General features: G+C 34.8%; 52 protein-coding genes and 6 pseudogenes (2 of these 58 cut by a window edge). 32 read left to right on the top strand and 26 right to left on the bottom strand.

Features of this window, described 5'->3' with window-relative positions; genetic code table 11:
* The 6 genes from AAHF52_RS01840 to AAHF52_RS01815 all read left to right on the top strand — a co-directional run.
* Positions 1-1,380, top strand: partial view of an ankyrin repeat domain-containing protein gene (locus AAHF52_RS01840; RefSeq protein ID WP_342068470.1) — the end only. Its footprint begins 2,811 nt before the window's first position; only the last 1,380 of its 4,191 coding nucleotides appear in the window; its start codon lies off the left edge, out of view; the stop codon is at positions 1,378-1,380.
* An 80-nt stretch (positions 1,381-1,460) separates the two neighbouring features.
* The gene (locus tag AAHF52_RS01835) at positions 1,461-1,607 is read left to right on the top strand and encodes a hypothetical protein (RefSeq protein ID WP_264336560.1); all 147 of its coding nucleotides are present in this window, start codon (positions 1,461-1,463) and stop codon (positions 1,605-1,607) included.
* A gap of 109 nt (positions 1,608-1,716) precedes the next feature.
* The gene (locus AAHF52_RS01830; RefSeq protein WP_342068469.1) at positions 1,717-2,370 is read left to right on the top strand and encodes a helix-turn-helix domain-containing protein; all 654 of its coding nucleotides are present in this window, start codon (positions 1,717-1,719) and stop codon (positions 2,368-2,370) included.
* Positions 2,324-2,548: an integrase core domain-containing protein gene (locus AAHF52_RS01825; protein WP_342068468.1), complete on the top strand. Its 225-nt coding sequence runs from the start codon at positions 2,324-2,326 to the stop codon at positions 2,546-2,548. Before AAHF52_RS01830 ends, AAHF52_RS01825 begins: the two co-directional genes overlap by 47 nt.
* Positions 2,549-2,636: 88 nt before the next feature.
* A complete protein-coding gene (locus AAHF52_RS01820; RefSeq protein WP_410541895.1) occupies positions 2,637-3,488 on the top strand; it encodes an IS982 family transposase in 852 nt (283 codons plus the stop codon).
* Positions 3,489-3,519: 31 nt separating this feature from the next.
* Positions 3,520-3,753: a hypothetical protein gene (locus tag AAHF52_RS01815; RefSeq protein WP_342068467.1), complete on the top strand. Its 234-nt coding sequence runs from the start codon at positions 3,520-3,522 to the stop codon at positions 3,751-3,753.
* 64 nt (positions 3,754-3,817) lie between these two features.
* Here the strand turns inward: AAHF52_RS01815 and miaB are convergent, their stop codons facing one another.
* Positions 3,818-5,140 carry a tRNA (N6-isopentenyl adenosine(37)-C2)-methylthiotransferase MiaB gene (miaB, locus tag AAHF52_RS01810; protein WP_342068503.1) on the bottom strand — a complete coding sequence of 441 codons (1,323 nt, stop codon included), beginning with the start codon at positions 5,138-5,140 and terminating at the stop codon, positions 3,818-3,820.
* A 653-nt stretch (positions 5,141-5,793) separates the two neighbouring features.
* Here miaB and AAHF52_RS01805 point away from each other — a divergent pair.
* Positions 5,794-6,586, top strand: a protein-coding gene (locus tag AAHF52_RS01805) for an IS5 family transposase (protein ID WP_264685680.1) whose coding sequence is annotated in 2 segments (ribosomal slippage) — positions 5,794-6,057 and positions 6,059-6,586 — 792 coding nt in all. Because the reading frame shifts where the segments join, the coding sequence is not laid out codon by codon here.
* A gap of 27 nt (positions 6,587-6,613) precedes the next feature.
* Here AAHF52_RS01805 and AAHF52_RS01800 read toward each other — a convergent pair.
* The gene (locus AAHF52_RS01800; RefSeq protein WP_410541895.1) at positions 6,614-7,465 is read right to left on the bottom strand and encodes an IS982 family transposase; all 852 of its coding nucleotides are present in this window, start codon (positions 7,463-7,465) and stop codon (positions 6,614-6,616) included.
* A gap of 105 nt (positions 7,466-7,570) precedes the next feature.
* Between AAHF52_RS01800 and AAHF52_RS01795 the strand changes: the two are divergent.
* Together AAHF52_RS01795 and AAHF52_RS07200 are read left to right on the top strand one after the other, a co-directional pair.
* Positions 7,571-8,044 (top strand): annotated as a pseudogene (locus AAHF52_RS01795) (IS982 family transposase); the annotation flags it as partial.
* A 19-nt stretch (positions 8,045-8,063) separates the two neighbouring features.
* A pseudogene (locus tag AAHF52_RS07200) lies at positions 8,064-8,169 on the top strand (transposase); the annotation flags it as partial.
* Between the two features lie 98 nt (positions 8,170-8,267).
* On the opposite strand, the pseudogene AAHF52_RS01790 reads toward AAHF52_RS07200, so the two are convergent.
* From AAHF52_RS01790 to AAHF52_RS01775, 4 genes and pseudogenes are all read right to left on the bottom strand, one after another.
* A pseudogene (locus tag AAHF52_RS01790) lies at positions 8,268-8,760 on the bottom strand (IS5 family transposase); the annotation flags it as partial.
* A 505-nt stretch (positions 8,761-9,265) separates the two neighbouring features.
* The gene (locus AAHF52_RS01785; protein WP_264685593.1) at positions 9,266-12,676 is read right to left on the bottom strand and encodes a cytoplasmic incompatibility factor CifB; all 3,411 of its coding nucleotides are present in this window, start codon (positions 12,674-12,676) and stop codon (positions 9,266-9,268) included.
* A 13-nt stretch (positions 12,677-12,689) separates the two neighbouring features.
* Positions 12,690-14,129: a cytoplasmic incompatibility factor CifA gene (locus AAHF52_RS01780; protein ID WP_264685594.1), complete on the bottom strand. Its 1,440-nt coding sequence runs from the start codon at positions 14,127-14,129 to the stop codon at positions 12,690-12,692.
* A gap of 263 nt (positions 14,130-14,392) precedes the next feature.
* Entirely contained in the window at positions 14,393-15,310 is a 918-nt protein-coding gene (locus AAHF52_RS01775) for an Rpn family recombination-promoting nuclease/putative transposase (RefSeq protein ID WP_264685595.1), read from the bottom strand.
* A 199-nt stretch (positions 15,311-15,509) separates the two neighbouring features.
* Here AAHF52_RS01775 and mutL point away from each other — a divergent pair, with 199 nt between their 5' ends.
* The 6 genes from mutL (at position 15,510) to AAHF52_RS01745 (ending at position 22,597) form a co-directional block, all read left to right on the top strand.
* A complete protein-coding gene (gene mutL, locus AAHF52_RS01770; RefSeq protein ID WP_342068466.1) occupies positions 15,510-17,372 on the top strand; it encodes a DNA mismatch repair endonuclease MutL in 1,863 nt (620 codons plus the stop codon).
* Positions 17,373-17,440: 68 nt separating this feature from the next.
* Entirely contained in the window at positions 17,441-18,379 is a 939-nt protein-coding gene (locus tag AAHF52_RS01765) for a helix-turn-helix domain-containing protein (RefSeq protein ID WP_342068465.1), read from the top strand.
* Between the two features lie 169 nt (positions 18,380-18,548).
* Positions 18,549-19,214, top strand: coding sequence for a RadC family protein (locus tag AAHF52_RS01760; RefSeq protein WP_342068464.1), 666 nt, complete (start codon positions 18,549-18,551; stop codon positions 19,212-19,214).
* 170 nt (positions 19,215-19,384) lie between these two features.
* Positions 19,385-20,578: a hypothetical protein gene (locus tag AAHF52_RS01755; RefSeq protein WP_264730528.1), complete on the top strand. Its 1,194-nt coding sequence runs from the start codon at positions 19,385-19,387 to the stop codon at positions 20,576-20,578.
* Positions 20,579-20,643: 65 nt separating this feature from the next.
* Positions 20,644-21,564 carry a helix-turn-helix domain-containing protein gene (locus AAHF52_RS01750; RefSeq protein ID WP_342068463.1) on the top strand — a complete coding sequence of 307 codons (921 nt, stop codon included), beginning with the start codon at positions 20,644-20,646 and terminating at the stop codon, positions 21,562-21,564.
* 46 nt (positions 21,565-21,610) lie between these two features.
* Positions 21,611-22,597, top strand: a complete 987-nt coding sequence (locus AAHF52_RS01745; protein ID WP_265023180.1) for a helix-turn-helix domain-containing protein — start codon at positions 21,611-21,613, stop codon at positions 22,595-22,597.
* Positions 22,598-22,692: 95 nt separating this feature from the next.
* On the opposite strand, the pseudogene AAHF52_RS01740 reads toward AAHF52_RS01745, so the two are convergent.
* A pseudogene (locus AAHF52_RS01740) lies at positions 22,693-23,517 on the bottom strand (patatin-like phospholipase family protein); the annotation flags it as partial.
* Positions 23,518-23,738: 221 nt separating this feature from the next.
* Here AAHF52_RS01740 and AAHF52_RS01735 point away from each other — a divergent pair.
* Positions 23,739-24,752, top strand: coding sequence for an IS110 family transposase (locus AAHF52_RS01735; protein WP_264376686.1), 1,014 nt, complete (start codon positions 23,739-23,741; stop codon positions 24,750-24,752).
* Positions 24,753-24,874: 122 nt separating this feature from the next.
* On the opposite strand, the pseudogene AAHF52_RS01730 reads toward AAHF52_RS01735, so the two are convergent.
* From AAHF52_RS01730 to AAHF52_RS01650, 17 genes and pseudogenes are all read right to left on the bottom strand, one after another.
* Positions 24,875-24,976 (bottom strand): annotated as a pseudogene (locus AAHF52_RS01730) (patatin); the annotation flags it as partial.
* Positions 24,977-24,984: 8 nt separating this feature from the next.
* Positions 24,985-25,200: a hypothetical protein gene (locus AAHF52_RS01725; RefSeq protein WP_006015629.1), complete on the bottom strand. Its 216-nt coding sequence runs from the start codon at positions 25,198-25,200 to the stop codon at positions 24,985-24,987.
* A 67-nt stretch (positions 25,201-25,267) separates the two neighbouring features.
* The gene (locus AAHF52_RS01720; protein ID WP_214303457.1) at positions 25,268-25,813 is read right to left on the bottom strand and encodes an ankyrin repeat domain-containing protein; all 546 of its coding nucleotides are present in this window, start codon (positions 25,811-25,813) and stop codon (positions 25,268-25,270) included.
* Between the two features lie 58 nt (positions 25,814-25,871).
* Positions 25,872-26,837 (bottom strand): phage late control D family protein, encoded by a 966-nt coding sequence (locus AAHF52_RS01715; protein ID WP_226079683.1) that lies wholly within the window; start codon positions 26,835-26,837, stop codon positions 25,872-25,874.
* Positions 26,834-27,043 carry a tail protein X gene (locus AAHF52_RS01710; protein ID WP_405197565.1) on the bottom strand — a complete coding sequence of 70 codons (210 nt, stop codon included), beginning with the start codon at positions 27,041-27,043 and terminating at the stop codon, positions 26,834-26,836. Before AAHF52_RS01710 ends, AAHF52_RS01715 begins: the two co-directional genes overlap by 4 nt.
* A complete protein-coding gene (locus AAHF52_RS01705) occupies positions 27,040-27,387 on the bottom strand; it encodes a phage tail protein (protein ID WP_226079687.1) in 348 nt (115 codons plus the stop codon). Before AAHF52_RS01705 ends, AAHF52_RS01710 begins: the two co-directional genes overlap by 4 nt.
* Complete coding sequence (locus AAHF52_RS01700; RefSeq protein ID WP_264376466.1) at positions 27,387-29,678, bottom strand: phage tail tape measure protein; 2,292 nt, start codon at positions 29,676-29,678, stop codon at positions 27,387-27,389. The genes AAHF52_RS01705 and AAHF52_RS01700 overlap by 1 nt, the downstream gene beginning before the upstream one ends.
* Positions 29,679-29,787: 109 nt before the next feature.
* Entirely contained in the window at positions 29,788-30,045 is a 258-nt protein-coding gene (locus AAHF52_RS01695; RefSeq protein WP_017532593.1) for a phage tail assembly protein, read from the bottom strand.
* 83 nt (positions 30,046-30,128) lie between these two features.
* Positions 30,129-30,410 carry a type II toxin-antitoxin system RelE family toxin gene (locus AAHF52_RS01690; protein WP_143688798.1) on the bottom strand — a complete coding sequence of 94 codons (282 nt, stop codon included), beginning with the start codon at positions 30,408-30,410 and terminating at the stop codon, positions 30,129-30,131.
* On the bottom strand, positions 30,394-30,594 hold the full coding sequence (locus AAHF52_RS01685) for a hypothetical protein (protein WP_007303020.1): 201 nt from the start codon (positions 30,592-30,594) through the stop codon (positions 30,394-30,396). The genes AAHF52_RS01690 and AAHF52_RS01685 overlap by 17 nt, the downstream gene beginning before the upstream one ends.
* Positions 30,595-30,655: 61 nt before the next feature.
* Positions 30,656-31,162 carry a phage major tail tube protein gene (locus AAHF52_RS01680; protein ID WP_342068462.1) on the bottom strand — a complete coding sequence of 169 codons (507 nt, stop codon included), beginning with the start codon at positions 31,160-31,162 and terminating at the stop codon, positions 30,656-30,658.
* 13 nt (positions 31,163-31,175) lie between these two features.
* Positions 31,176-32,348 (bottom strand): phage tail sheath subtilisin-like domain-containing protein, encoded by a 1,173-nt coding sequence (locus tag AAHF52_RS01675; RefSeq protein WP_342068461.1) that lies wholly within the window; start codon positions 32,346-32,348, stop codon positions 31,176-31,178.
* A gap of 316 nt (positions 32,349-32,664) precedes the next feature.
* Positions 32,665-34,041 (bottom strand): hypothetical protein, encoded by a 1,377-nt coding sequence (locus tag AAHF52_RS01670; protein ID WP_342068460.1) that lies wholly within the window; start codon positions 34,039-34,041, stop codon positions 32,665-32,667.
* On the bottom strand, positions 34,038-34,232 hold the full coding sequence (locus AAHF52_RS01665; protein WP_262986446.1) for a hypothetical protein: 195 nt from the start codon (positions 34,230-34,232) through the stop codon (positions 34,038-34,040). Before AAHF52_RS01665 ends, AAHF52_RS01670 begins: the two co-directional genes overlap by 4 nt.
* Positions 34,233-34,237: 5 nt before the next feature.
* A pseudogene (locus tag AAHF52_RS01660) lies at positions 34,238-35,465 on the bottom strand (hypothetical protein).
* Positions 35,466-35,476: 11 nt separating this feature from the next.
* Positions 35,477-37,411, bottom strand: coding sequence for a DUF4815 domain-containing protein (locus AAHF52_RS01655; protein ID WP_342068459.1), 1,935 nt, complete (start codon positions 37,409-37,411; stop codon positions 35,477-35,479).
* A gap of 15 nt (positions 37,412-37,426) precedes the next feature.
* Positions 37,427-38,110: a hypothetical protein gene (locus AAHF52_RS01650; RefSeq protein WP_342068458.1), complete on the bottom strand. Its 684-nt coding sequence runs from the start codon at positions 38,108-38,110 to the stop codon at positions 37,427-37,429.
* Positions 38,111-38,362: 252 nt separating this feature from the next.
* Between AAHF52_RS01650 and AAHF52_RS01645 the strand changes: the two genes are divergently transcribed.
* The 6 genes from AAHF52_RS01645 to AAHF52_RS01620 all read left to right on the top strand — a co-directional run bounded on the left by AAHF52_RS01645 (position 38,363) and on the right by AAHF52_RS01620 (position 43,753).
* Complete coding sequence (locus AAHF52_RS01645) at positions 38,363-38,860, top strand: sigma-70 family RNA polymerase sigma factor (protein WP_342068457.1); 498 nt, start codon at positions 38,363-38,365, stop codon at positions 38,858-38,860.
* A gap of 52 nt (positions 38,861-38,912) precedes the next feature.
* A complete protein-coding gene (locus AAHF52_RS01640) occupies positions 38,913-39,716 on the top strand; it encodes an ATP-binding protein (RefSeq protein ID WP_265035221.1) in 804 nt (267 codons plus the stop codon).
* 16 nt (positions 39,717-39,732) lie between these two features.
* The gene (locus AAHF52_RS01635) at positions 39,733-40,536 is read left to right on the top strand and encodes an AAA family ATPase (protein WP_342068456.1); all 804 of its coding nucleotides are present in this window, start codon (positions 39,733-39,735) and stop codon (positions 40,534-40,536) included.
* A 26-nt stretch (positions 40,537-40,562) separates the two neighbouring features.
* A complete protein-coding gene (locus AAHF52_RS01630; protein WP_265027977.1) occupies positions 40,563-41,066 on the top strand; it encodes a hypothetical protein in 504 nt (167 codons plus the stop codon).
* A gap of 37 nt (positions 41,067-41,103) precedes the next feature.
* On the top strand, positions 41,104-41,556 hold the full coding sequence (locus tag AAHF52_RS01625) for a hypothetical protein (RefSeq protein WP_265027978.1): 453 nt from the start codon (positions 41,104-41,106) through the stop codon (positions 41,554-41,556).
* Positions 41,557-41,617: 61 nt separating this feature from the next.
* The gene (locus AAHF52_RS01620) at positions 41,618-43,753 is read left to right on the top strand and encodes an AAA family ATPase (RefSeq protein WP_342068455.1); all 2,136 of its coding nucleotides are present in this window, start codon (positions 41,618-41,620) and stop codon (positions 43,751-43,753) included.
* Between the two features lie 700 nt (positions 43,754-44,453).
* Here the strand turns inward: AAHF52_RS01620 and AAHF52_RS01615 are convergent.
* Together AAHF52_RS01615 and AAHF52_RS01610 are read right to left on the bottom strand one after the other, a co-directional pair.
* Positions 44,454-45,578: a hypothetical protein gene (locus AAHF52_RS01615; RefSeq protein ID WP_342068454.1), complete on the bottom strand. Its 1,125-nt coding sequence runs from the start codon at positions 45,576-45,578 to the stop codon at positions 44,454-44,456.
* Positions 45,544-46,770, bottom strand: coding sequence for a hypothetical protein (locus tag AAHF52_RS01610; RefSeq protein WP_342068453.1), 1,227 nt, complete (start codon positions 46,768-46,770; stop codon positions 45,544-45,546). Before AAHF52_RS01610 ends, AAHF52_RS01615 begins: the two co-directional genes overlap by 35 nt.
* A gap of 224 nt (positions 46,771-46,994) precedes the next feature.
* Here AAHF52_RS01610 and AAHF52_RS01605 point away from each other — a divergent pair, with 224 nt between their 5' ends.
* The 10 genes from AAHF52_RS01605 to AAHF52_RS01560 form a co-directional block, all read left to right on the top strand.
* Entirely contained in the window at positions 46,995-47,450 is a 456-nt protein-coding gene (locus AAHF52_RS01605) for a Holliday junction resolvase (RefSeq protein WP_342068452.1), read from the top strand.
* Positions 47,451-47,559: 109 nt separating this feature from the next.
* Positions 47,560-48,756: a DNA modification methylase gene (locus AAHF52_RS01600; RefSeq protein ID WP_342068451.1), complete on the top strand. Its 1,197-nt coding sequence runs from the start codon at positions 47,560-47,562 to the stop codon at positions 48,754-48,756.
* A 148-nt stretch (positions 48,757-48,904) separates the two neighbouring features.
* Positions 48,905-50,788, top strand: coding sequence for a hypothetical protein (locus AAHF52_RS01595; protein WP_342068450.1), 1,884 nt, complete (start codon positions 48,905-48,907; stop codon positions 50,786-50,788).
* Between the two features lie 181 nt (positions 50,789-50,969).
* A complete protein-coding gene (locus tag AAHF52_RS01590) occupies positions 50,970-51,443 on the top strand; it encodes a hypothetical protein (RefSeq protein WP_019236426.1) in 474 nt (157 codons plus the stop codon).
* Positions 51,444-51,446: 3 nt separating this feature from the next.
* Positions 51,447-52,925 carry an ankyrin repeat domain-containing protein gene (locus AAHF52_RS01585; RefSeq protein WP_019236425.1) on the top strand — a complete coding sequence of 493 codons (1,479 nt, stop codon included), beginning with the start codon at positions 51,447-51,449 and terminating at the stop codon, positions 52,923-52,925.
* A complete protein-coding gene (locus tag AAHF52_RS01580) occupies positions 52,922-54,763 on the top strand; it encodes a phage terminase large subunit family protein (RefSeq protein ID WP_342068449.1) in 1,842 nt (613 codons plus the stop codon). Before AAHF52_RS01585 ends, AAHF52_RS01580 begins: the two co-directional genes overlap by 4 nt.
* Positions 54,753-54,977 (top strand): gpW family head-tail joining protein, encoded by a 225-nt coding sequence (locus tag AAHF52_RS01575; protein WP_007301848.1) that lies wholly within the window; start codon positions 54,753-54,755, stop codon positions 54,975-54,977. The genes AAHF52_RS01580 and AAHF52_RS01575 overlap by 11 nt, the downstream gene beginning before the upstream one ends.
* Positions 54,974-55,687, top strand: coding sequence for a glycoside hydrolase family 25 protein (locus tag AAHF52_RS01570; RefSeq protein WP_019236422.1), 714 nt, complete (start codon positions 54,974-54,976; stop codon positions 55,685-55,687). Before AAHF52_RS01575 ends, AAHF52_RS01570 begins: the two co-directional genes overlap by 4 nt.
* A complete protein-coding gene (locus AAHF52_RS01565) occupies positions 55,681-57,090 on the top strand; it encodes a phage portal protein (protein ID WP_019236421.1) in 1,410 nt (469 codons plus the stop codon). Before AAHF52_RS01570 ends, AAHF52_RS01565 begins: the two co-directional genes overlap by 7 nt.
* Before the next feature lie 14 nt (positions 57,091-57,104).
* Positions 57,105-57,671, top strand: partial view of a S49 family peptidase gene (locus tag AAHF52_RS01560; RefSeq protein WP_342068448.1) — the 5' portion only. Its footprint extends 489 nt past the window's final position; the window shows 567 of its 1,056 coding nt (coding positions 1-567); it begins with the start codon at positions 57,105-57,107; the stop codon falls past the right edge of the window.

Genomic DNA, 57,671 nt, shown 5'->3' with positions numbered 1-57,671 from the left:
GAGATAGTAGATGCTCTACTAGAAGTAAAAGGGATTAATGTTAATGCACAAGATGTTCATGGAAAAACGCCTTTACATTTAGCTACTGAAAAAGTTCATAAAGAAATAGTAGAGATCCTATTAGAAAAAAAAGCGGATGTTAATGAAAAAGGTGCTTATGGATGGACACCTTTAAGTTTGGCTATTCGAAATGGTTATAAAGAGATAGTAGAGATCCTATTAGAAAAAGAAGCGGATGTTAATGCAAAAGATGGCTATGGCAATATTCCTTTACATTTAGCTGTTGAAAATGGTTATAAAGAGATAGTAGATGCTCTACTAGAAGTAAAAGGGATTAATGTTAATGCACAAGATGTTCATGGAAAAACGCCTTTACATTTAGCTGTTGAAAATGGTTATAAAGAGATAGTAGATGCTCTACTAGAAGTAAAAGGGATTAATGTTAATGCACAAGATGTTCATGGAAAAACGCCTTTACATTTAGCTGTTGAAAATGGTTATAAAGAGATAGTAGATGCTCTACTAGAAGTAAAAGGGATTAATGTTAATGCACAAGATGTTCATGGAAAAACGCCTTTACATTTAGCTACTGAAAAAGTTCATAAAGAAATAGTAGAGATCCTATTAGAAAAAAAAGCGGATGTTAATGAAAAAGGTGCTTATGGATGGACACCTTTAAGTTTGGCTATTCGAAATGGTTATAAAGAGATAGTAGAGATCCTATTAGAAAAAGAAGTGGATGTTAATGCAAAAGATGGCTATGGCAATACTCCTCTACATTTAGCTGTTGAAAATGGTTATAAAGAGATAGTAGATGCTCTACTAGAAGTAAAAGGGATTAATGTTAATGCACAAGGTGTTCGTGAAAAAACGCCTTTACATTTAGCTGTTGAAAATGGTCATAAAGAGATAGTAGATGCTCTACTAGAAGTAAAAGGGATTAATGTTAATGCAAAAGATGTTCATGGAAAAACGCCTTTACGTTTAGCTGCTGAAAAAGATCATAAAGAGATAGTAGATGCTTTTAATGAAAAAATAAAAACTCTATTAAAAGAATCAGGATCAGAAACTACAAATCAAGGAGCTGATAAAATTGTAAGCTTAGAAAGCAAAACACTACAAGCACAACAGGGAGCTATTAATGCAGGACAAGAAACACAAACAGAAGAACAGACGAGCTCTTTTTTTGCCAATTTATTTAGCATAGTTATGAAGCCTTTTTCTTTAATAGGATCATTTTTCAGTGGATTCTTCTCATGGTTATTTGGTTTTAACACTGATGAACCTGTCTCACAATCTGATGATAATATTTATTCATCTGAATCTAATTTATTTGACGATAATAGTTATGATGCAACGCATATGAGTTTTATGGAGTAGCATGATATGTATTAAACAAGACTTGATCTGATACTTTAAAAAAGTAAGTTATAAAATAAAAAAAGAAAGGAGTGTTAGATATGAGTACGATACAAACAAAAATACTAAAACCAAAGTTAGGGTTATTATACCAAAATCCATTACTGACCGAACAAATAAGAAACATTACAAACTCGTTTAATAGTAGTACTGGAAATATTGACAATAAAATCATGTGTGATTCATAGAGGTTATTACAGCAAAAATGTAAGATAAAATAAAAACTTTGACTTGTGATAGTTTAAATACCTTATTACAATAATATGAATAAATTCATCAACAAGAGGCAATCAGTAAATGGATACCAAAGTTAAGTTGCGTCTGAATTGGATAGAATTATACAAAAAATTAGGTCATGCAGGCAAAGTATGTCAACACTATAACATTTCACGCTTTACCTTACGAAAATGGTACAAACGTTATGAAAAGCTAGGTGAACAGGGATTGTCAAACCTTAGTAGCAGGCCTAAAACTTTACCCTTACAAAAAATCAACAAGTCAAATGAACAGCTCATTCTTCATCTGAGAAAAGCTAGAAAATTAGGAGCAAGACGTATTCAAGCTGAATTAAAGCGTTTACATGATATCTCTTTTGCATTGGCTACTATACACAAAGTTTTGAAGAAACACGATGTAAGTCTTTTACGTATTAAGCGCCACTATCGCAAGCAGATTAAGCGTTATAACTGCAAAGTGCCAGGAGAGCGTGTACAAATGGATGTTTGCAAAATATCTTCGGGGCTTTATCAATATACTGCTATAGATGATTGTACGCGTTATAAAGTTATCGCATTATACTCAAGGCGTACTTCAAAAAATACTCTGGATTTCCTAAAACAATTAAGGGAAAGGGCTCCATTTCATTGTCAAAGGATTCAGACCGATAGAGTTTTTTGCTTACGAAGTGCAAGAGTGTCTAAAAGAATGGAAAATAAAATTCCGTCCAATTAAGCCGTTTTCCCCACATTTAAATGGTAAAGTAGAAAGAGCGCAGCGTACAGATTTAGATGAATTTTATAGTAGCGTTAACATTAAGGATTATGAATTGCAAGTCAAGCTTAGGGATTGGGAAGAATATTATAATAAACAACGTCCTCATAGCTCTCTTCAGACCCCAACTATGGATTAAATAAAGAGATAAAAGTGCAGCTAAGAAGAGGAAAACAGGGTAAGCTCAAGTATTTTATCAATAATTAAGAGGTTACCCATGAAGAAAGATATTTTACTGTTGCGTCGAGGATTTTTGTCGCACAGTCGATGATAATTTTGCTAATATGCTCCTATCAAAAGGAAGAAAACCCACTAGAATACCGGGAATTACCACTTCGGAAATTCTCACCATAATTCTATTATATCATCAATCCCCTTGCAAAAGTTTCAAAGCTTTTTACTTACTTTATCTGCCACTTTATAAATCTGAGTTTTCTAAATTGCCAACATATGACCGATTTATCGCTCTTAAATCACGGGTTTTATGGTATTTAGCATTACTTTTGCAATGGTTCTGCAAACAAGCAAAAATGACAGGTATTGCCTACATAGACACTTCTACAATCGCTGTTTGCCACAAAAAAAGAATCTCCAAGAACAAAGTTTTTGATGGTTTGGCAGAAATTAGTAAGAGCACATATGGTTGGTTTTTTGGCTTTAAATTGCACTTGGTAATTAATGAAATTGGAGAAATTCAAGCACTTACTCTAACCAAAGGTAACGTTGATGACAGAAAACCTGTGCCAACTCTCACTAAAAGACTGACCGGACTTTTGTTTGGAGATAAGGGCTATATAAAGAAAGAGCTCTTTGAGAAACTCTTTGATAGAGGCCTAAAACTCGTCACTAAAGTAAAAAAAGGTATGAAAAACGTACTCATTTCACTTAAAGAGAAGATTTTACTAAGGAAAAGATCGATTGTTGAGACTGTTTTCGACTCCTTGAAAAACAAATTTGAGATTGAGCACACAAGACACAGATCGCCAACAAATTTCCTAATTCATGTTTTTTCTGTTCTGATTTCCTATTCCATGCAGTCGAAAAAGCCCTCTATTTCTATGCCTTTCTTTGCTGGCTAATCCATAGTTGGGGTATTTATTGAGGTTGAAGATGAATAAATACAATAACAGTTGGCCTTACCAGAAATTTCATGATGCTAACAAAAGCAATAGTAAAAGCAGCGTTATTTGGAGATCGCTTTCTTATGAATATAATAATTCTGGAAAGGTTGAAAAAGTACACTATCAGTGGGAAAAGAAAAAAAATCCCGCAAATCTATTATATCAAGTCTCATATGATTGCGTAACAGAGAGTTGTAGTCCCTTAAGGATTAAATCTAGATAGCTTATAAACTTATAAAAACACACAAAGTGCTTCTACATGAGACCATGGGAGCACTTTTCTCTAATTAGGCAGCGCATCCCAACAAACTATTTTGCCGAGCTTCCAATATCCTTACATTTACTATTTTATCTTTGTATTTATCGTCAGGATCATCAACGCATACTGATTGCATGTATGGGCTTTTACCAATAATTTGATTTTGGTGTTTACCTTTTTTATCACTGAATAGAACAGGAATAGTTTTTCCTATCATACTCTGATTAAATTCAAGTTGTTGCTTGCTAATTAATTCCTGTAAACGAAGAAGACGCTCTGTTTTAACCTCTTCTGGTACTTGATCTTTTCTTTCCGCCCCTGGCGTTCCTGGCCTTGGGCTATATTTAAAACTATAAGCCTGAGCGTACTTTACTTTTTCTACTAACTTCATAGTTTCCTCAAAATCTTTTTCAGTTTCTCCAGGAAAACCAACAATAAAATCAGAAGAAAATTCGATTTCAGGTTTCAATTTGCGCAATCTGTCTATTATTCCCAAATATTCCTCTGCCGTGTGTTTTCTATTCATTGCATGCAATATTTTATTCGAACCTGACTGCACAGGTAGGTGAACAAACGGCATGAGTTTTGATTCCTCCGCATGTGCCAAGTAGAGAGATTCGTGCATATCTCTTGGATGAGAAGTTGTGTAGCGGATTCTTTCTAGCTTTTCAATTTTAGCAATGTGACTAATTAACTTTCCTAAATCCCACACTTCTCCTTCGCACTCCCCATGATAAGCATTGACGTTCTGACCAAGTAAAGTAATTTCCTTTGCTCCGTTTTTAACCAAATTCAATGCTTCACGAAATATTTCATTTACTGGTCGTGAGTACTCAGCCCCGCGAGTGTAAGGCACCACACAAAACGTACAAAATTTATCACAACCTTCTTGTATAGCAAGAAACGCAGAAGACCCTTGATTATTGCCATAACATTCATCCGGCAATTTATCAAACTTTGCAACTTCTGGAAAATCAGTATTTATTATATGACCTTTACTTCTACTTGCTTTGACTATCAACTCCGGTAAAGCAGGAATACTCTGCGGACCAACAACAATATCAACAAAAGGAGCCCTTCTGAACACTTCTTCTCCCTCTGCTTGCGCTACACATCCAGCCACCACTATAGTAATTTCCTTATTTTTTTGTGATGAATGAATCCTTCCAAGCTCTGAATAAAGTTTTTCTGCTGCCTTCTCTCTAATATGACAAGTATTTAATATCACCAAATCAGCTTGTTCTGCATCACTCACAACACTGAACCCTAGAGGCTTAACTATATTCTCCATTAAAACAGAGTCATAAACGTTCATCTGACAGCCGTAAGTTTTAATGTATAGGCCTTTCATATTAAAATTCTTCATATAAATCCTAGCAAATTATATGAAAAACTGGATTCCAGTACAACAGCCAATAAAGATTGCTTGACAAACCTTCTCGCTTTCCTTACTCTAACAGTAGGGGTATTTTAAGAGCTCAAAAATCTATCTCAGTCTGCAGACTTTTCAGTCAATTTCTCAATAAAAAGTGTACTCTTCGGTTTATACTGTAGTATGTGCGCTGCATTTTCTTTCTAATCTTTCAGGAGGATTTTATGTCCAGAATTCCAGATACTTAACCTTTATTCTTAAGCTAAAAACCGATTGGTACCTATGGTTTTTATAAAGAAAGTGCAAAAAATACTTTAAAGAATATGAAATAAAGGTAGAAAAGGCTTAAGTAGCCAAAAACTGTTTCCAGGCATAAATTTGTCATGTATACCAAAAAGTAATTACACTAATATAATATTCACACTTATATACTAATATAGATATAATACTAATTAAAGAGCATGTTATGCAAGAAGAAGTATCAGATTCTGCAGATGCTCTTTATCAAAATAAATGTGATTCCTTTCGAGTGACACTCTCCTATATCTTTCTTTAGGTTATACAGAAGTCTAAGAGCCTGTACGCGATCTCTGAATATGGTAAGATGAGGTATAGTTGATATGAGGTAAACTATGAGGAATACATATCCAAGTGACATAAGTTGTGAAAAATTCGAAAAGATTAGACTAATTTTAGAAAGCGTGCGAAAGAAAACAAAGCCAAGAAGGCTGGATTTATATGAGTTATTTTGCGGTGTGCTTTATGTGCTAAAAAGTGGCTGTCAATGGCGAATGCTGCCAAAAGAGTTTCCAAAATGGCGCAATTGTTATGACTATTTTAAAAAGTGGAGTGAAAAACCAAACGGAAATAAAGAAAGTATTTTGGAGCGTGTATTAAAAAAAAATAATTGGCGTGGTCCGACAAAACAATGGTCGGAAAGAAAAAACTAGCTTCTGCATAATTGATGCTCAAAGTGTTAAAAATACAGATACTGCTGAAGAAAAAGGCTATGATGCAGGTAAAAAGATTTCAGGAATAAAACGCCATATAGCAGTTGATACTCAAGGTTTACCACATGCAATTTATGTAACAACTGCAGGAACAACTGATCGCAGCAGTGCTGTGAAGATGGTCGATAATGCAAAAGAAAACCTCTCTGGAGTAAAAAATATACTGGTTGATGCAGGCTATACAGGAGAGAATTTTGCAACTCAGATAAAAGATATTATTGGTGCAACTGTTGAAGTAGTAAAGCGGAGCGAATTACACACCTTTGCTGTATTGCCGAAAAGATGGGTTGTTGAGAGATCTTTTGCTTGGTTAGAAAAATGTAGAAGATTGTGGAAAAATTGTGAGCGAAAACTCAATACCAGCCTACAAATGGTCGTTCTGGCTTTCACTGCTTTGCTTCTAAAAAGATTATGAACAGGCTCTTAGAACCCCAACTATGGATTAGCCAGCAAAGAAAGGCATAGAAATAGAGGGCTTTTTCGACTGCATGGAATAGGAAATCAGAACAGAAAAAACATGAATTAGGAAATTTGTTGGCGATCTGTGTCTTGTGTGCTCAATCTCAAATTTGTTTTTCAAGGAGTCGAAAACAGTCTCAACAATCGATCTTTTCCTTAGTAAAATCTTCTCTTTAAGTGAAATGAGTACGTTTTTCATACCTTTTTTTACTTTAGTGACGAGTTTTAGGCCTCTATCAAAGAGTTTCTCAAAGAGCTCTTTCTTTATATAGCCCTTATCTCCAAACAAAAGTCCGGTCAGTCTTTTAGTGAGAGTTGGCACAGGTTTTCTGTCATCAACGTTACCTTTGGTTAGAGTAAGTGCTTGAATTTCTCCAATTTCATTAATTACCAAGTGCAATTTAAAGCCAAAAAACCAACCATATGTGCTCTTACTAATTTCTGCCAAACCATCAAAAACTTTGTTCTTGGAGATTCTTTTTTTGTGGCAAACAGCGATTGTAGAAGTGTCTATGTAGGCAATACCTGTCATTTTTGCTTGTTTGCAGAACCATTGCAAAAGTAATGCTAAATACCATAAAACCCGTGATTTAAGAGCGATAAATCGGTCATATGTTGGCAATTTAGAAAACTCAGATTTATAAAGTGGCAGATAAAGTAGGTAAAAAGCTTTGAAACTTTTGCAAGGGGATTGATGATATAATAGAATTATGGTGAGAATTTCCGAAGTGGTAATTCCCGGTATTCTAGTGGGTTTTCTTCCTTTTGATAGGAGCATATTAGCAAAATTATCATCGACTGTGCGACAAAAATCCTCGACGCAACAGTAAAATATCTTTCTTCATGGGTAACCTCTTAATTATTGATAAAATACTTGAGCTTACCCTGTTTTCCTCTTCTTAGCTGCACTTTTATCTCTTTATTTAATCCATAGTTGGGGTTCAAAGGGTTGGCAAAGATTGGAAAGACTACCTATGGGTGGTTTTTCGGTTTTAAACTACATCTAGTAATCAACGAAGCTGGGGAAATTCAAGGGGTTACGGTGACAAAAGGCAACATTGATGATAGAAAACCTGTGCCAAATTTAACTCAGAAATTGACTGGATTATTGTTTGGAGATAAAGGATATATCAAAAAAGATCTTTTTCACGAATTATTCGATAGAGGGTTAAAGCTTGTAACCAGTATAAAAAAGGGTATGAAAAACTCATTAATGGCGCTAAATGAGAAGATTTTGTTAAGAAAAAGATCGATTATTGAGACAGTTTTTGGCTCTCTGAAAAACAACTTTGAGATTGAGCACACAAGACACAGATCGCCAACAAATTTCCTAATTCATGTTTTTTCTGTTCTGATTTCCTATTCCATGCAGTCGAAAAAGCCCTCTATTTCTATGCCTTTCTTTGCTGGCTAATCCATAGTTGGGGTTTAAAGAGAAGATTTTACTAAGGAAAAGATCGATTGTTGAGACTGTTTTCGACTCCTTGAAAAACAAATTTGAGATTGAGCACACAAGACACAGATCGCCAACAAATTTCCTAATTCATGTTTTTTCTGTTCTGATTTCCTATTCCATGCAGTCGAAAAAGCCCTCTATTTCTATGCCTTTCTTTGCTGGCTAATCCATAGTTGGGGTTCACAGCACTGCTGCGATCAGTTGTTCCTGCAGTTGTTACATAAATTGCATGTGGTAAACCTTGAGTATCAACTGCTATATGGCGTTTTATTCCTGAAATCTTTTTACCTGCATCATAGCCTTTTTCTTCAGCAGTATCTGTATTTTTAACACTTTGAGCATCAATTATGCAGAAGCTAGTTTTTTCTTTCCGACCATTGTTTTGTCGGACCACGCCAATTATTTTTTTTTAATACACGCTCCAAAATACTTTCTTTATTTCCGTTTGGTTTTTCACTCCACTTTTTAAAATAGTCATAACAATTGCGCCATTTTGGAAACTCTTTTGGCAGCATTCGCCATTGACAGCCACTTTTTAGCACATAAAGCACACCGCAAAATAACTCATATAAATCCAGCCTTCTTGGCTTTGTTTTCTTTCGCACGCTTTCTAAAATTAGTCTAATCTTTTCGAATTTTTCACAACTTATGTCACTTGGATATGTATTCCTCATAGTTTACCTCATATCAACTATACCTCATCTTACCATATTCAGAGATCGCGTACAGGCTCTGAGAACAATTTAAGCAAAAGCTGCGTTATGAAAATAGAAGCTTGAAATTTTTGCAACAAAGCCAAGTAAATTGGTTCGCATGTAAATATGGCTGAAGTAGGCTAATATAGCTGCTTTTACTATATAATAAATTGATATAAAGAAAAGTTCGCACGGATCTAGCGGTAGACCATCCCATCCCAAAACGAACAATTCTCAGCGCCCTTGGTTTTAACCACTGAAAATGGTCACATTGTTTAAATTTATTAATGCTATATACTACCAAATTAATAGTTGCTCATTTAAGAACCTCCTTCAACTTTACCCAACTCGACACATATACTTTTTGAAAAATTGCTGCAAGTAGAAAAAAACAGGTTACCCACCTTAACTTCTTTAAATTTGCTCACAATCTCTACTTGATGCATAAGGTTTTTGTTACACTCCTTTCATCTACCGATTACCTCTACCTACCGCCTTTACCTCTGCTAAGGTCAGAAACGCGACTAGCTTCAGGACCTTCTAAACTCGACTGTGGCAGGCCACCAAAATTACTGTAATCACTAACACTAAGCGATATAGGTGCTTCTACTGGTCCACACCCTCCTCCTACTCTGTGATATCCTAATTCTAGATAAGTACGTAGCAATGGATCAATTTGTCCTCTATTTTGAATGTATGCTCGCAATTGCACACCTTGAAATCCCGGATCATTCCTGAATAATTGTGAAATGCCCACTCTCATGTTCTGAAAGTAATTTCTATCTCTGTTGGGGTGGTCTCTTCCAAGAAAATCGCGTATTATATTTATGATATTCTGCACTTGCCCAACAGGATTTTCGTTTAGAACTCGATTAATATCACTAGCATTTTCTAATGCCCATAAACCACAATTCCAACCATCTGTTTGCTGACTAACAGAAACATTATTAATCCTGATATTATTATCTAAGTTATTTTGAATGATATCAGTAATACCACCTGGGACAGCAGTAGCAGTTGAATCAGCATAGTACCCAACATAGTTCCCATTTTGATGTTCAATCACTAGTGTAACCCAATGAGTATTATTTAAAGTAATGATTAAAGTTAAACGCTGTTGTTCTTCATTTTCCCTAAATTGATTTAACACTCTAACAATGTGCTCGTTACCGTCATTCCTTGCCAAGTTAGCTACTTCAAAAGTGTGATTACCTTCAGTACGAAGCTGATATTGCAATCTTCCAGCGTGAGCTATATCAATTTGTTGAAGCCAGTAATCATAATGTCCATTTCTCGTTGCAAATTCTAGTGTAAGTAGATCATTTACTTCTATCCCTTGATTTCCAAGAATATCTCTTATTTGTCTTCTTATTCCTTGTGCTGTAGGAATGGCATTACCACCTTCTCTTATTCTTGACCTTAGTATTTCTAGGAGTTGTTGTATACTACCTTCGAAGGTAATAATAGTAACACATCGATTATCACCTAGATCAAACGGTAAAATCCGATTCCGTCCGGGATTTTCTCGAATATAATTTATTAAATTTTCACGAGTCTGATCTGATAATAGACCCTCTGGTGGATTTTCATCAATAACACTATTAGGCCCTAATAGCCCTCTAGTTCGTCCTGAAGCATGACTGCGGTCAAACCTATGTATATATAGTTCTTGTGGAACAGATATAAGATCTTCTACTCTCTGTGCACCTGCATTAAATACAGCATAAGATAAAACCACCTCATTTCCAGGAGTAATGGGCAAATATCCTCTTTGCTTGTCCATAAGTCTTGTTATTTGCTGTTCTGCATTACGTCGCTCTTGTGCTAATGCTTGTTGAGTATTAGCAAACCCTAATACATATCCAATTGGATGAGTATCTTCTGGATGATTTATTGTAGATCTCAATAATAGAAGACCTAATCTCTGTTCTGTAACTCTTGTACTTACTTCTCCTGCCATTCTTATATCAGGACTATACGTTTGACCTACCTTGTATGCAGTAACCACTTTATCAGGATTGTCACAAACATAAAATATACTGTGCAGTATAGAACGAAATTTGTCATTGTTACTTACATCTATTATTGCATTACCATTCATATTATCTGGCATTAACACTCTAGAAATAGCTCTCAATAATTCTCTATGCTGAGGTATACTTTGCCACCCATCATTCATAACTTGATTCAAAGTATTATGTACATTTTCAGCATTAGGCACTTCTATAAGATTACCATCAAAAGAAGCATACCTAGTTATACGTAGGTAATGATCAGGCGAATTAAATCTATCTAATAGAACATTTAGCCCATATTGATCATTAAGTATGTATGTAACTCTATTCACAGCACCATTATAACCTGGTGGTAGAGCGATGGCTTTTACTGATCGTATATCATGGGGATTTCTAATATCAAGTATAACTATAGGAAAGCCTTGAGCATGGAAGACCATAGTTAAAGCATGTTTTCTTAAATTCTCATTATCATATCTAAATATGTATTTTATTACTCGCAGTCTATTGTTTTGTATTAATACCTGCTCGTGATCAAAAGCACTGTTCCCAAAAGCAAAACCAGTTATACAATCAAGTATTCTGTCACGATTTTCTGCATTTCTTGGTATTTCGATAGGAAAATGTTGAAGCAAGAAATCTATAACATTTTCTCTAATGCCTCCATCTTCTACACACTCAAATAATCTTTGTACTAAAGGAAATCTATTCTGTTGAAGCTCTGCTATGCCAACCCTAAAAGGGGCTAGATGTGAATTAAAATTTAATCCAACACAAACAGCATATCCTGATTCAGTATGCACAGGTATAAATGAAGAAGCATGTAATCTTTGAGCGTCACCTCTAGCGCGTTCTAATGCAAACAATGTTCTCCATCCAATATTAATAACGATAGGAATGTTTTCTCTCTCTGCTTGATGGTGTACAAGAAAAGCAACGTACGAATTTACAAGAGATAAGTTAAGGTCAATATCTATTGTGCAAAGATGACTAAAATTCGCTAAAAAACCTAATAAAAACCCATGACTCTCAAACTTTTGATTGCGATCTTGAATATCATTTTCTAATGTGCCTGCGTAATTACGATAGATTCGAGTTATATATCTAAAAATTACTGTGCTATTGTCTCGTAAAGTTCGTACAACTCCACTTCTTAACATTTCCGCAAAGTTATCAATTCTTTGTTGACCTAGTGCAATTTGCACAAAATCGACCAACTCATCAAGCTGTCCATGCTGATTTTGATCGAGGTCCATCCCTTCTATTTCCTTAATTGTTAATTCGTGATCTTCTAAGAGCACTCTAATAAGATTGATTTCAGATGCTGAATATTTGGCAAATCTATCTCCACCTCGAGAATCTTTTTCGCGAATTTCTTCAAATACTACTGCTCCTTTCTCTCCCTGGCTCTTGCCTTTCCCATGCGTACACACTTTGTATTGCTCAAAACTTAGGCCTTCTTCCCTTAAATCCCGATTTTCCCGTCCAATCTCTTGCACTAGAGAATTTTTCTCCCTTTCACTAAATCTTAACCCATCACTATTAGGGACATCAGAGATGCTGTAACACCTGACAACTCGCTTTTTACCAAGGGATTTATTAGTTAAAACTGCAACCTTCAGGTTTCCTGTACTTCTATTCCTACCATCTGTATCAATACCATGATTATCAAAACGAATATAGACTCTCTCATCTGGAGCTAAAATACCTGCGTCATGTGCAGTAGCAAACATACTGAAAAAGAATACAGGAAGGAAACGACCTGTACCCACGTGATACAAGAAAGATGGACATTGATCTAAAAAGGATTCAAACTCTCGTCTAAAACCTTCAAGATTTTTATTGACCAAACTTCTGATAAATCCATCACCATTATTCATATAATATACCTTTCTACTTGCTACGGCGAGAAAAATCACTTACACCAGGGGTTCCAAGAATGGATTTTGGAGCATCACCAGAACCATCATGTCTAATAGAAAGACTAGAATCTTCAGCTTCCACTATGGATATGGACCGTCTTCGATAATCACCGGAACCATCATCTCTAGGAGGTAAAGTTGCTTTTTCTAACTCAGAAAACAATTCTTTTGCGAAATTACCGTAGTCTATATCTTCTTTCATTCCTTCTCTACCACATAATCTAAGGTCTTCTATCATAACTTCTTTGAAGGACTCAAACTTTTCAGGAAAGCAATCCTTGGCAAATAACATTATCTCTAATATTTCTTTTTTTTCATCAGACTTACGACCAGATCGTTCCCAATTAACCACTAACCCTGCAAGTGCATTTTCTATAGGAACTTGGAAGTTAGAAGTATCGACAGCAGCCTCCTTGTGTTTATAAAAGCGATCACATCTCCACATTTCCATAATAAGAGATCTAGCTTGAGCATTAAACTCAGGATTTTCCAACATAACATTTGAAAGTGAGGAAAGAAGAAGTTTATATTCTTCATATGAGAATATTTTCTCTGAATGATCTCCGCCTCCACGTTCTGAAACTCCTTTATAACACCAGCACTGTACTAAATCATGCACTGTATCAAAAAAATACGAATCTATTAATTCAGCAAAAAGGGAATATACTCCTTTATCTTTCTGCGATAATTTCTGCAAAAGAGTATCTTTGTCAGCTACCTTATTTACACAAAAATCTAAAATAGGAGCATCTTTCTCAACAGATTGAACGCGAGACAGAACAAGAATAGTGTCTGTAAGCTTCTTCTCTTTATCTTCTTCTTTTAAATGATTATAAAAATACTCTACTCCTTCACTCCACTTAAGTCTTACAGCACTGTCAAAACCTTCTGCTGCATTACCAGGTTGCCTTAATTCCCCAGATTCCTTATCTATCCAGAAACTTAGTACAGGATCTTCCCTTTTCATCCCATACAAAAGTGAATTTAGTATATATTTATTATCATCTTTTACAGGACGACCATTACCATCAACTGCATTAGATGAAAAACTTCTTTTATAGGAATCAAATTGCTCTTCAAAGAGAGAAGGAATTTTATCTACTACACAGTATCTACAAGCCATATCATATCTGCGAAGCGGATTATCAATTTCTCCTATTTTCTCTTCAGTTAATCTTTGACCTAAAACAGCATTATCTAACCTTGCACCTGACCAACAATTTTCATTTTGGAATATATTGTACAAAAACTGCAGCTTATCACCCTCAAAAGATTTAATATTCTCTATATAGGTCTCCGCCCACCTTTTAATAGCTAACTTCCTCCCAGCAGCAATTTCAGGATCTGTATGTTTTATAATATCTTGTAGATTTTTAAGTAGTGCAGCTTGACGCTTTGTTTCTATTGGCATTTCACCCCCTATAAAAAATATTTACTGCATTATGCAAAAGTTAGAATCAAATATCAACACTAAATTTATCAAGAATAAGAAAAATTTTATGAAAAACATTTTCTATATTTAGATATTATGCGTTTAACTGATACGTAGAATTGGTGAGAAAATCAAACAGGCCATAGCGAGAATAGCGAAAGAGTTAGATATAGGCTCTAGACTAGTGGATAAAGAAATATAATAAGTTAAAAATGGACAGAGCTTTAAGGGAGTTGCAATACTTAGGCTTTTTCTTTAAGTTGTTCAGTTTCATCTATCGAAAGGCCGGTAGACTCAGCTATTAAGTTAACAGATACGCCAGCTTTCAGTAAGTTTTTTGCAACTTCAATTTCCCTTTCTTTTCTGCCTTTTTCGTGACCGATTTGGATGCCTTCTTGTCTACCTTCTTGTCTACCTTCATGTTTAGCATCATCGAGTTTTTGAGCAAGGACAGCCTGTTCATCACGAATACGTTTGATCTCTTGTTCATAGGCTATAAATTCTTTTTCTGACCAGTTGAATCTATTTAGTTCTTCATATGCTCTTTTAATTATTAGATCACTTCCTATTATTCTCTCTAGCTCTTCTTCACTAGTTTCGTCTGCATATCTAAAGAAGTAGACCCATTTTTCAACTATACTTGAAAGCTGATCTTCTTTGGTTTTTGGAAATTTAGGCAATTCAATAAATATAAAGTAAAAATCTTTTAGGTCATGTTCATTAGTATCTTCATCGCGAATAGTGTGCTTTGATTTATACTCAGACTTATCAGGAAATAAAATACAGTCTGCTATAGCAATAAAGATAATTTCCTTAAGGTCATGATATTGATCGCCTTTGTCAGCCTGTCTTGAATAAGCTTTAGCGGCATAGTATTGGGCACGTTTTTCAAAGCCTTTAGTTTTAGCGACCTGCATTTCGACTATCACTTGCAGCCCATTTTCATCTCTACAAAGAACATCAACAATGCTTTGTTTTTTAGAAGCAATATCAGGGTCTTGAATAGTACTTAAAAACTCTATATCCTGTATTGCATTTTTTCCAGCAAAGCCGAGAATATCATTAAGAAAGTGAATAAGGATATCTTTATTTTTTTCAGTGCCAAAGATGCGCTTGAACGATATATCATTTTTTGGATCGAGAAACTTCGAAAGAGCCATGAGAAAGTAAGATAAAAAGCATTAATAATTATACACAATTGTGAAGAAATATTCAACTAAAATTCAAACCACAGGAGATAACATTTCGGGCTGGGTTTTTACAACTATTTCTGTTTTTAAATTAGTTGAGACATCTAATAGAGAACTTGATTTGCATTGATATTCAAGCTATATCCTGATAAGACTGAGAGTTGGAAATATGGCAATAATTCTTTTAGATACAAAAACAATAAACCGTATAGCAGCGGGTGAAGTAATCGAAAGGCCAGCAAGTGTAGTAAAGGAATTAGTAGAAAATGCAATAGATGCTGGAAGTTCAGAGATAGAGATCAAAATAGAAAGTGGTGGGCGTAATCTTATAACTGTAACAGACGATGGAAGTGGAATAGAAAAGGAAGATTTGGAACTTGCGTTTATGCGCCACGCTACTTCAAAATTAAGCGATAGTGAGTTAATAGAAATCAAGCACCTTGGGTTTAGGGGAGAAGCTTTACCTTCAATTGCAGCAGTAAGCAGAATGAAATTATCGTCTAAGGCAAGTGGAGCAAAGGAAGCATGGTCTATAAGGTATGAGGGAGGAGAAAAAGTAAGAGAGATTACCCCTTGTTCTTTGTTGCAAGGTACATATATTGAAGTTCGTGACTTATTTTTTGCTACACCAAATAGACTAAAGTTTCTAAAAACCGAAAGGGCAGAAACACAAAGTATTGTTGATATTGTGAATAACTTAGCGATGATTAATTATAGTATTGGGTTTACTCTCACTTCTGGTAATAAAAAGCTCTTAAAATATGTTAAGCAAACTTCGCTGTTCAACAGATTATGTGAAATAGAAAAAGAATTTCAAAGCAATTCACTGGAAGTTAAAGAGGAAGAAGAAGGCATCAAACTTAAGGGACACATCTGTAAACCTAATGTCAATCGTGGCAACTCAACTCAGATTTATACGTTTGTTAATGGAAGGCCAATGAAAGACAATCTACTTGTTGGTGCAATTAGGTATGCGTATCACGATTTTATTCCAAACAATAGGTATCCTTTTGCAGTGTTGCATTTAGAAGTACCATATGACCAAGTAGATGTAAATGTGCATCCAAATAAATCGGAAGTAAGATTTCAAAATAAGAGGTTAATATATGAAATAGTGAGAAGAGGGCTAATAAAAGCGTTGTCAATGAGAATAGGTACCTCTTCAGTGAGTGATATTGATGGATCTAGGTGTCAAGGTATTGGAGAAGAACTGGGTGGTTCGCCTTTTGATGTTAGTGAAAGTCAAAGGAATAGTGAGCGTGTTAATAATGGAAAAAGCAGAGAAGTAAAGGGTCAAAAAGAATTTTACGAAAGGAAGCCAAGTCTTTTAGAAAATCGTCTAATGAAAGAATTCAATTCACCAGATGAAAGAAAGCGAAGCTTATCAGGAAGTTTTAAGTATGAAGGTATAGAGAAATCTACACCACAGAAAGGAGTTATGGTTCTAGAAAGAGAGCAAATTGATTTAATAGCGGATCATCCTCTAGGGTATGCACGCTGTCATGTCTACAATACTTATATTATTGCTGAGGCTAAAGGCAAATTGATTATAGTAGATCAGCACGCAGCTCATGAGAGATTGATATACGAGTGCTTAAAGCAAAAATCAAGCATAAAAAGACAAAAACTTCTTCTTCCTGAAATAGTTGAGATTAAAAACCAAGCTGGAATGGAGATGGTTAAAACTTATAAAGATAAGCTTTTTGAAATGGGTTTTGGTATTGAAATAGAATCAGAAGATAAAGTAAGGGTAAAAGAAATACCTGCAATCTTGGGAACAATAGATATAAAAGAGATGCTAGTTGATATAGTAGATAAGTTAATGGAAATAGAAGATACGCTACCAATAGAGGATAAGGTGAACAAAATATCATCCATAATCGCTTGCCACGGAGCAGGAAGAAAAATGAAATTGGAAGAGATGAATGAGATACTAAGACAAATTGAGAAAACTCCATATTCTGATCACGGAAGACTAACGTATATAGAAATGAAACTAAGTGATATAGAAAAATTGTTTGAAAGGAGATGAGTTCAGTTTGTCAAAAAGGTTCCCAATTAAGTATACGTAACAGCTCTTCTGGTTATGGAGTATAAAATGTGAAAAAAGAGAATAAATGCTCTAATTTTTTAGATTACAAAGTAATAGGACAGGAAGTAAGAAATCGTAGATTAGCAAAGGGATATACTCAAAAAGATTTAGCAAAAAAAATCGGAACAACATATCAGGTAATACTGCAATATGAAAAAGGAACACGCAGAATTTCAATTAAGAAGTTATATGAATTAGCAGAAGCATTATCAACAACTGCTAGAGATCTAGCTTGCGGACAAGAAGTATCAAATGAGGAAAGGTATGAGGAAGAAGAGATACTAAATCTAGTAAGAAGACATAAAGAGATTAAGGACCAAGAATTACGTGAAACGTTTTATTTATTAACTAAATTCATCCGTATTAGTGAGGAAGAAAGTGGAAAGGCAGTAAAAATAGAAGTGGCAAAGGGTTTAGTTAAGGAAGGAGTTTCTGCTCATGTTATCTCTCGAACAACCAATTTATCTATTGATGAATATGATAATGATGAGAAAAAAATTTCCATTCCGTATAAAGTAGGTCAAAGAATAAAAGAATGGAGGTTGAGAAGAGGATACACTCAGGAAGATTTAGCAAGTAAAGTGGGTATAATAAATCAAAGAATATATGAATATGAACAAGGACGAGCTGGTGTTTCACTTGAAATGTTAGATGAAATAGCAAAGGTACTATTAATTAATATTACAGATCTGCTTCCAGAAACAAGAGAAAATGAGAATAGTGAAGCAGAGCTATCAAGGTTAATAGAAGAATACAAAAAGATTAAAAGCCAAGAATTACGTCATGTACTCATAAAATCTCTGTTTGAAAGCATACAAGTTTGCAAAGAGAAAGTGAAGAGAGTAGAAAAGATGAAAATTGCAAAGAATTTAGTTAAGGAAGGAATTTCTATCAATATTATTTTAAAAACAGTAGGCCTCTCCTTGAACGAAATTCAACAAATTTAAAATAAAAAATCAGTATATATTAATATCTTTACCTATTCATGAAAAAATAAGTAAAAAAGATTGAGAAATTGATTTGACTTCACTCAAAAGCTATGGCCTTATGCCAATGCTGACAAAAAACAGCAGTAAATATATAAAAACATTTTGTTATTAGTGAAGGGTAATTTTTATGAATAATAAGAAAGATCGTAGAGAAGAAATAGAATTCAGAGCATTAGAAAGCAACGGTAAAGCACTACTTGATCGTGAAGTAATAGAAACGTTTCTAAGTGCAGTGCATGACAGGGAAGAAGCTCGAATTATTGCTAGAAAGCTAATAGATAATTTTGGAATAGGAGGAGTTTTAGGCCAGGAAATAGATGACTTGAAAACTATAGAAGGGATAACTGACTCTACAGTAGCAGTAATTTTATGCCTAAAGGAAGCTGCAAAGAGAGTACCAAGAGAAGAGTTAAAGAAAGGACCTGTAATGGATAACTTGGAAACCATCGTAAAATATTTAAGGGTGAGTATTGGTTATTCAGAGGAGGAAAAGATGAAAATAATATATTTTGATCAAAAGTGCCGTTTAAAGGGGGAAGAAGTGTTCACTGGTACAGTGGATAAGGTACCTTTTTACATAAGAGAAGTAACAAGAAAGGCATTAATAAGAAAAGCGACGTCAATAATAATATCGCATAACCACCCAGAAGGAAGGTTAAAGCCATCTGATGAGGATGAAGCTGTAACTAAAGACTTGGCTAAAGCTTGTCAGGCTATAGGGATTAGGTTACTGGATCACATTATCATCACAAGTGTTGGGTATTTTAGCTTTAAAGAGCAAGGACTGTTATAAAGCAGATATTTGAAGATTTTCATGAGTTGTTTAACTACTTGAATGAAGAAAGTATTTGCAAGTACATTAATTATTGCTTACAATTAATGAGAAAGTATATATTAAATTAATAATAAAGTAATAAAGTCGGTTATAGACTTAGTTAAATATATTTAATAGCGGAGGCTAATATGAGTAATAAAATAATTGTACCTTTTGATGATCAAGAAGGAGGTACTTACGAGTTAAACATTGATCTTGATAGATTATCAAAAGGTGAGGTGTTAAATGCTATTGTAGGAATAGGTCGTACTAACACCTTTGTAAGCAAAATTAATAAGGCTAAAAAGCCTGAGGAAATAGCACCTTTCCCTGGTAGAGAAGTTCGCGAAAACAAAATCAACTGTGGGAAAGGATTTGACTATGTTTATGGCACAAAACCTGCAAGTGATCAAGAAGATAAAAATCCATTTACCTCCGCCTTGCAAAAAATAAAGCCAAGTATAAGCGAAAGTGAAAAGTTGAGCTGGTTTAAGAGTGGAGTGGTAAAAGCAAAAACCCCAAAAGAGATGAACAAAGTTATAGATGAAGTAATAGGTGATGGAACAAGGCTAAATGCATGTAATGATGGGGAATGGAGTTTCTCAGAGTATGTAGTATTAGGTACACATTTTCATAAATTTGATAAGGTTGATCGTAAAAAGGTAATACGTAAATTAATGTTAAGCGGTGCAGAGTTTCATGATACTCTACTACAGAATAAACTGATAGGTGAAATCTATGATGAGCTACAACCAGAAGTTCAGCTACAGATAGATAAGCAACTAGAAGAACTAGAAAAAGCTGGCGAAAGTGCTGTTCAAGAAGGATCCTTAATAGATCTCGAGATAGACAATACAACATCATATATAGAATTTTCTGATAATAGCAAGGTAGAGGTAGCCAAAATACTGGAAGCAAACAGAAAGTTAGGAAGTAATATTTTAAAAATTGGTAATGATGCAGTTGAGGTTAAAAGCGAGAAGGGAGGTATAAGAAACTATATCGATATGTCAGATGAAAGCTCTATTATATTACAATTTCCTACAAGCATTGGTCAGCTAAATATTATATTGTACCACGATGTAAAAAAATATGATCAAGTACAAGTCAGAGTAGAAAACAAGGAAATGTGGGCTGAGTTACAAAAAAGAGGCGAAGAAATAGGAAAAAACTGCCTTTTTGGGGGAGTGAAACTTCAAGAAGCAGTAGAGAAAGGTAATTTCACTAGATGTGGCATATGGAATGAAAAGTATGCTATAAAAGAGATTGGCAATGATGAAGTATTGTCTTCATGGGTAAATAGGGTATGTGGAGGTAGTAAAGAAACCTTTAGGGAACTTTAATTCATTTATTTTAAGGTTCCAGAGTTTACTGGAGCCTTTGAGCTATAGTAGAAAATATTATATATATGGTTTTTTGCGTGGAAAAAAGTCTAGATTATGAAGTAGGACAAAAAGTAAAAAGTTGGAGGTTAGAGCGAGGTTATACTCAGAAGGGTTTAGCTGAGAAAATTGGTGTAAAGTACTGGGTAATACTGCAATATGAGAAAGGGAACCGTAAAATTCCAATTAAGAAGTTATATGCTATAGCAGAAGCATTATCAGTAAATGTTAAAGGTCTAGTTTGTGGGGAGATGCTACCAAATGAAAAAAGATATTTTGAAGATGAAGAAATATTAAATTTAGTAAAGGGGTATAAGGATAAAGAATTAAGCGAGGTATTTTATTTATTAACCAAATTTATTCGTTTGAGTGAGGAAAGAAGCAGAAAAGCGGTAAAAATGGAAGTAGCAAGGGGTTTGATGAAAGTAGGAGTTTCTGCTCATGTTATCTCTCGAACAACTAACTTATCTATTGGTGAGTATGAGGAGAACAAAATTCCCATTCCATACAAAGTAGGGCAAAGGATAAAGGAGTGGAGATTGATACGAGGATATACTCAAAAAGATTTAGCGAATAAAGTTGGCATAACAAATCAAGGAATATACGAGTATGAACAAGGGAGAGCTGCTGTCTCACTTGAAATGTTAGATGAAATAGCAAAGGTATTATCAATCAGTATCATAGATCTACTTCCCGAATCAGATGAGGATAGTGAAGCGGAAGAAAAGCTATCAAACTTGATAGAAGAATACAAAAAGATTGAGAGTCGGGAATTACGCGATATGCTAATCAAGTCTTTATTTGAAGGTATACATGTTTGTAGAGAAAAGGTCAGAGAGGAAAAGAAGATTGAAGTTGCAAGGAATTTAGTGAAAGAGGGAATTTCTGTTGATATTATCTTGCAAACGACAGGCTTATCAAATTATATGATTGAGAAATTTTTGTGATTTCATAAAAACTTAGCCAATAGTGGATTTTTTTGTGATAGAATATATGTTTGCTTCTGTAGGAAAAACAGCTTTTAGAGGATTTATCTATGATAATTCAGAGCATATTGGCTCAGCAAGCTACGAGCTGGGGAAAAAAATAGAAGGTTGTAGGATAGTACAAGGGTATACTCAGGCAAAATTAGCAAGCAAAATTGGTTTAACACATAAGGAAATACATAACTTTGAACTAGGGTGCAAGGCTATTACAATCAAAGAATCGTATATAATAGCAGGAGCATTGTCAGTTAATGTTATAGATCTACTTCCAGAACCAACAGTACTAAGAGAAAACAGTTGGTATGAAGATGAGGATAAAGAAATAGTCTATCTAACAAAAATACATAGAGAAATTAAGGATCAGGAATTACGCAAGAAGCTGTATCCATTAGTAAGGTTTGTATATATTAGCGAGAAAATTAGCCAAGAAGAAGCGAAAATAGAAGTAGCAAAGAATCTAGTGAAAGAAGGAGTTTCAGTTGATATTATTTCCCAAGTGACTCGCTTATCTACTTATGAATATGATGATATAGAGAAAGAAATTTGTACTGATTCTATACTCTACAAAGTGGGGAAAAGGATAAAAGAGCAGAGATTAATACGGGAATACACTCAGGAGGACTTGGCAAATAAAATCGGTTCAACACCTAAAGAAATACACGACTATGAACGAGGATATACAGACATTCCAATTGAAATATTATATAAGATAGCAAAGACATTATCAGTTAACATTAAAGCTCTTGGACTAACAGAATATGAAAATGAGCCAGTTTTTGGGTTTATAGGTAAATGCGAAAAAATTGAGGATCAAGAATTACTGGATACGGTAGCCAGATCTTTATCTGAAGGAATGCAAACTGGTAAAGAAAAGGTTAAAAAAGCAGAGAAAATCAAGATTGCAAAAGATCTAGTTAAGGAAGGTGTTGCTATTGATATTATTGTGCGAGCAAGTGGCCTAACTGCTGATGAGTTGGGTGAGTGTGAAAATTGAATGTGTTTAAGATATAAGTAAAGTTAGTTAATGATTTAACCAGCAGAATTTGCTAACCAACTTTTTTGGCTCAGTTGAATTTTGCTTGGTATAAATTAAGATATGAAATCGCAAAGTTTATCTATTAATTTCTGATTGTCCTCTATCATTGCCTTTGCCTCTTGTTGAAGAGATTTGATATTTTTTGATGTAATGTTATCCATGTCAGCCGACGCTAGCTTCAATTGCGATTGTATTCTTACGTATCTATTGCCTATTACTTGATTCATCTGATAATTTACGCAGTCCAATCCAGAGGCAAACATCACATTTAACAAAGGTTTTATCCAGCCTATTTTTCCAAATCTCTTTGAATTGGCATACTCTATGCTTCTATCTGTTCTTCCAGTACCTATCGATAACAGTAGAATATCATCATTTGGAAATAACCTCTTACCACTTGCATATGCACAAGACGCTGGATTATTAGCAAAAACCCCTCCATCCACTAATACTCTATCTATCTGGTCAATTTTTAGATGTTTTGGTATGAAATAAGTAGGTGCAGCCGTTGCAGCTCTGAGTGCATCTTTCAGCTTAATATTACCTTCTTTCCAGTTTTTAAAGAAAAATGGACGATTATTGTGAATATCATAACTTGTTATCAGTACCTTACTTAATGTGTTTTTTAGAATATCCTCTCCAAAATATTTATCCAGTACAAATTCAATATTTTTATGTGGGTATTGTGTGCAATTAAACCAAGATAATATTGATCGCCTAAAGAATGAAGACTTAAAAATATATGGTCCATATTCCCGATAGAACTCGACTAAATCATTAGCAGAATATTGAGGTTTATCTTTTTTACATAATCCAGCAATAACAATTCCACCAGTTGAGGTTCCTGCCATTAAGTGAAAGATTTCAGCTACCCTCTTGTATCTTGTAAAAAGCATCTAATGTTTTAAGCTTAAGCATTAGGTGGAGGAGGGAAGAACTCTGTTTCCCCTCTTAGATATAAAATCTGTAAGAAAGATAAGAGTTCCCTCCTCAAAAGTATAGGCTGGACGGTATCGTAGAAAGACCTAAATGGCTCTAATTCTGTATCCACAAGGTTAGCCTTACTTTTCGTTTTAAATGGTAACGTATGGGGTTATATATGATCAACAACTTTCTTGGAATTGATGTATCAAAAGATCGCTTTGATGTTTTTCTTTCATTCATAAGTAAAAAAGAAAAGCGTGAAACTAGGAAAAGAAGCTTTAAGAACGATGATCTTGGGTTTCAAGGTCTGCTGAGTTTTCTACAAAAGCATAATGTGGAAGAAGTAAAGTCATGCATGGAGGCTACTGGTTGTTATAGCGAAGCTTTGGCTGAATTTCTGCACAATGCTGGACATTTTGTTAGTGTTGTAAATCCTTATTGTATTAAATCTTATACAAGGAGTAAACTCGTAAGACAAAAGAATGATCAGACTGATGCAGAAATTATTGCTGATTATTGCCAAAGACAGGAACCAACTCGTTGGACACCACCTTCTTCTGAAATGAAAAAATTAAAACATCTTTATCGTTGCTCAGTTGCGTTAAAAGATGAATTAGCATTAGTAAATAACCACCTAGAAAAAAAAGAGAGACTGCCTAAAGAAGTTGCAAATGCTTGGGAAGACCTTGCAATGAATATAGCTCAAAAAATAGAAACAATAAAAAACTCCGTACGTGAACTATTAAAGCAACACAAAGAGTTGTTGGAAAATTTTCAACTTCTACTGACTATTCCAGGCATAGGAGAGGAATCAGCAGTAGCTATTTTAGCTGAAATCCCTGACATAAAAGCTTTTAGAGATGCCAGGCAATTGGCAGCATATACAGGAGTTATACCGAAAAATATAACATCAGGTTCATCTGTACATTCTAAACCAAGATTAAGTAAATCAGGTTCACAAACATTACGTAAGGCCCTTTTCTTTCCTGCCATAGTAGCCAAGAATCACAATCCTATCATTGTGAGTTTTTGCCAAAGACTAAAGAAGAAGGGTAAGCATAATATGGCAATTGTGGGAGCTGCAATGCGTAAGCTACTCCATATCATTTTCGGTATCCTGACATCCAAAAGTGCTTTTGATCCAAATCATATCAAGAATTACAGAACTAGGATGTTGACTGTAGTTTAAAATCAAAAAATGCTTCCAATCCATTCAACATATTCACTAACTGTAATCTGTGTACTGTTACACAATCAGAAGTATTTTTTGATTTTATGATACAGCTTGAGTAATTTTTTTGTTGACTAGCAAGACAGTATCTTTCTTGTTCTTTTTTCTATTTCTGCTAGAATAATGGCTGGTATTATGCCCCTTATGCCTCCGCCGTCAACTGAAAGGATGTATTTTGCCACTGTGAAATTTATTTGTGTTTTTGCTCAAGCTCATTAACTTCTTCAATGAGGTTTTTTACCCGCTCCTCAAGGCGATAAACTGTTTCCATTAGTTCGTGATTTCGTTCTATAAATTGATCATGAATTTGTACTTTTAAATCAAGCTTAGCGAGCCACCAAATTGTTGCTATGGTCTGTATTACTATCGTTACTATTACTGTGATTGGGATTTTTTGCTTTTTCATGTGAAGATATTAACTTGTTATGGATAGTTTTAGAAGTTTATATACAGATTATAGAAAACTTACAGCTTTAGTGATTTCTTTCTATTGATTTGTATCGATCCTCTGCTTCTGCAAGTAGCTTTATTATTTCTCTGTAAGGTTTATCTTTGTTGTGCCTTGATGCCATTACAGCTATTCTTCTAGGGCTTTTTCCATTGCTATCCTTTATGTTAGGATTCGCTCCTTTTTCTAATAGAAACTCAACGATTTCTAAATAGCCTTGATCTGCAGCAGAATGTAGCGCTGTCCATTTAAATTTATTAGTAGCATTAATATCAATACCATCTTCTACTAAAAACCTTACGATTTCTAAACATCCTTCTCCTGCAACATAACGTAATGATTTTTCACCAATACTTATATTATCTTTTATCAAGGATTTCACAGTTTCTAAGTCACAGTTCTTAGCTGCGATTTCTAATGTGGCGCTGTAACTCTCATCTCCTTTTTTAAACAAGGAAAAATATATAACCACAATACACACCGTTAGCACTATAAGAAAAATTAATCCATCAAATTCTCCTTGACGTATAATTGAATTTTTATGAAAAAGCCTTCTTACATTTCTGCTCATGTAGTACTGCAATAATTATACCCATCTAGAATTAAATAATCATTTGCTTAAGTTTCACTTAAACAGCTTTGCTCACTGTTGCCTCTACTATAGTTTGATATCCCCTATTATTGAGAATATGTTCTGCCTTGCTAATTATCCATTCACCTTCAATTTCCTGACAAAATCCTGAAAGACTGATCTTAGCTTCTGCAAATAATTCTGGATTACCAGGAACAGTTACATTTAAATTTGATGTACTACGTTTTAATTGTCTTAACTTAGCTGCTGCTGCACTAATTGCTGATTCTGCAGTAGAGTAAAGCGTTTGCAGAGTATAACTTGGACCCTCATTTCCCACTTCCTCTTCTATAGTTTCTCCCTTTTCATAACTGTGCCATTTTGCAATAACAGATCCATATTTGTTACGCACATTAAAATTTACCTCCCAATTTATAACATCTTTAGGTGTAAGTACTGTTGTGCCTAACATCTTTCCAGTTGCTGATCTTGCTTCTCCCTTTGGAATAAAAATTATATATCCTCCTGCTGGTTTTACTAGTGCATCATATTTTTTCCCTAATCCTTCCAAAAAACTCATGTCGCTTTCTTCTGCTTGGATGATATGTGGTACAAATATATTTTCAAATCTTTCAGCGACTTTACTTTCATACCCATGCTTTTGTGCTATTTCTTTAATTAAATCTCCTAAGGTAATGTCCTTCCATTCCTTTGATTTTCTTTCCTTTAATGATCCTCTTAAACTTGCAGCATCACATTTTATTCTTAAAGTTTGTGGTGGACTTTGTATTGTAATTTGATTTGCCTTATATACTCCCATAGGTAGTAAACCTGTTTCTTTATATCCGAGAAAAATTTGTAAATTACCCTTAAGTTCTAAAGCGCTAGAGCTATAACTAATATATATCTCGGCTTCGTCACTTGTAGTACCGGATCCATCAGTTACACGTAGTGATATTAAACTCTTTTTTAAAACCTCTGTTACTGGGTTATTTTTTGCTACTATATCAAAATCTGGTGTCATTCATCTAAAATATTTATAACAGATTCTTTCAATATTCTCTGAATTTTAGGAAGCTTAATTTTTAATCCAGCGGGCAAAAAACTTCCATGTTCTACAAGTCCTGGATTTTCAAGCAATACTTCCTCCACTGCTCCACTACTGTATCCATAATGTTTCCAGCAAATTTCATCTAACATTTCGTTTTCTTTAGTGTAATAATAAATCACTTGCTGTAACTTTTTAACTTCAAAATAAACTCAACTTTTCTTGGTTTTCCATCAGGAAAAAATAATATCTGTTTTTCTTCTACATTAGTAGTGACAAAATTTCCAAGCACATTTCCTGAATTATCAACTAGAACGTGTGGTTCTTGAGTATCACGTATATTTTTTAGCTGTTCTAAGCCATTACTCTGATAATGTGGATAAATCACTCCTGTCAAATCAATACATTCAATTCCTGAGCCAATGTTTTGTAGCGACGTTTTTTCAATACATTCAATTGTATACCACCTTTCTTCTTTAATGTATCTTAGGCTTGTTAGTTCAAGCTTACATTTCCCAAGCAACATTAATGCAACTCTTCAACTATATCAAAAAGTGCTCCACGTGCTTGTTCTCTAAACCTTTCTATTACTGCATCAGCAACACTGCGCACATCTTCAGACTTAATGTTGATATTAAACGTTTGATAGAATGCTTGGTTATATACTTTCGATTCCCTATTTTCATATCTACTTTTCTTGAATGCTTTCTCAACTTCTTCTTGTTCTATAGCTCTTTTTTCTTCTATAACACTTTTAATTTTAAAATTCTCAAAATTGCTTTTGCTATTTTCTGAAAATTGTTTAATAGCACTATTATTTGTCAATGAGGTTCCGTTACTGAAAATGCTATTTTTAGAAAGCTCATTAACAACATTTCCATTATTTTCAAATTTTCTAATCGGACTATTCTCAGCAAATATACTACTTACTGTATTTCCCATCCATGAAAAAGCTTCTCCTATAGGTTTAATGAGTGATTTCCAAAAGCTAGAGAAAAAGTCTTTCACTTTTTGCCAGTTAGTGATAACAAGAGCTGCACCAGTGACAAGACTTGCTACTAAAAGTCCAATCGGGTTACTCATTACAGCAAACGTTATTGCTCTTAGTCCTGTTATTACTGCAGGAAAAACTGTAGCTGATAAAAATGAAAATACTCCAAGTAGGTTTGCTTTCAGACCAAAAATCGTACTTCCTAGCAATGTAAATCCGTATCCTAGTCCTACTGCTGCAATTTTTAAACTTATCAAAGCTGCTAAAGTACTCATGATTGCCGTAGTTAAAGTTGGATGTTTTTCTGCAAAAGAAGCTATACGCTCTGTTATTGTTTTCAAACTTCCAGCTACATAATTTAAAGTAGGTAACATTACTGACCCTAGATTCATGCCAGCTTCAAATACTGCATTTTTAAGTAATTGTAATTTATTAGCTGTAGTATTTGCCCGATTGTTAAATTCGTCCTGCATTGAAGCGTTATATTTTTCTTTATCAGCTAAATGTTCAATAGCTTTCTTGTAAATGTCTAAGCTTCCTACTAAAAGAGCAATGTCATCTTGAAACCCAGCACCAAATAGATTCATAAGAATACCGGCACGCTCTTGATCATCTATTTCTTTTAAAGTTTCAAGAAATTGCAATATTGCCTCTTGAGGATTTTTTTTAATGGTTTGTTCAAGCTCTTCTATACTTGTTCCCATCTCATCTAATGCATCATGAAATTCAGGACTTTGCTCTCTTGCAGTCTGTAGTTTACTAAGAAAGTTATTTATAGCAGTTGCTGCTTTTTCAGGTTGTTTACCTAAGCTTATGAACGCACTTGCTAAGCTACTTGCTTGATCAATTTCTAAACCAAACTGTTTAGCATTACCACCAATTCTATTCAGTGTAAGAACCATTTCCTTAGCTTTGGCAGCAGTATTATCTGAAAGATGGTTTATTATGTTACCTACATTTTCCATACCATCAACTTTAATTCCATAGACATTGGATATTTTCGCAATAGCATTACCAGCTTCTTCTGAAGACATGTCAAACGCTGTGGTCATTTTAGCAACTACTGTTGTAAACTTCATAAGATCATCTTTGTCAATACCAAGTTGACCACCACTTGCAGCTATTTGTGCTAATTCTGCAGCTGACAAGGGTATTTCACGAGATAATTTCTTTAATTCTTTAGCAAACTTTGATGCTTCATCTTTAGTATCATTTTGCACAAATTTTACTACTTTTTTTACATCAGCCATAGCACTTTCAAAATCAATCGCAACCTTGATCGGAGCTGCAAGCGAAAGACCTAGTCCAATAGTCTCTATAATTTGTGACTTAAAATGTGCTTTGCTTGCTAAAAAACTTTGGTGATTACGTATTGCAGACCCAAGCTTACCATACTTACCTTTTAGCGCTTCAACAGATGAGCCAAGTTTATATTGATTACTTACTAATGACTTAATATTTCTTCCACTTTTTCTTACTTCTTCATTAAATGAATGCAAAGCATCTCTCTTTTTCAAATATGCTTCTTTTGCTTTTGTTGCAGAAAACTTAGCTTTATCAAACTCAGCTTTTAAAGTTTTGCTTGGTTTCTCTATTGCTTTCATTTGTTTAGCTAAAGATTTTACCTGATCTTCAAAGCCCTTCCACGACCTCCTGCTAGTCAAAACATCACTACCCAACTGCTTAAACTTTGATACTGATTTTAAAGATGAATCAAGCTTTCTTATATTCTCACCAAGATAAGTAAGTTGATTACTACTGCCCTTTATTACAGTATTAAAACTGCCATCAAGTACCGCACCTATTTTTATCGATAATACTGACATTTGAACTCCCTAGCTAATTTGCTCCATAAAATAAACTCACTAATCTCCATATCAAGAATGTGCTCAACTCCACCACCTATGATAGAGCCAAGCACTAGTATTTCTAATCTCAAGTTTTTTGGATAATCGGTGAAAAAAAATCCTTTAATACTTCTTGAATTTTCACATAATCAGCAATATCTAACTCTTCAATTGCTTCTTTTGCAACTGATGTCAAATTGGCAGTCAAAGTTACTTCCTTATTTAGGTCACTACCATTAATGCGTTCTATTGCCAAGTAGTCTCTAACTTTTGGACGTCTAATGGTAAGTTCTGAGACAGAAATTCCATCTACTGTTATTGGATTATTAAGTGTTATAGCTTGCATATTCCTCCTTAAAAAGCTAATTAAATAAAAGTCTATATCGGCTTTTACATAACTAATTTCTTTGTATGGTGCTATAAATAGGATTAGCTTTGATAAGAATCTTTCCTATGTTCAATTGAAGTAATAACTACTGTATGCTCTGGCGCATCTATGTAATAAAGTATACGGTAGGTACTTACACGTAGACTACGTTGCCCGCTTAAGTTGTGCTTTAATGGCTTTCCAAGTCCAATTGGATCAGCTGTTAGACGCTCCATTATTGCCTTCTTAATCATTAACTTTACTTTTGCTGGAAGAGCCGGAATGTCTTTCTTTATAACAGATTCTGAATAGTCTATATTGTAAGGCTTAATCCCAGAAGGCATCTTGATGTTTAACCCTCTTTTCTTTATAGCGTTCGTCAGCAATCTTAGATAATTCCATATCTTCAATTTCTTCTTCCATTAATTCAGTTAATAACTTTAAAACGGACTTGTCTTGAGATTGTGCTACACTAACAAGTAAACCAGTTAGCTGCTCTATGGAATTTGTATGAGCTTTAGAATCCATATTAACTATATACCTACAACTTCTTATATTTTAACATTTTTATGTAATTTTGTCAACCATATTAGATCCCTAGAATCGTTTGTAGCAAGGCCATTTGATCAACACCATTTATCTTTCTAATCATATTTTCAGCATCGATTTCTATTAACTCATTACCACCTATAGTAAGTTTATAGTAATGAGCAGCTACAGTACACTTCAGCGTTGCTTTTTCAGCAGGTTTCCAGCTACCAAAGTCAAATTCTTTGAATATGCCTCTAAGGTTGATAATTACTCCTTCAACCTCATTGCTACCACTACCTTGCATTCCTCCACGGAGCGTTAAAGATACTGAGTTTCCATCTATCAAGCCAAAAAGTCTAAATAGTTCTGAATCATACTCAGCGAAAGTAAAGTCTGCTTCAAGCTTTTCCATGCCCATGTCAATATTTATTGGGATATCCATACCACCAGCACGATATTCTTCGGTTTTTATGGTGAGCTTTGGTAACGTTATCTCATCAATTTTTCCTGCATAACCACGACCATCAACAAATACGTTAAAATTTCTCAGTATTTTCGGTAACATTTTTCTCCCCTTTTTATAATATTGTACCACTCACAAGATGTGAACTGAAAGTAATCTGTTCTGCTGGATATGGTGGTATAAACTCAAAGTCAAAGTATACTTTTCCACTTGCAATGTTTGTTGGTGTATTGAGTTCTGGGGTTGCATAACATTTTCCGCTAATAATCGCCCCTTGTGCTTTTAAACTTGCCAGATAAGAATTCACCCCCTCAATTACATCATCTATATAAGTTTTGGTGATATTGCGATCAACTGCCCATAAATGAGCTCGAAGTAAACTATCATTGATTAAATCTGCAGTCCTTCTCACTGATAAAAAAGCCCATTTTGAGTCATTTGAACATGTTCTATTTCCCCAAAGCCTGTAGCCATTTTGATGAATTATCGTTGTTACTTCATTTTCATTTAAGTGGTTTGCTCTGCAATTTGTATTACCGAGCGTAAAATCAATAGGCCTGCTTGTTCCAACAATACCATTTATCTCTTTATTTGAAGGTGAGTGCCAAAATCCTTGTTCGCTATCTACTTTTGCTATTAAACCAGCTACAAATGGGCTTGCTGGCAAGGTTCCTTCTTTTCCTTCAATAAATACCTTAACCCAAGGGTCAACTACGTAAACTCTTGAGCTGCCTACACTTTTTCTCCATTTTATTGCTTCTTCATCATTGGTATTTGGACCATCTGCTACTATTATGCTTCTCAGCTTTTCTGCTATAGGAATTAATGCTGCAACCACTGCATCTTCTGGCAGTTGGTGAGTAAATTGAGGTGCAATTAATATTTTTGGAGCAACATGAACTATGCTTTCACTACTGAGGAATGCCTCTATCCCTTGATACTCTCCAGTCTCTTTATCAACACCGCCAATTATATTTTGGATAGTTTCACTTTCTTTGAGCTTTGGATCACTGTTTTCACTTTCTTTAACTCGAATAACTACTACTGTTGCACCAATTTGGGAAAATACTCCATTTACTGCTGAAAAAAGAGTCCCCTTTTTGCCAAGTTTTACCGCTTCTTTTAAGCTTCCTGCAATTAACACTGGTTTATTTAGCGGAAATTTTTGCTCATCGGCTTCAGGTGCAGTACCAATTACACCTATCACTGATGATTTAGCTGTACGCACTGATCTTGTCCCTGAGGTAACCTCAATAACATTTACCCCATGTAAAAATTGTTCTGTCATAGCTATTATAAACTTTCTAAAGAATTCTTCACTTGCTTTTTAAAATTGTTAAGAAAACTCTTTGATTTTCTTTTGATTACTACTTTTTAAGATTTAGTATATTTATTAAAATAAAGACAAAAACTAGAAAATATAGAAAACTACGCATTTTGTAATAAGTCTTCTTGAATATTCTTTTCACTTCGTTTAATACTCTTTTGTTAAATAGTAACTTTTTTTACCAATAAAAATTCTTTGGTGTCTATGGCTTGTTTTTAAGCTCTAATATCTTACGTAGTGAAAGATACAAGTATTTTGGTTTCAACTTATATATTTTTTAATGCCAAAGTTTATATGTTGCATCTAATCCTGGACATTGCCACGCTCTTAATGTCCTTTCTACATCTATTTCAAGTCCTGTAGTCAGAAAATTGCTGCGAAAGTTATATATTCCCCACTGAATAAATTGACCATAGATTGTGCTATACGTATGCTCACTTTCAAAGAACTCAGGTGTCTCACCAACTCTTTCACCTCCTGAGTGAAGATTAGATGACGTATAAAGTAACACTGTAACGGTTTTTCCTGCTGGAATGAGTATGTTACCTGATGCAATAAATTCAGGACTGTTAATTTCATGCTGGTAAATACGTGTCCAAGTAATTCTCGAAATCTCTGACTTTCTTGTATTAGTTTTATCAGGTGTACCTATAAATAATCCTGCTCCTCCATAATTAACTTCATCTTTATACCACATTGCAGATCCAGCAAAGTTTAGAGTTTTACTTATATCTACATTGCTTGTGTTTTTTACGAATATTACTCCCAATGCAGCATAAGGGTATTTCAGCATATTGAATTGCTCAGAAAATCCATCATACATAAATCTTGGGTATGATTCTCCATAGATAAATGTACCTTTGCTTCCCTCTAAAAAACTGAGTTGTCTTGGCCGATAAAAACTAACATAGCTTGTATCATATGTGTGAGTACCTGCTAGTAGTTGTAGCATATAGTCTGTTTTTGTTACATCACTACTCCACTGACCAAGCTCAGTTGTAAAAGTTCCTTGGCCAAAGTAATTATTTTTTCTACTTAGTACACCAAATAAAAAAGGTAATGCTCCAGGTTCAATCATATGACGATTTCTTACTTCTTTCATGATTGATGAGCTACTTGGTACATCATTAACAGTACGGAAGTTATTCACTAAACCTTTAAGACCATCTTTATGATCATTGCCAACACTGTTTATTGCTGCAATATTGGCATTCTTTCTCGTATCAAGTAGCGATAAATTTGTTGTTCCTTTTTCATCAATTCTCTTTAATAACTGCTTCTCTGATTCAGAGATCACTGCTAAAGAACTAGCTTTTTTATTATCCAGATCAGTTAAGTGTTTTTTTGCACTATCAAGAAGTTCTTTTAGCTTACCATCAGTCATCTGTACAATTTCAGAAACCGCACTTTTGTCGATTATTGATTCCAGTGCTTTAGCAAGATATGCTAATTGATCTGGAGTACTGTTTTCTGCTAAATCCTTAAGTCTTTTTTGTAGTGCATCAATTATTTCTTTTATTTTAGCCATTTGCACAATATCAGAAATAGCTTTTTTATCTGCTATCAATTCCAGCGATTTTGCAAGATATGCAAGTTGATCAGGTGTGCTGTTTGCTGCTAAATCCTTTATCCTTTGGTATATTGCTTCTTTCATTCCCAAAAATTCAAAAAAGTTTCAAATCTAAATCGTTTAAAATTATTTTTTAGTTGATTATGCTCATCTTCTCTTTCGGTAATATCTTCATCTACTTTTTCTATAGCTCTTCGAATACGTACTACATCTTCCACTGCAATATTTTCTGGATGAGGTAATGGATACTCTCTGCTTGTTTTATCATTTGGCATTTTTTTTATGTTATAACAATCCGCAAGTTTTTTACCTTTGGCCGATAAACAACCGTTCCACTTAAAACCAATTTTATCCTTGTCTCATTAGCATTAAAGTTTGTCAGTACATGAGTTCTCTCCACCCAGCTTTCTCCAATTGGTTTTCCTGATGTTAAATTTACTAATTGCCAATCCACGTTTTTTTGTACATATGCTTTAACATCTGCAGTGCCAGGTATCAGCGCATCATACGTTATGGTGATTTTAGTGTTAGCTCCTGCTGTAATGCTTCTAGTTACATAATCTCCTTTTTCCCCTATATTACCCATAACTAGCTGTAACCCAGGATATAGCACTGGACTTTTTTCTTTTGACCCTTTTAAATTTGCCTTTACTGTTAGCTCTCCAGATAGTCTTTCACGCAGCGCGAGCGGCAAGTTATCAGATAGAAAATTTTCTTTTCCTTCTTCATCTGTCAGAATAAATTCTACATTGGTATCAAATGCTACTTTTTCGACGTTCGTCAAAACAATTAAATCTGATACGTTATTTGCAGTAACTTTACCAAGATCAATAACGTGAGAATTTTCGCTAAATTTTGCAGCTAGTAGTCGAAACGTTAAATCTAAATTTTGATGTGGAGTCCAGGTGCTTGCATTGCTAGATGAAAGTAATACTCCTACTTGATATGGCTGACTTGTTACCCAACGGCTATTTACTGCATCATATTTGCCAAGTTCTGCTATTTTGACTGCAGTACCAGGATCATCAGTAAGCAGTACTATTGCATACTCCTCTCCTGCATGGCAAAACACTGGTGACCACTTTATACGTGTTGCTGTGCCATCTACTTTTATATCCTTTGGCTCAATATAGCTTTCAGCAATGACAGTCTGCTATATCCTTTGGCTCAATATAGCTTTCAGCAATGACAGTCTGCGAGGGCATTCCCACTGCTGTTTCTCTAATCTGCACAACAACACGTTTTTTGCCGCTATTTGTGAACCATAAATCTAGACCCCCTATGTGTCTGCTCTCATTTAAAGTAAATGTTTGTGCTAAAGGATCAACTCTTCTTGCTGCGATAACTCTTCTTCTCTCTTCTATGGTAATAGTTTTTTTACCAGTGTACGTTGCTTCTCCATAGCTTCCTTTATCCCCATAAAATTGTACTAATTTAGTACCTGCTGGAATATTTGCCGGCACTTTCACCTTTCCCTTTAATTTTCCCTGGTTGTTAGCTGTTATCATATTTTTCACCTCTATGCCATAGGCTGAATGACGATACCATCAAACTTCACTTCTTTGAGCTTTTCGTTTGGGGAAAAACCTTCAATTTCAAAATTCTGTACTGCTTCTCTCATAAATTCAGCTTCGTATGAAGTACTTGACAGCAGCTCTGTTGTTTCTTTAACATTAAATACTCTAGTTACTGGACTTTTCCAATTCGTGGTAACCTCCGTCCAGTGGTCTATATTTTTATTTAGAGTAATTTGTGCCGGAACTGGATCAAAAGCTTGATACGGATTAATTTTTTCACTTTTAGTCTGTAAAAGCTGTTCCAATACCGGCTCAAGTTCATACGGTAAAAGATAAGGTTTTGTGCTCTTTTCAACATCAATAATTTCTACATCTATCGGTAAAATTAGTTCCTTATTTACTATTGCTGCAGACTGCGAAATTCCTTGATCGCGCATATCATCATCAAAGAATGAATCAACAAATACTCCTTTTTTGGTGGTAGGTTCTCTTGAATTTGCATCACTGCGTAGACGTTCCTCTGCAACCAGCGCATAAAGATCATTTATTCCTTTTTTCATTGCTTCAAGCTCATTCATCGGTACAGCATGAATAGCATTATTCACTATTTTTACCCCTTCTTTTTCTCCGTTTTTCCATGTCTGATGAATGTAGCAGAGCAAAAGTTGTCCACTAGGCGCTTTAGGCATCGATGGTCTCCAAGGGTGAGCTATGCCTTTTATTCTTCTTACTACTCCTTTGCTATCGATAGTAATTAAATCATAGCGGGGCATTTTCCAGGTGTAATCAACCAGAACCAAGCTATTATCAACTGCTCCTTTCACTTTACATCCCTTTTCATTTATATCTTCAGGGCTTACATGAGTGCGATAGCGGTAAGTGATTTGATAACTACTTCCAGGAGCTGGCTCTTTACCTGGTAGTGACCAATCAACATTTCCTGCGTTTAGTTTGTAATCTGTACTATTTTCATAAATTACATTGCCTTGTTTAGCTTGAATAATCTCAAGTACTGCAGAGTCAGGTATTGGATCAACAGCTCCTGAGTATGAACCGTGAGTAATGGTAATAGTTTTTTGAATAGTGATATCTACTTTTTTAATTTCACTGATTGGAAAATCATTAACTTTAAGTTCCATTACCCTTTGGCTATTTGGCTGAAAAGTATGTGGTTCTGATTCAACTGATTTTATATCTGGATCTTCATCAAAAGAAATGCGAATACTGTGAGGTAACTCAATCTCATAACCATCAACATGAGCTTTGCCTTCATTAATCACAAATATTTTTTTTCCTCCTTCTCCCTCTTCCTTTTGCAGGAACATTACTTCAAGACCATTTACGACGTAGGAACCATTTGCTTCTTTGTCATAACGAGCAAGAGCTGTGGTTACTATATTTGCTTGTGGAGGTGGTGAATGTTCTATCAATACTCCATTTTCAATATGGTAAATTGGGTAAAATTCTCCTTCAGAAAAACGTGGAGAAAGACCTTCAGATTGATAACCCCAAATGGTAGAAACTTTAAGTCTTGCTGCTCCTACTTCCTGATAGTTTCTTGTACCAACTGCAGGATCACGAAGATTTTCATCCTCAAGCTCTGTAATGGTAGATAGGGTGAAAAAAACACCTATACGAACTGTGGTACTCAGTGGAATAATAAATTCTTCTTTTTCGACTTTTCTAACTGCTCCACGAAGATAGATTTTTCCTGATTCAAGCGTAACTTTACCAGTTTCTCTATCTATAATACAATTGCTTCCTGTTATAACATCGCCATCACGAAATATTGCATCGCCTATGCCTTTAAGCTTAGAGAGAGCATACTCCTGAGTCTCGTTTAATTCTGCAGACTGTAGACCTCTTCCTGCAAGAAACAAGCTTTTTTCGTATTCTTTGTCAGGATTAAAGCGGTTATAATAGCTATTTAAGGTCATCTTTTTTCTCTTTTTCTAAAATGTCACTACAAACGAAAAAGTTTCCCGAGTTGCAGCAGTTCTGATAAGTGGTACGGTATGCTCTAAAACTAATAAGATCCCTGGGTCTTCTATATCTTGTGGTTCAAAATATCTCTGTCCAGGAGGCAACTTTTCTTTTACCTTTGTACCAACCATAACTCCTAATTCCCGTATAACTTGATTTGCTGCGTCCGTGAAATCGAAAGTAAATTTAAGGTATAAATTATTGGTTGGTACATTTGAGGACCTAAACCTCCCTGTTGGAGTCAAAAGCTCTCCATTCTCATCACCTGTGCAAAAGAGAACTTCATCTGCAGTACGTCTACCAAGCTCATTGAGCAGTTTTTCAGAAGTTATCAGCTCTGGTGGTGTGCTTTCAGTATACTCTATAGTAACTGCACTATTTGCCGTGATAGAGCTATTTTCCGTACGTTTAATTACACCAGTACTGCTATCAACTGTATAGTCAATACTTGGCTGATGCATTGTTTGTCCTGTAACAACCTTCACATCTTTAACAGGTTGATGATCAAGTTTTATTTCACCCTTAACGAAAGTTTTTTCTACTTTGTGGCTACTTCCAGAGCTTGAATCACCACTTCCCCAAGCAAGATGGATAGATTGTTTTTTGATGCTGGCTGCTATTGCTGCTCTTCCTGATTGTGTAAGAATTGACACCTGTGATGAGTTTGAAAGGCTTATATAATATATATTCAGGATTTGGAAAATTTTTGTCCAAAAAAAATGAATTTTTGCCTAATTTTTTGTTGCAGTATTATTTAAAAATCGAACTGTATTATTCTCGAAAAAAAACAATAGAATATCAATAGGTTAAAAATTGCATCTGTATTATTTATTTTTGCTCCTGTCCTACAAAGTGCACCTATAAGTTCTCATCCTTAAAGCTATTAATTGTTTTAAGGAGAAGTTATGAAACGTTATTCTGGTGTTGATCCTATAGTTGTTCAAAACATACAGTACCAAGTTAAAAGGTTAAAATTTTTTGAATGCTTTACTCATGAAACCCATGAAGATCTTGAGCAAGAACTCTTCTGTGAAATTTGGACTTATCTTGATAGATATGATGAAAGTAAAGGTAGCTTTAACACTTTTGTAGCAAGATTAACTGAACGTCGTGCCAATAACTTATTGGAGAAACAACTATGTATTAAACGCAACATTAATAACTACGTCAATATTGAGAAAACAGAAGCTTTTGAAGATGAAGTAGCAAAACGTACTGATGTAGATTACATGATTTCAACGCTACCAAGAAAGATGCAAAAGATATGCGAACAACTCAAGTACTTTAACTTATATGAAGTTGCTAAGATGAACAACATATCAAGAACTACTTTAAATACTATGGTAAGAAAAATACGTATAAAACTCTCTTCCATCTACTACAAGGGTAAAAAGAAAAATTGAACATAAATTCTACCTTTCCTGAATATATAACATATACCATTGAGGTGAATAAATGACTTTTAAAATTTTAAACAATAATGAAAGATTGAAAACAACTACAGGCATAAAAGTAGTAATTTTTGGTCCTTACGGTATTGGTAAAACCAGTCTCTTAAAGACTATAAGTGAACCAACACTATGTCTTGACTTTGAAGCAGGCCTGCTTGCTGTTCAAGATTGGCAGGGAGATTCAATTAGTGTTCGTACTTGGAATCAAGCTCGGGATATTGCCTGCCTAATTGGTGGTCCGAACCCTGCACTAAAATCTGATCAAGCGTATAGCCAAAGACACTATGAGCACGTATCAAGTAAATACAATGAAGAGTTTTCTAAATATCGATGTATTTTTATTGATAGCATCACTGTAGCATCACGTCTTTGTCTCTTATGGGCAAAAATGCAACCGGAAGCTTTTTCTGAGAGAAGTGGAAAGCAAGACATGAGAGCTGCTTACGGAATACTTGCGCAAGAGATGATGGCATGGCTCAATCAATTTCAACACATCGGAGATAAAGACATCATCATAGTTGGCACACTAGGTCAATATCTCGATGACTGTAATCGTTCAACATGGCTACCTCAATGTGAAGGGGCTAAAACTGCTAGTGAAATTCCAGGTATTGTTGATGAAGTAATTAGTATGGTTGGAATCAAGAAAGATGATGGTACAGAGAAACGTTTATTTGTCTGTCAAACTATTAACTCTTGGGGATATCCAGCTAAAGATCGCAGTGGTTGCCTTAACATGGTTGAAGAGCCGCATCTGGGTAAATTACTTGCGAAAATTAAAGCCAAAACCTTGGCTTCTGTTGCCTAATTTTAAAAGGAGTAATATGGAACAAAGCTTTTTCAATATCGGTCAAAAAATCCCTTTTTACAGCGTAAAGGAGTATTTAAGTGATCAAACGCCAATACCAGAGGATATAATCTCACCAAGAATTTTAACAAAAAGAGGTCTATTGGTACTGGGTGGCCCACCTAAAATCGGCAAAAGTGACTTTTTGATCTCTTGGCTTGTCCACATGGCTGGAGGTATTTCTTTTCTTGGTATGACGCCAAGTAGACCTTTGAAGATCTTATACATGCAAACTGAAATTGAATATGAATATATGAAAGAACGTTTGCAACAACTTGATCAAGAACTTTTAAATGTAGCTGCTGAAAACTTAATCATTACACCGAAAGTTCAACTATCATTTAACAGTGAAGAAATAAGTGAAATAAAAAATTCTTTAAACGAAAAAGGCTTTAAACCTGAAGTTTTAGCTATTGATCCTCTTCGTAACATCTTTAGTAGTGAATATGGCAATGAAAATGATAATAGCGCTATGCTATTTTTCTTGCAAAAAACACTTGAAAGACTGAGAAATGTTATCAATCCAGATTCAGGCATAATACTCACTCACCATACAAAAAAACTCTCTAAAAAAATGCTAGAAGAAGATCCATTTCAAGGCTTAAGCGGTGCTGGTTCTTTGAGGGGATTTTATAGTACTGGTATGGTGATGTTTGCTCATGATGAGGAAAGTACTGTACGTCAGATAGTATTTGAGCTTCGTAATGGTGAACGTGTGGCAAGTAAGCTTGTTGATAAGATAGATGGTCGTTGGAAGCTTGCAGACCAATGGAGTAACTGATTTTTACTTAATTTATAGGAGACAATATGTTATCAGATTTTTTAACTGATTTTAATACTGCAAAAATACAGAGTAGTTTGATACCCAAAGGTACAATAGTTAAGGTAAAAATGGCAATAAAGCCTGGAGGTTATGAAAATTGGTTCACGAAAAGCTACACTACTGGCAGCATCTATTTAAACGCTGAATTTACTATCACTGAAGGTCCATATGCAAAACGCAAGATTTTTCAGATTATAGGTGTCAAAAGTGGCAAAGCAGAAGGTGAAGAAGACATCTGGGGAGAATCTGGACGTTCTATGCTTAGAAGCATTTTGGAGTCAGCACGAAATATTCATGCACATGACACTTCAGAGAAAGCAGTTACTGCTAGAAAAATCAACTCTATAGCTGATTTTAACGGGTTAGAGTTTACTGCAAAAGTTGGTATTGAAGCCGACAGTAGATACGGGAACAGGAACAGAATTGCTACAGTTGTTACTCCAGAACGGCAGTCTGATCCTCAGAAAGGGGACTGGATACCCTTCTAGCAAGCAAAAGAATTATTTTTTATATTAGAGGACTCTTATGAATAAATTTCAAAAAACACTATTAATTAATAATCTTAAAGAATGTCTATCTTATTTATTGTCTGACAATCATGAAACAGCAGATGATCTTTCTAAGCGAGATGTAGCTAAACTTTTGACTTCAGTTATAAATGATATAAATCTTGCTAAAGATTTACTAAATAAGACCACTAAACAGCGTTGGAGAAGAGAGTATGATACTATTTTGCAGTTAATTGATAAGAAGTCACATGGAGGAGTTCCTTATGCTAAGAACTCGTTTAGTTACCTTTTTGAATATAAATTTGGCCTTAAGGGTTGTCATTCTATTCGCAAACATATTAACACTTTAGCTGCTGCTGGTTATATTAAATTTTATGAGAAAGAAATACCAGAAAGTAAAAGGCGAATCAAAGTTATGAAAGTAGTTGCAAATTTAAAAACGGCAAATCCATACCAACAAAATTCATAAAACGGACGCTGAGCTTAGTCAAACTTCAAATTAATTAAATTATAAACATATTGGAGATTGTATGGATACATATTGTGATTTTAATACAGCAGCTCCACTAAAGAATGGAAATTATAAGCCATTAGAGGAGAAAGAACAGTTAAAAGATCAACTTCTACTAAATATCAGGTCTTGTCTTTCATACCTATTACCAAGAGGAGTTTTTCGTGGTGATAAGTTTTATGTAGGCAATATACAAGGTGATAAAGGCAAGAGTCTAGTAGTAGAATTAAGTGGCAATGAAGCTGGCCTATGGCATGATTTTACAACAGGAGAAGGTGGTGATATCATTGATCTTTGGGCAGGAGTACATAGAAAAAGTACGAGAATAGAGTTTCCTGAAGTAATGACTTCTATAGCTCAGTGGCTTGGTCATTTCAAAACTTCAAGTAATCGAACTGCATATTGGGATTATTACGATGAAAACGGCCAAGCTATTGTTAGAGTCTATCGTTATGATGATAATAATGGAAAGCGATATCTTCCTTTTGATATAAAAAAGTCCGACTTTGGTGCACCGAAGATAAGGCCACTCTATAATATCCCAGGTATTTTGAAATCCGATAAAGTTATTCTTGTTGAGGGAGAAAAGTGTGCAGAAGCGCTGATAGAGAAAGGAATAACTGCAACAACAGCAATGTCAGGAGCAAATGCACCTATTGAGAAGACAGATTGGACTCCACTTAAAGGTAAACACATTATTATATGGCCAGATAATGATGAAGCAGGCAAACGATATGCTGAAAATGCTGCAAAGAAGCTGTTAGATCTTGGAGTTGCATCACTTGCTGTGCTTGAAATTCCTCAAGATAAGCCTGAGAAATGGGATGCCGCTGATTGTGTAAAGGAGGGTATAAGCATTGAAGAATTTTTAGCTTCAACTCCTTTACTTACTATTGATACCCCATCTACTGACATTCCAAATACTTCAAATATGAAAAGTTTAGAAAGATCTACAAAACAGCCGCTTAACATTTTAGACTGGAGTGTGAGTCGTTATTTAGGTTCAGTACCAATACAAAGGTTTCTTGTTGAAGGTTTATTTCCTTTAGGTGTTACCTCAATAGTAGCTGCTATGGGAGATACAGGCAAAGGAATGCTACTACTTGATTTAGCCCTCAAAGTTGCAAGTGATACAGATCAGATCTGTGGTTTTGGTTCCCTTGTTACAGAGCATGGATCAGTGGTGATTTTTTCAGCAGAAGATGATGCAGGTGAGATACACCGTCGTCTTGATCGTCTTGATCCTGGTAGCAAGAGAGCAGAATATCAAAATCGATTATTTATTATACCTATTCCAAATACGGGAGAGCCCTTTTCTATAGTGAAAAGCAACATGCGTGGTAAATGTCCTGAAACTTCAGATAAATTTGAAGACATTTGTAGACAATTAGATAAAGTAAAAGATCTAAAACTAATAGTATTTGATCCACTAGTATCATTTGTCCATGCTAATATAAACTCAGATCCAGAAATGGGATATTACGCAATGGGGTTACTTGCAAACTTAGCAAATGAAACAGGAGCAGCTGTAATTGTAGCACATCATATGAGAAAACCCAAGTGCAGTGAACCGATTACGACTGTGGAACAGGCAAGAGATGCGATAAGAGGTACAACTGCACTTGTTGATGGAGTTAGGTGTTCTTTTGCATTATGGCCTGCTTCAAAAGAGCATCAGAATACTGTGTTTAATACATTAAAGGTTAGTAAAGTTAATAATGCAGTATACCAAGGAGCTATAGTTAAGTCTAATGGAGCAACAGATAGGAATATAAGAACTTACTTACGCTCCTCAACTGGCTTGCTTGAGGATATATCTGAGGAATTTAAGCTTGGAAAATTATCTGATGAATACTTAAAAAAGATACTGATGCAAGCTATTGCAGTGTCAGCAGAAGAAGGTCATCCGTTTACTCATACAGGTGGACCAGGAGTGTTTCAACAACGGCATAGATTACCAGCTGCATTTCATAGTGTTAGTAGGCATAGACTTGAACGTTTAGCACAGGAACTATTAAACGAAAGAAAAATAGTAAAAGGTATGGCTACAAACTCAAAAGAGGATAAATGGCTTGATATCAAAACTGGTTCTTTTGCCAGAGGAGAAGGTAAGTTTAAGCTAGGTGCAGGAAGGTTTGAAATAGGTAACTTCTAAAAAATACTTAAAGCTCACTTATGAAAGTTTTGTGGGTTCATTTTGTCTCTCTGAAAGTAAGGTTTTAAGAACAAAAAATGAATTCCACACGACCAAATTTCCATGATTTCCGGAAAATTTATCAAGATTTGGAAATTAGAGTATATTCACACTTAAACTATTGAAATTCGTTGATTTTTAGCCATCTAATATAAGAAATATTACGTTTCCATTTCCAAAAAATTTAGCTAATTTGGTAATACTCAAACCCGCTACAGTGGCTGATTTCCACTTTCCGAGAATCTTATATATTATATATATAAATAATAATAAATGATATAATAATAAACTAATATAAAATACAATAACTATAGTAATGGTTCATAATAGCTTTTAACTAGTAAGCGAAAAGAAAGAAGTTTGGAAAGGTTGCCACAAAACATTATTAAGATATTTACATTTAATGAAAGATACAATTAGCGCGGTTTTAAAACGATTCTACGACTTCAGGGTACAATTAACCACCTTGACCTAAAGAACGCTTATAACAGCCCTTAAAAGCCGATTAACACTATGTCTTAACTTAGAAGAGAGACCCTATATCAGTTTTATCACGGTTTACTTTAGTTGTAAAGAAATTTTTTTAATGTATGACAGATTTGTATAGTCGATATTTTACATAACTTATGGCGCTTAATTGGTTATTTAGTATCTCTAAAACTTAACGAGTTGCTTTTATAACCAAAGTAAAAGGGTTAATACGGTAGCCATAATCTTTACGTGATGATCCAGGCCAACCAACAGTTTCAATGACATCATTACGTTCAATGTTCAACCCTAACTTTTTGGCTAATGTAGTTTTTATTGTTCTTTGAATTGTGTTTATTGGTTTTCTAATGTAATGTTCTGGGTCTGTTTCTTTATCAAGGTTTAAAAGCTTTTCCAATTGATGAATGCTGAGCAAAGTATATTTCTCGGGTAGTAATTCTTTTTCACAATCATGTAAAAATTGCTTAAATAATACTCTGAAAACATTAATGCATGTACTAGCTTTTTCATTCATAATCTTAATGTTATTAACGCATATTGTACCCTCTACCATCTGTAACTCTAATAATTTTCTTTCTTTAGCAGGCTCAATTTGCTTAAGTGGAATGTATGCAGTATGTAAAATTTGTATCGAAGTATTTGGTATTAATTCTGGTATACCCCTTTCTACTGCTCTTTGAAATACTTCAATTAAAGTCTTACGCTGACAAAGGATATCAACCATTTCTACGATAGGAAGGTCAAGAAGAGTACTTGGTGTGTTTTTTCTCAGTATTACGAGTACAGTTGGATTTACTCGAAGCCTATCTATGGTTAGAAATGTCGAATTGGTGCAAAAATCAAGAATAATGAGATTTACAAATTTACCTTGACCACCAATATAATAAACTCCGTTTTCTACTCTGTGCCACATAAAATTTGTATTACTTAGCTGACTCTCAAACCAGCACATAATTTTTTCCGAATTTAAGTATACAGATAAGCGATGAAATCTTTGTTTTCTATAGGTATTAGGGAAAATATCGCGATTGCAATCTTCACAGATTATGTTTTCACATGCCTCATCAAAGTCCTCATCAATGAAAATCTCGTTTTTACAATATGGATCAATTACATTTGGCCAATCTAGTTTATCTTGTCTATTAGCACAGATAATGTAGTACTTCTCTTGCATACTAATTAACTCAAGATTCGATAAATACTTTGCTGCCTTGATATAATCTTGATTGGGATTAACCCAAGAACTATCAGAACTAAAAAGATCAGAGATTTGCTTTTGACAAGATTGTAAGACCATAAGACTGTTTCATATATGCTTTAAACTCTTCTCTTTCCTTCTTATTTAATGGATGTTCCGAATAATAAATTGCTATGTACTCATCACTTGATTTAAAAAATAGCCCTATTTTCTTACCTTGAAAGATTATTTTTATCGATTCAACTAGTATATCATCAATAGAGAAATGTAAAATATGGAGCTCAGATGCTATTGAGTCATGCGGTACAACAGTTAAAGTAATGCAAGTATTGCTATGCTTGAGACGATTTGATCGAAAACTTAATTCAAACGTAAATATATTTGAATCAGAGCCATAAATGCAAGCCTTAATAAATTTATATACTTGCTCTGCAAAATTTTTATCCTGCATATTTACAAAGATACATTCACAACTAAAGTAACGACTTGCAATACTATTTGCTATTTCACTCGCTTGATCAATGTTTTTAGCAGCAATATTGACTTGATTACCACTAATTAGAAAATCCAAAATCATCCACTCTGGTTTATGGCCATGAATAACTTTATTTGAGCTTAACAATAAATCTACATCGCTAGCTCTGCGTATTAATACATATAAACGATTTTGATGATGAAAAAGGCCTTTTAACTGACTTTCACAACCATCACTGCGTTTAATGTCATTTTCTGTGAGAATTTGTTTTATGATTTGCTCTGAGATAAAGTTCTTAAAGGAAATACTTGGCTGCCGTGGAGTTTTTTGTAGAGCAAAGTAGACGTAACCTTTTCTTTGTATTTTTTCAAAATGATAGACATCTTTGAGAAGATTATGATCTATATGAAACAATAGAAATAACAGAGACTTTTTATCGTATTTATTACCACTCTTTAGAAGGTAGGATTGCATGAGTTGCTCAGTTAATGTAGATCTTGCAATTTCACTGATAGTAGCTTCAAGCTTTGCAAATTCAAAACAGCTAATCAGATAATAAACAACGAGAGAGTCTAGATGGTGGGTAATAACTTTACGCTTATATTGTACAGATATATTATCATATTCTCCATCATCAAAGAGTTGAGCATTTAATTTATGTGAAAAGGATTGTTGAAAGATAACATTTAACTGCCTACCTGAAAGTGAATTTATCCAGGACTGACGTATTTTTGTATTGTGAAAACGATCAAGCAAATGGTTAACAGGGACTTCTAAATCATCTTCCCAAAATTTACGATTTGGATAAATGTTCATAAGAAACTAACCACACCATAATAACATAATAGACTATTTAAATAGTTAAGATAGAAATCTGAAAGTCTTGACCAATAATTATGCAAGGGCTGTTTACTGATTTTTAACCAAGTTTTTTCTAAAAAGTTTGCTTAAGAAGAAGATTTTTTGGACAAAATTTTTTCAAATCCTGAATATATATTATATAGGGTTCACGTACTCTAGTGAAACAAATCTGAATATAAATGTCAATCCTAACACTGGACCTCGGCAAGCAAACGGGCTGGGCAATTCTAACAGATGGAGTAATTGAAAGTGGAAGCAAAAGTTTTCATGGTAGCCGTTTTAGCGGAGGTGGCATGTGCTTCTTGAATTTTCGTAATTGGCTTAATTCTTTGAAGGACATTTCTGCAGTGTATTTTGAGGAAGTAAGAAGACATTTAGGAACTGATGCAGCTCATTGCTATGGTGGTTTTCTCGCAGTTCTGTCTTCTTGGTGTGAAGAGAACAATATTCCCTACCAAGGTGTTAATGTTAAAACTATAAAACGCTTTATAACAGGCAAAGGCAATGCAAGTAAGAGTGAAGTTATTGAAGCGATACGTGAAAAAAGTTTTTTACCTAGAGATGATAATGAGGCAGATGCTTTGGCATTAATGTTCTATATTAGTAAAGATATTAATAAGACGAAAAATCCATAAAAAGTGGGTCCTTTCGGCCATAATGGCGGGTTTGGTGGGTTTGACCCCAGGCCTTCTTTAGCGTCAGACATATTTTAAATATTAACTTTTTAATTAGCACAGTAATTATATGAATTTAGCAATCCACTATTATCCTACTCAAGATCTCATCGAATATGAGCGTAATCCACGTAAAAATGACGATGTGGTCAACAGAATGTGTGCTTCAATCAGGGAATTTGGCTTTCGTATACCAATAGTTGCAAAAAGCGATGGAACTGTGGTTGATGGTCATTTAAGACTTAAAGCAGCAAGAAAACTTGGTATAGAAAGTATTCCTGTGGTTTTAAGTGATAATTTAAATGAACCACAAACTAAAGCTTTTCGATTACTGGCAAATCAATCAGCTAATTGGGCAAAGTGGGATGATGAGCTTTTGAAAGTAGAAATTCAAGAGTTAGAAGATTTACAGTTTGACCTTAAAATGACAGGATTTGAATTGGAAAAAGTTCAAAACTTTCTTGATGATTTAGATGGTGAAGAAGAAGATCTTTCTGACTTAGTTGTTGATGACAAAAAAGTAGAAATAACAAAGCCAGGTGATCTTTGGATTTTAGGTGATCATCGAATCTATTGTGGTGATAGCTCTGTAGTTGAATCATATAAAGCGCTGTTAGATGATAAAATGGCAGACATTACTGTTTGTGATCCTCCATATAACGTTGACTATGGTAATAGGGAAGATAAAAAGATATTAAACGATAATCAAGGTGAAAGGTACGAACTTTTTCTCTATGACATCTGTTCCCATATTTTAGCATATACGAAAGGTGCTATTTATATCTGTATATCATCATCAGAGTTTTCAACGTTGCAAAAAGCATTTGAAGAAGCAGGTGGTCGTTGGTCGACATTTATCATTTGGGCGAAGAATCACTTTACGCTAGGAAGATCAGATTATCAAAGACAATACGAAGCAATGCTCTATGGATGGAAAAGCGGTAATAAACGTGAGTGGCATGGGGGTAGAAATCAAAGTGATCTGTGGTTTTATGATAAGCCAACACATAACTCATTACATCCAACAATGAAGCCAGTAGAGCTAATGGAGAGAGCAATAGTAAACAGCAGCAGATCAGGAGACATAGTTCTTGATCCATTTAGCGGCTCTGGAAGTACACTGATTGCATGTGAGAGAACAGGAAGAATTTGTAGAACAATAGAGCTAGATTCAAAATTTGTAGATGTAACCATAAAACGTTGGCAAATATACACAGGTAGGAAGGCAATTCTTTCTGGTACTGGTAAAACTTTTTCAGAGATTTAAGAAGAAAAACAGTAAGAAAAAAGTGGAAAAGATAACACAAACAGAAATTTAGTAAGCCTTAGTAGTTGTAATATTAATTTACTGGTATATACCGTATTTTAATGAGTTTAGCGTAACAAATAACTTTGGATTAAATGTGATGTACTCAATGAATCAAGAAAAGACATTAGCTGGAGTAGTAACGTCGCAAACAAATAATGAAGCATCGTTTTCTGAAGAAGTAGAAAATAATGTTTCAAATTCTACACTCTCTGTTAAGGAGAGAATTGAATTGTTTGAAAAAGGTACGAAGCAAGAACCTGACCTGAACACTGAATGCAAACTAGCTTCTTTAAATGTGATTAGCAATAGTAGCGATAGCAGTATTACAGCAAAAATAGACGAAGCAGGTGCTGATTTTTCAGTGAGTTGTTCTTCTTTAGTATTTGATGATGGTAAAGACATAGAGGACGAATTTAATGCAGTTTGTGAGGCAAATGGAATAGAATATAACCGTCCGTATTCTCTTGATCAGTTTGAGGCAGCATCCAACACATCTTCCAACCCCAAAATAGACAATACAAAAGAAATGCAAAAAGAGGAAGAGGATAAAGAATTAGGAGATAAACCAAAGCCGTTACCTAGGAATGGAATGTTGGAGAAGGACAATATTAGAAATGTAGCTCCACCTTCACCTAGAACAGCAGAAAATCATCGGTTGAGTATTATTCAGGATATTGCACCACCAAAGCTACCACATTCTTCTTTCCAATTAAATGGAGAAAAATGTGATGAGCAAGAAGCTATAGGAGAACCTATGTATGCAACTATAGACAAAAATAAAAAATTCTCGAAAAGAGGGTTAGATGGTGAAATAAACGATCAAAGTCCGGAGATGGAAAAGTCAAATTCTGAAGAAACATCAATTAAGAAAGGATCAATTGATGAACCTGTAGATCTGAATACAAAATTTTTAAAAAAGAGTTTGGAAGGAAGTGATAGTGGAATAGACAATAGAAGTGCAGAGATGACAAGATCAAATTCTCAAGTAACAGAAATGAGTGAGTTTTGTGGCAATCAAGGATGGGAGAATATGTCATTAAATCATGATAGTCCAGTTACACTTTCAACTAGCTCATCAGAAAAAAGTGATAATGAAGAAACCCCGTTAATTAAAAAAGAAAAGAAAACAAATAGAATTTTGCCAAGAGTAAAATATGCAGTGCAGCAGAAGGAATTTGTAATTTTCGGTATAGCTGCTGTTGCACTTAGCGTTTCTGCAGCTTTGGTATATTTACAGAATAAAGCACAATTAATTGCATTTTTTGCAAACAGTACCATCTATGTGACTATACCAATTCTAGCTGTTGCACTATTGGTTGCAATTAGTCCGATATTTTGTGGAATAAAGCAATTTAGAGATACTGAAGAGTGTCAAATAGGGGGAAAGAATGCGAATGAAACTTTGAATCAGGTGCGAGAGTATCAACCAAAAGATAAAGTAATAAAATCAGTCAGACTGGAATACAGCAATGGTACTCATTCACATTTTACACTTAACGCTTGGAAGGGTAAGAACAATTTCATTAATATTGACGACAAAGTCATTAGTAGAAGAAATAAAGTAGAATCAGTAATCAAAGATAGGCCATTATTTACAGCATTATTAAGCAGTTTGGTTGCTGCAAATATAGTATGGCCTTTATTACTGTATGTAGAAGGTGGTATTAATAGTGTACAGAAGTTTTACCAGAACGCTTTGATTAATAACGCAGGGTTATCACTACTTATAGGCTCGAGTATACTTGCACTATCAGTGATATTCCTTGGAGTACATTACTACAGAAAAACAAATTGCACAAATCTTGTATATTGTGAGGAAAGAATTGAACCAGAAAAAGTTAATGGAAAGTTCATTGAGGAAATAAAGGAAGCAAGGACAAAAGTGCTTGAAGAAAACCATAGTAAAGATGCCAAATGCAGCAGTTTAACGCTAGAGCAAGTAGTGGTTGAATCTCATAACTACAAAGATGCAATTTATAGTATTAGTTGAAAATAGCCAAATTTCACTATGTAAAAAGAAAGCAGCTATAAACCGGAGTACTTCGCTCTATACTAGTAAAATATCTCTAAGACGCCGGCAAGTATAAACAGGTAGGGAAGCAATTCTTTCTGGTACTGGCAAAACTTTTGCAGAAATTCAAGAAGGAAATTCGTAAAAAGGAGTAAAAAGAGTGGAAAAAATCACACAAACAGAGTGGGCAAGAGAACAAGGATTTTCAAAGCAATACGTCTGTTATTTAATAAAGAAAGGAATAGTTGAGCTGGAGAATGGACTCATTGACCGAGAACAAGCAAATAGGGCTATAGAAACAATCAGAGATCCAAGTCAGCCACTGAGGAGGAAAAATCCAGAAAATACAAGTAACCTTTCCACGATGTTGCTAAAAACGCGAATAAAAAATGAAATGGAACGAGGTAAACTTCTTGAGGCGAAAGCTAAGGCTGAGATTGGTGAACTTGTAGCAGTAGAGGAAGTAAAGCGCGATGCATTTAATGTAGCAAGAGTTGTCCGTAATAATTTGCTTAATATTCCAAATAGAGTTTCAGCATTGCTTGCATCACTGAGTGACACTGAAAAGATTCATATGGCGCTAACCGAAGAGATTACAAACTCATTACAAGAATTATCTAATATTAAGTTTTAAATAATGTCTGCTAACTTAAGTTTAGAATTAATAAAGTGCCTCATTAATCAACCTGGATTAGATGTTAATGTCAGAGGGTTAAACGGAAAAACTCCACTGCATTGCGCTATAGAGTTTGATGAATTAAGCATGGTGGACTTGTTACTCACGAAGAAGAACATTAATCCTTTTGTGGAAGATAATGAAGGTAAAACATCTCTTGATTACGCCAAAGAAGAGAAAAAAGCAGAAATATTACAAGCGCTAATTAATAACAAGTACGGGTCAGAACAAGATAGCTTACTTCATTTAGCTGCAATGATAGGTGAAGTTAATGCAGTTAGATATTTGATAGGAAAAGGTATTGACGTTAATGTACGAAATGCTTTGCATCATACGCCATTACATCTAGCAGCAGGAATAGGACATACAGAAGTTGTAAAGATTTTGATAAGAGAAGGAAATGCTGAAATCGAGGTTTTTGATGCACGAAATCAGACACCGATGCACTATGCAGTTAACAACAAAAAATTGGAGATAGTAAAGTTATTACTGGAGCTAGGAGCAGATGTAAATAGCGCACGTGTAGGACAAAACTCGATGAAATTATCACCTGTTCATATAGCTGTAAGTAATACTAATTACGATGAAAGAGACTTATGTCTTGATATCCTCAAATGCTTAATAAAGGAGCCTAATGCTCAAGTAAATTTGCAGGACTACGAAAATAAAACACCACTACATTATGCTGAAAGACTTAAAACAATAGAAGTTTTACTAACGCGAGAAGATATAGACCCTCTGGTAAAAGACGATAGCGGCAAGACACCATTTGATTACGCTAAACCTGAGATAAAGAAGGCTTTGATGAGTAATAAATACGGTTCTGAAAAGAATAGTCTACTCCATTTAGCTGTACAAACGGGAGAAATTGAGCTTGTAGAGTCTATCTTAAAAGAAGAAATTGATATTGATATTTCAAATAATAAAAATCTACCGCCGGTTTACCTTGCTGCAGAAAAAGGGCATTTACATGTAGTAAAGTTATTGCTGAAAAAAGGAGCAAATTATAAACCTGTTTTGCATTTAGCAATCAAGTCAAATAATTTAGAATTGCTAAAAACTTTATTTAAAGAAAAGAGCATCAAATTACCAGATGAGATAGGCAGATCTGTACCAATTTATTATAGGTGTATAGAGCATAGAGATGCAAAAGTAAGAAAATACAATAGTGTGATCTGTGTTTTTACCTCAGTAAGTGCAGTAGCAATGGCAGCATATATAGGTTTAACAGCAACAACAATAAGCAATGCAATCATTTTTGCAACAATAACAGGAATACTTGCGCTTATTATAGCAATAATGATAAGTGAGATGAGCAAAAGATATATAGAAAATGAATTTCAGAAAAAGATATTTATGGAATTGGAGGAGTGTGGAGGAATAAACTCTACTGTTAACAATATTGAGATAGAACCAATTATGAGTAGATGCAGACAATGATATACGCTAGAGCTTTTTCTGAAGGTTTAAGACCAGATCCCCAGCTTAAAGTATCAGAGTGGGCGAATGAGTATCGAGTTTTAGCTCCAACTGCAGCATCAGAGCCAGGTAAATGGAGAACAGAAAGAACTCCTTATTTAAAAGAAATCATGGATTCACTTTCTCCGTCCTCACCAGTAGAAAAAGTGGTATTCATGAAAGGAGCACAAATTGGAGGAACAGAAGCAGGTAACAATTGGATAGGCTATATCATCGATCAAACACCAGGTCCAATGCTAGTTGTGCAGCCTACAGTTGAAATGGGAAAACGCTGGTCAAAAGGAAGATTTGCGCCGCTTATCGAAAGTACACCATGTTTAAAAAATAAAGTAAAAGATCCAAGGTCAAGAGATTCAGGTAACACTGTACAAAGTAAGGAATTTCCAGGTGGAATAGTAGTAATAACCGGAGCAAATAGCAGTGTAGGTCTCAGGTCCATGCCAGTAAAATATCTCTTTCTTGATGAAATAGATGCCTATCCAGGAGATTCAGGTGGTGAAGGAGATCCAGTGCTGCTCAGTATTGCTCGAACTAATACATTTGCACGGCGAAAGATTTTTTTAGTATCAACGCCAACGATTCATGGAATAAGCAGAATTGAGAAAGAATTTGAAGCAACAGATAAGAGATATTTTTTTGTTCCCTGTCCGTATTGTAATTACTATCAAGTTCTAAAATGGTCACAAATAAAATGGGAAGATAAAAATCCAAGTACAGCACACTATATATGTATAGAATGTGGTGAAAAGATAGAAAATCATCAAAAGACAGAGATGCTTGAACGTGGAGAATGGAGAGCTACAAATCCAATGAAAGGTGAGAAAAAAGGATTTCATCTTTCAAGTCTTTATAGTCCAGTAGGCTGGTATAGCTGGACTCAAGCAGTAGAAGATTTTCTCCATGCAAAAGAAAGTGAACAATTACTGAAAGTTTGGATAAATACTACGCTTGGAGAAACTTGGGTAGATAAAGGAGAAGTACCTGATTGGAAGCAATTATTTAACAGGAGAGAATTTTTTCCCGTAGGCACAGTACCTAGGAGAGAAGTGGTGCTTACTGCAGGAGTAGATGTCCAAAAAGATCGGTTAGAAGTAGAAGTTGTAGCATGGGGAAAAAGCCGTGAAAGTTGGTCAATAGACTATCGAGTATTTGAAGGAGATACAGGAGGTGGAGAAGTATGGGGAAAACTCTCTGAGCTTTTAAATCATCATTTTATTGGTGAAAATGGGCTTGAATACATGATAAGTATGATGGCGGTTGATGCTGGGTATGCGACACAAGAAGTATACAATTGGGTAAGAGGTCATCAAGGCTCTGGAAGAGTAATGGCAGTAAAAGGTGTAAATAAAGCATTAGTACCACTTAGCAGCCCAAGTAGAGTTGATATAACAGTTGGTGGTCAAAAGCTAAAAAGAGGAATAAAGCTTTGGCCAGTGGGAGTATCGATATTAAAGTCAGAGCTTTTTCAACTACTTAATGTTTTAAAAAACGGGGAAAAAGAAAAAGTGCCAGCAGGATATTGTCATTTTCCGGAGTATGCACCTGAATATTTTAAGCAGCTAACGGCAGAGCAATTAGTCAGCAAAGTAGTAAAAGGTTATACCAAACAAGAGTGGCAAAAGGTAAGAGAAAGAAATGAAGTACTAGATTGCCGAATTTACGCAAGAGCAGCATCAATAGCACTTGGGATTGATCGTTGGCCAGAGAGTAAATGGAATAGTTTAAGTGGAAAAATAGAAAGTAAAAAACCTAAGAAAGTAAGACAGAGTAAGTGGCTTGGTAATCAAAATGTACAGTGAAGAATATTTAACTCAAGTTGAGAAAGCAATTCAAAAACTGCAAAGCGGAGAAAGAGTTGTCTCAATTGCATATGGTGACCATGTTGTGAGGTACGGGGAAGTTCAAATAAATGATTTATTGAATTTAAGACAACGAATTAAGGCTGAGTTAAAAGTTGCAGGCATGAGGCCAAAGAGGAAAATTGTTTTTTCAACGAGTAAAGGAATTATATGAGAGAATATCAAAATTTTCTGAAACAATTAAAGTATGTAATAGTCAATAGTAGTGTATTAGAAAAAGAAGAGAAATGTAAGAAAATAGCTGATTTATCAAATAAAGTATATGCGAATGCAGTAGTAGACCTATCACATTGGAATGCAGATGTAAATTTTAAGCTAGTCAAAGAAGATGGAATATTGGGTGTAGTACATAAGGCAACTCAAGGATTAAAATTTGTAGATCTAAAGTACGCAGAGAGAAGAAAAATTGCTGAAGAAGAAGGACTTCTGTATGGTGCATACCATTTTGGAGTAGGAGAAAACGGAAAAGACCAAGCTGAGCATTTTTTAGAGACAGTAGGCGATAGTTCTAAAGTTCTACTTGCTCTAGATATAGAAGAAAACAAAAATGGAGAAAACATAACACCAAAACAGGCGGAAGATTTTGTGACTAGAGTTCAAGAAAGAACTAATCGCTTACCATTGATTTGCGGAGGAGCTTATTTTCTAAAAGATTTTGCTACACCAATTTTAACTAAGTGTCCACTGTGGAAAATAAGATGGTCTAAACTACCAAAAGGATGGAATAAGTGGGTTTTGTGGCAATACACTAATGGTCAAATGGGACCTAAACCGCATTCAGTAAGAGGAATAGGACCATGTGATAGAAGTAAATTTAATGGAACAATAGAAGAATTAAAGAATTTTTGGTTATCAGGATGTTAAAGACCTTAAAACAACTATTTAGTAAGCCAAAAATCAAAAGTTCTGCATGGGATGCGTCAGGCTCAGGAAGAAGAGTGATGTATTGGCAAGGAGAAACAGGAAGCATAAATAATTTACTTTCTCAGAGCCTTGGGCACTTACGTAGCCGCTCTCGGGATATGGTAAGAAAAAATCCATATGCAGCAAATATCATTGATACAATAGTAAGTAACTCTATTGGAACAGGAATAAAGCCGCAATCAAAAGCAAGAGATGGAGAATTTCGAAAGAAGGTGCAAGAATTATGGCTAAGATGGACAGATGAAGCAGATAGCTGTGGAATAAGTGATTTTTATGGATTACAAGCTCTAGTATGCAGAAGTATGATAGAGGGAGGAGAATGTTTTGTAAGATTAAGAACAAGAAAACGAGAAGATGGTCTTTGTGTGCCGTTGCAATTGCAAGTACTTGAGTCTGAACATTTAGACAATAAAACAAATAAAACTTTAGCAAATGGTAATGTAATAAGAAACGGGATTGAGTTCAATAGACTTGGGCAAAGAGAAGCATATTACTTATTTAGAGAACATCCAGGAGAAGGCTCATTTGGAGAATCAGTGAGAGTACCAGCAAACGATGTTTTACATATCTATAGACCATTAAGACCTGGGCAAATTAGAGGAGAGCCATGGCTTTCAAGTATACTGCTAAAGCTCTATGAACTTGATCAATACGATGATGCAGAGCTGGTAAGAAAGAAAACAGCAGCGATGTTTGCAGGGTTTATCACAAGACTTGATCCTGAGGCAAATATTTTAGGAGAAGGTGAAAGTAATGAGCAAGGAGTAGCACTATCTGGACTGGAACCTGGAACAATGCAGCTTTTAGACCCAGGAGAAGATATAAAATTTTCAGAGCCGTCTGATGTTGGAGGAAGTTATGAAGCATTCATGAGACAGCAGCTAAGGGCAATAGCAATAGGCACAGGGATAACATATGAGCAACTAACAGGAGATTTAACAGGCGTTAATTATTCATCCATTCGAGCGGGATTAATAGAGTTTCGTCGTCGATGCGCTATGCTGCAACATAACATTATGGTATTCCAGTTTTGCAGACCAGTATGGAGTAGATGGCTAGAGTTAGCAGTACTTTGTGGAGAACTCCGTATAGATGAAAAAGTAGTAAAAGCAGCGAAAGAAGAAGTAAAATGGATACCACAGGGATTTGATTGGGTAGATCCACTGAAAGACCAGCAAGCACAGCAAATGGCAGTAAGGAATGGATTTAAGAGTCGATCGGAAGTAGTATCAGAAATGGGTTATGATGTAGAAGAAATTGACCAAGAAATAGCAGAAGATCAAAAGCGTGCTGATTCTCTCAACCTTTTCTTTGATTCTGATGTCAGGACACAAACAAAATAAATCTCGTTTACTTTATGGAAATTTTACAAACCAACTGGCTATGTAGGCCGATGATGATAGAGCAAAAAAGCTTTGACCTGTTGTCACTATATAACGGAAAACAACCTATCTTTAAAAATATAAAACATGCAGTAAATCAGAATATAGAAAAAACAGCAGTAATAGCAATACATGGAATTTTGACCAAAAAACCAGGAGCTTTTGACGTCTTTCTGGGAATGACATCATATGAGCAAATAGAAGAACAAATTACACAAGCATTAGCAGATAGTAGCATAGAGACAATTATACTGGAAATAGACAGCCCCGGAGGAGAGGTAAACGGTATATTTGACCTAGCTGACTTTATTTATGAATCAAGAGCAAAAAAGAGGATAATAGCGATAGCAAATGATGATGCATACTCTGCTGCATATGCTATAGCCTCTAGCGCTGAGAAGGTATTTGTGAGCAGAACTTCTGGTGTTGGCAGTATAGGAGTAATAGCAAGTCATATAGATCAAAGTGGGTTTGATGAAAAATGTGGAATAAAATATACCACAGTATTTGCAGGAAGTAGAAAAAATGATTTAAATCCACAT

The organism is Wolbachia endosymbiont (group B) of Melanargia galathea (assembly GCF_964030625.1).
Classification (GTDB): domain Bacteria; phylum Pseudomonadota; class Alphaproteobacteria; order Rickettsiales; family Anaplasmataceae; genus Wolbachia.
The sequence above is the reverse complement of the archived record's forward strand: the minus strand, read 5'-3'. Positions and strand labels throughout refer to the sequence as shown.

Bases quoted from the DNA above. Each gene is read 5' to 3' on its own strand.
- AAHF52_RS01635 (WP_342068456.1), top strand. From the start codon at position 39,733: ATGGAACAAAGCTTTTTCAATATCGGTCAAAAAATCCCTTTTTACAGC.
- mutL (WP_342068466.1), top strand. From the start codon at position 15,510: ATGGCAATAATTCTTTTAGATACAAAAACAATAAACCGTATAGCAGCG.
- AAHF52_RS01760 (WP_342068464.1), top strand. From the start codon at position 18,549: ATGAATAATAAGAAAGATCGTAGAGAAGAAATAGAATTCAGAGCATTA.
- AAHF52_RS01595 (WP_342068450.1), top strand. From the start codon at position 48,905: ATGAATCAAGAAAAGACATTAGCTGGAGTAGTAACGTCGCAAACAAAT.
- AAHF52_RS01670 (WP_342068460.1), bottom strand. From the start codon at position 34,041: ATGAAAGAAGCAATATACCAAAGGATAAAGGATTTAGCAGCAAACAGC.
- AAHF52_RS01745 (WP_265023180.1), top strand. From the start codon at position 21,611: ATGTTTGCTTCTGTAGGAAAAACAGCTTTTAGAGGATTTATCTATGAT.
- AAHF52_RS01630 (WP_265027977.1), top strand. From the start codon at position 40,563: ATGTTATCAGATTTTTTAACTGATTTTAATACTGCAAAAATACAGAGT.
- AAHF52_RS01600 (WP_342068451.1), top strand. From the start codon at position 47,560: ATGAATTTAGCAATCCACTATTATCCTACTCAAGATCTCATCGAATAT.
- AAHF52_RS01575 (WP_007301848.1), top strand. From the start codon at position 54,753: ATGTACAGTGAAGAATATTTAACTCAAGTTGAGAAAGCAATTCAAAAA.
- AAHF52_RS01705 (WP_226079687.1), bottom strand. From the start codon at position 27,387: ATGTTGCTTGGGAAATGTAAGCTTGAACTAACAAGCCTAAGATACATT.
- miaB (WP_342068503.1), bottom strand. From the start codon at position 5,140: ATGAAAGGCCTATACATTAAAACTTACGGCTGTCAGATGAACGTTTAT.
- AAHF52_RS01835 (WP_264336560.1), top strand. From the start codon at position 1,461: ATGAGTACGATACAAACAAAAATACTAAAACCAAAGTTAGGGTTATTA.
- AAHF52_RS01585 (WP_019236425.1), top strand. From the start codon at position 51,447: ATGTCTGCTAACTTAAGTTTAGAATTAATAAAGTGCCTCATTAATCAA.
- AAHF52_RS01725 (WP_006015629.1), bottom strand. From the start codon at position 25,200: ATGAAAAAGCAAAAAATCCCAATCACAGTAATAGTAACGATAGTAATA.
- AAHF52_RS01700 (WP_264376466.1), bottom strand. From the start codon at position 29,678: ATGTCAGTATTATCGATAAAAATAGGTGCGGTACTTGATGGCAGTTTT.
- AAHF52_RS01580 (WP_342068449.1), top strand. From the start codon at position 52,922: ATGATATACGCTAGAGCTTTTTCTGAAGGTTTAAGACCAGATCCCCAG.
- AAHF52_RS01680 (WP_342068462.1), bottom strand. From the start codon at position 31,162: ATGTTACCGAAAATACTGAGAAATTTTAACGTATTTGTTGATGGTCGT.
- AAHF52_RS01615 (WP_342068454.1), bottom strand. From the start codon at position 45,578: ATGGTCTTACAATCTTGTCAAAAGCAAATCTCTGATCTTTTTAGTTCT.
- AAHF52_RS01815 (WP_342068467.1), top strand. From the start codon at position 3,520: ATGAATAAATACAATAACAGTTGGCCTTACCAGAAATTTCATGATGCT.
- AAHF52_RS01570 (WP_019236422.1), top strand. From the start codon at position 54,974: ATGAGAGAATATCAAAATTTTCTGAAACAATTAAAGTATGTAATAGTC.
- AAHF52_RS01695 (WP_017532593.1), bottom strand. From the start codon at position 30,045: ATGCAAGCTATAACACTTAATAATCCAATAACAGTAGATGGAATTTCT.
- AAHF52_RS01625 (WP_265027978.1), top strand. From the start codon at position 41,104: ATGAATAAATTTCAAAAAACACTATTAATTAATAATCTTAAAGAATGT.
- AAHF52_RS01605 (WP_342068452.1), top strand. From the start codon at position 46,995: ATGTCAATCCTAACACTGGACCTCGGCAAGCAAACGGGCTGGGCAATT.
- AAHF52_RS01565 (WP_019236421.1), top strand. From the start codon at position 55,681: ATGTTAAAGACCTTAAAACAACTATTTAGTAAGCCAAAAATCAAAAGT.
- AAHF52_RS01645 (WP_342068457.1), top strand. From the start codon at position 38,363: ATGAAACGTTATTCTGGTGTTGATCCTATAGTTGTTCAAAACATACAG.
- AAHF52_RS01640 (WP_265035221.1), top strand. From the start codon at position 38,913: ATGACTTTTAAAATTTTAAACAATAATGAAAGATTGAAAACAACTACA.
- AAHF52_RS01720 (WP_214303457.1), bottom strand. From the start codon at position 25,813: ATGAGCAGAAATGTAAGAAGGCTTTTTCATAAAAATTCAATTATACGT.
- AAHF52_RS01830 (WP_342068469.1), top strand. From the start codon at position 1,717: ATGGATACCAAAGTTAAGTTGCGTCTGAATTGGATAGAATTATACAAA.
- AAHF52_RS01610 (WP_342068453.1), bottom strand. From the start codon at position 46,770: ATGAACATTTATCCAAATCGTAAATTTTGGGAAGATGATTTAGAAGTC.
- AAHF52_RS01715 (WP_226079683.1), bottom strand. From the start codon at position 26,837: ATGACACCAGATTTTGATATAGTAGCAAAAAATAACCCAGTAACAGAG.
- AAHF52_RS01665 (WP_262986446.1), bottom strand. From the start codon at position 34,232: ATGCCAAATGATAAAACAAGCAGAGAGTATCCATTACCTCATCCAGAA.
- AAHF52_RS01780 (WP_264685594.1), bottom strand. From the start codon at position 14,129: ATGCCAATAGAAACAAAGCGTCAAGCTGCACTACTTAAAAATCTACAA.
- AAHF52_RS01750 (WP_342068463.1), top strand. From the start codon at position 20,644: ATGGTTTTTTGCGTGGAAAAAAGTCTAGATTATGAAGTAGGACAAAAA.
- AAHF52_RS01685 (WP_007303020.1), bottom strand. From the start codon at position 30,594: ATGGATTCTAAAGCTCATACAAATTCCATAGAGCAGCTAACTGGTTTA.
- AAHF52_RS01755 (WP_264730528.1), top strand. From the start codon at position 19,385: ATGAGTAATAAAATAATTGTACCTTTTGATGATCAAGAAGGAGGTACT.
- AAHF52_RS01675 (WP_342068461.1), bottom strand. From the start codon at position 32,348: ATGACAGAACAATTTTTACATGGGGTAAATGTTATTGAGGTTACCTCA.
- AAHF52_RS01690 (WP_143688798.1), bottom strand. From the start codon at position 30,410: ATGCCTTCTGGGATTAAGCCTTACAATATAGACTATTCAGAATCTGTT.
- AAHF52_RS01620 (WP_342068455.1), top strand. From the start codon at position 41,618: ATGGATACATATTGTGATTTTAATACAGCAGCTCCACTAAAGAATGGA.
- AAHF52_RS01785 (WP_264685593.1), bottom strand. From the start codon at position 12,676: ATGAATAATGGTGATGGATTTATCAGAAGTTTGGTCAATAAAAATCTT.
- AAHF52_RS01735 (WP_264376686.1), top strand. From the start codon at position 23,739: ATGATCAACAACTTTCTTGGAATTGATGTATCAAAAGATCGCTTTGAT.
- AAHF52_RS01775 (WP_264685595.1), bottom strand. From the start codon at position 15,310: ATGGCTCTTTCGAAGTTTCTCGATCCAAAAAATGATATATCGTTCAAG.
- AAHF52_RS01655 (WP_342068459.1), bottom strand. From the start codon at position 37,411: ATGACCTTAAATAGCTATTATAACCGCTTTAATCCTGACAAAGAATAC.